The organism is Glycomyces sp. MUSA5-2 (assembly GCF_037034145.1).
Taxonomy (GTDB): Bacteria; Actinomycetota; Actinomycetes; order Mycobacteriales; family Micromonosporaceae; genus Glycomyces; species Glycomyces artemisiae.
Window position 1 is genome coordinate 1 of the sequence record NZ_JBAGKG010000002.1, and the last position, 57,671, is coordinate 57,671.

Here is a 57,671-nt window from a genome sequence, read left to right on the forward strand (position 1 = left end):
CTCGAACCCGGCGACGAGTCCCTTCCTGCCGCGGCCCGGCGCGAGGCGGTCGAGGAGACCGGGCTAGGCGCGCTCGAACTCCTCGACCCGGCGCCGATCCACATCGACGTCCACCCGATCCCGGCGAACCCGCGCAAAGGCGAAGCGGCCCATGACCACTACGACGTGCGCTACCTGTTCCGCGCCGCCGGCACGGACCTGACCCCGGCCGCCGCGGAGGTCCACGCCGCCGAGTGGCGCCCGCTGGGCGACCTCGACAGCGAGGACCTCATCGAACGCGTGCGGGTTCACGTCGCAGTCTGACATTGGGGAAGGGGCGGTAGAACCCGACGGGGCCGCCGAACGCATCGCGTTCGACGGCCCCGCCCCTTCGGATCGGTTACACGGCCGTCGCCACCACGGTCTGCTGCGAGTTGCTGGGAATCGAGACCCACGTCATGCAGCTCAGCGGTGTGGCACTGGCGGACGCGAGGTAGATCGCGCTGGTACTCCCTCCGAGCGCCGCACCGAACATCCCGCCGGCGGTAGGCGTCGGATCGGTGATCATCGTGTCGATGTCGTCGGTCGGCACCGCCGCTCCGGTGACATGGACGATGCCCTGGTCCGTTTGGGAGGATCGGTCCTCGCCGGCCGAGGCGATCGCCAGTCTGAGCGTCGAGTTCGTCGCCTGCACCGACTGGTCGAGGTTGTACAGCGCGACGGCGTTGCCCAGGAGGTCGCTCGCCTCGGCGGTGTCGCCGAGCGCGTCGCCCTGGAGGTAGCCGCGCATCGAGGTACCGACGTTGTCAGTGCCGAAGTACATCAGGTTGACCAGGCCCGCGTCGGTGACGCCGCCGGTGTCCTCCCCCGGACTGCTGATCGCGACTGCGGTCCTGACGGCGTCGACGCCCAGCGTGGCCGGCCAGTAGTCGACCGCCGACACGGAGAATCCCGTCCGGTCGCCCGCTTCCGCCGCGTTGCCGCCGAAGACCGAGTTGGACTGGTCGTACCAGCCGACCAGGCTCGGCCAGCCTTCCGGCGACCGCGAGTGGGTGAACATCGAGATGCCGCCGGCGTCGGTGAGCGAGCCGGTGCCGTCCTCGAACGGCGAGCCGACCACGAACTTCATCGGCGTCGCCGAGATCGAGTAACCGAAGTTGTCGCCCGCCTCGACCGCGGTGGAGCTCCCATAGGTGTTCGTGTCGACCCATGCGTTCGAATCCCCCTGGAAGTAGACCAGCGCCCCGGCGTCGACCACTTCGGCGATCTGGGTGTCGCCGTCGCGGTATGCGCCGGTGGTGTCGTTCTGGACGTCCTCCCCGGGCATGCCGACGATCAGGACGGGGGTACCGTCCGGGCGGTTGGCGGCCGCGAGCGAGAACCCGAAGCGGTCACCGGCCTCGCTCGCTCCCGGCACGCCCGGCGACGCCTGGCTGAACCAGTACGCGGCCGCGTCGTCGATGCCGCCGGGCCTGCCCGGCAGGACGATCACCGATCCGGCCGAACTGCCCTCACCGGGCACTCCGACCACGATCTCCGAGCAGCCGTCGCCGTCGGCGTCGTAGAGCGCGACCGAGCGGCCGAACAGGTCGCCGGCCTCAGTGGTCCCGACGGCGCCGTGCGTCTCCTCCGTGACGATGCTGACGGAGCCGGTGGCGCCGTCGAAGAACCAGAACGCGCCGGAGTCGGCGAGGCCCTCGGCGTCGTACGACGAGTAGGGCATGACCCCGTCGGCGTACCCGTCCCCGTTGACGTCGTCCTCGACTCCGAAGCAGGTGTCCGCATCGGCCCAGGTGGGCTCTGCTTCGTAGAAACCGCTGCCCGCCGAGTGCCTGGTCCACAGTGCTCCCAGATCCCCGTCGGTGCCGCCGCGAAGCGTCAGCAGGTCCTCCCTGCCGTCGCCGTCGAGGTCGCCGCCCGCGAGGTCGGTGAGCGCCCACGGGGTCAGGTCCGTTGCGCATCCCGTGCATCGGTCGGAGTACTCCCACGCCGCCGGCGTGGCAAACCCTCGCTGCGTCGAGAGTGCGAGCGACACGTTGACGCGGACGCGGTTGTTGAATCGGTAGGTCGCCAGCAGGTCCGGTCGGCCGTCGCCGTTGACGTCCGCCACCGTGACGCGGTCGCGCTCGGTGTCCCAGTTGTTCGGCGTGTCCAGTTTGTACTCAGCGGTCCCGAGTCCGGTCGCGGAGCCGTACCTGACGTAGACGTCGGCGCTGCCGTCCGCTCCAGTGCGGATCTCGGCCACGTCGCCCCACCAGTCGTTGTCGAAGTCGCCGACCGCCAGCTCGACCAGGCGGGAGTTGCCGGTCCCCGACCCGGCGAGGATCGGCGTGTCGAAGGACTGCTCGCTCATGTCGTACTTCGCCCTCCAGATCGAATAGGAGGAGTTCCCGTCGCCGCGCAGGAGCACGAGGTCGTCCGCCTGGTCACCGGAGAGGTCTTCCAATTGGATCTGCGTGTCCGCGAGTGCCCAGTCGGCCGCGGGGAGTTCGAGCTTCTCAACGTCGTACACGAACGGGGCGCCGCTCTTGATGCAGGTGCGGTCGCGCTTGCCGCAGGCGGGCATCGCCCAGACCTCGAAGTGGTCGTCGCTGGGGACGGCGACCACGAGGTCGTCGCGGCCGTCACCCGTCACGTCGCCCGTGCGCCAGACGACGTCGGCGGCCCGCCACGGGAGCGTCTCGTCGAGGTTGAGCGCGTCGGACTCGAACACCGGCTCTTCGGATCTGATGAGGTTCCCGGTGCCGTCGTTGCGCATCAGGTAGATCTGGGAGTACACGCCTCCTTCGCCGTCCGGTGACTCGACGACGACGAGCGCGTCGTCGAACGTGTCGCCGTTGAAGTCGCCGGTGACCAGTTGGCTGTGGACTTCGCGGACGGTGCCGTCGGCGAGGGCCTTGATCTGCTGGTCGTCGAACACGCCGGAGTTGACGTTCACGCTGTCGATAGCCCCGGGCCAGTGGTCGGCGACGGTGCCGCGGTGCAGCACCGAACCGACGCGGAGCGGGCCGTCGGAGGCCCACAGCGCGAAACCGGTCCCGCTCGAATCGGGTTCGCCGTTGACATAGAGGCTCGCGGTGCCGGTCGACGCCTCGTAGGTGACCGCGAGGTGCGTCCACTGTCCGACCTGCGCCGGAGTATCCGAATAGAGTTCCTTCCAGGTGCCTCCGGTCACCGCGTCCGCTGAGAGGGCGCGGAAGCCCCACTCGCCGGAGCTCATGTGGCCGAGGTAGAAGGCGCCCGTGTTGACGCCGTCCTGGCTGAGCACGTTGACGGTCCCGCCGTCGCGGTCGAGGCGGACCCAGACCCCGATGGTGAAGTCCTGGGACGTGTCGAGCACGGCAGCGTCCGTGACCGCGGTCGCGTCCACGCCGTTGAACTTGAGGCCCATGCCCTCGAATCCTTCGACCAGTTCGACCGGACCCTCAGCCGACAGTTCGTTGCCCGCCCCCGAGAGGTCGGGGATGGACGCGGGGTCGACGGTCTCGAAGTCCCAGATGCCCTCGGCGTGCTGGCCGAGCCGCTGGATCTCACCGGCCGGCACGGCGCGGTTCCAGACCTTCACGTCGTCGACGTCGCCCGCGTAGTAGGTCGAGCGCTTGCCCTGCCAGAGATCGCGCCCGACGGCGAACGCGCCGGTCGCGTTCCATTCGTCGGAGAACGGCGCGGTGTTCTGGAGCTGGCCGTCGACGTAGAGCTGGAGCTCCTGGCTGCCGTAGGAGAAGACGCCGGTGACGTGGTACCAGACGCCGGCCTCCGCGGTGATGTTCGAACCCGCGGAGACGGCGAGCAGGCCACTAGAGTTCGCGTCCTGGTTGGAGGCCACGATGAGGAACGTGTGGCTCTCCCCGTCGTACTTCAGCATGAACGCCGAGTTCACGATGCCGTCCTGGGACGCGATCGTGTAGTCGACGTCGGTCTGGTGGATCCGGACCCACGCCGAGACCGTGTACGAGGCGTTGGTCGCCACCACCGGCGCGGAGCTGACCGCCTGGTCGTCGCCGTCGAGCGTCAGGTACCGCAGGTGGTCGTCGGCCGCGTCGGCCGACGTCCCGCCGGTCCATTCCCCGCCCGTCAGGGTGAGCGGTCGGGTCACGTCAGACGGGAAATCCGGGTAGTTCGTGTCGGCCGCGGTGGTGCCCGTGGTCTCGTCGAGCTTCCAGTGCCCGACCGGGGAGCCGTTCGGGTTGACGCTGAACGTGTACGTCGTCTTGGTAGAGACGTTGCCGTGCCCGTCGTAGGCCCACACGCTGAGGTTCTGCGGGCCGCTGGAGGTCGGATCGAGCGCGATCGTCGCCGCGGCCCCCGGAGTCGACACCGGTGCGGTGTTGTCCCCGTAGGCGTCCTGCAGGCTCCATGAGTAACCGGCCGTGTCGGTCGACGTCGAGTCCACTGTGAATCGTCCCGTCATGCCGACGGCGCCGTGGATGTCGCCGTCCGACGGATAGTCGGTCGAAACCACCGTCGGGGCGGCGGGCGGCGTCGTGTCGATGAGGACCGTGCATCCTCCGGCACTCGCTCCCGTGGCACGGCTGTCTTCGGCGGCAACTGAGAACGAGTACCGCTGACCCGGTACGTCCGTCGCCTTCAGCGTCCAGGTCGCCCGCGCGTTATCGGCTCCGGACGAGTTCCGCGACTCCACGGCGCTCGTATCCAGGTTCTTCCAGGTCAGGACGCCGTCCATGTTGTCGCCGTCGTCGTCTGTGAGCTTCGCGGTCACGGTCCACGACGTGCCGGCCCCGAGCTTCACGGTCTTGCCGGAGGTGCATGACTGGCCGTCGATCGTGAACGAGCCGGGCTTGTTCGGGGGAGTGTTATATTTCACACTCAGGTAGAAGCCCGTGTTCCCGTCGCCCACCTTCTCGGGCCCGAAGCGGCGGAACCCGGGGCAGTTGTTGAACGACGGGCAGGACTCGGACGAGGCTTGGAGCCCGAACTGGATCTTCCTGTCACTGGTGTCCGCGACGTCCTGGACGTAGTCGGTGACGTCCGTCCAGAGCTGGCGCGGTGCGCCGCAACCGGACGCCACCCCTTCATCGCGCGAGGCGATCTTGGTGCCCCAGTTCCCCTGGTCGTTCCACGTCCAGTTCTTCAGGTTCCCCGCGTCCAGCTCGTACAGGTCGGCGGTGACGTCGAGGCCGTCGCAGGACCGGACCCAGGAGTACGTCATCGTCATGCGCAGGTTGGCGTCGATGATGTCCTTGCCGCGGAACTTCGAGGTGCTGAACTCGAACGCCAGCCGCCAGGTCTGCTCCATCGAACCGTCGGCCTTGTGCGCGCGGCCGAGCCGCGCGGTGCCGTTGGGATCCTTCTCAAAAGACCCGCCGTTGTAGTAGCTGCGGTTCCGGTAGCTCGAGTAGTTCGAGACCATCGCCCAAGCGCTGGAGTCGATCTTGACGACCTCGGGGTCAATCCTGATCGGGTACACCGCGTTCGGGTCCGCCAGCATCGCCGCGTCAGGCGTCAGGGTGAGCTCGCCGCCGCTGTACGCCGCGCCGACTTGGGCCGACATCGAGTACGTGGACGGCGACCAGTCGGTGGAGGGGGCATCGCCCGCCTCCTCGTCGGGGGCCGCCGAATCCCACATGGTCGGCGTGGGGCCACCGTAGACGACGTTCCCTTCGTAATCGCTGACCTCGAGCGCGCCGGTCGCGCCGATCGCCGCGGTGAAGCCGTCCAGCTCCAGGCCGAGTTCGATGCTCGCCACCTCGGCGGAGGCCGCCGCGGTGGCGTCCTTCACCTCGAAGACCTTCGCGAATCCCGTGTTGGTCGCCCTGATCCGCAGGTCCACACCGGGAATGACCTCGGCGTAGGTGGCGGTGTCGCCGTCGACCGTCGGCGCGGGCAGTGCCGATCCCCAGGTGTAGGAGACGCTGCGGCCGTGCACGTCCGTGATGGTGATGAGCTCGGTGTCGCCGCCTGGTGAGAGTTCGAGGCCGAGGTCCGAGTTCAGGGGTTCGAGGCGGCCGTCGTCGCCGGCGACCAGGGTGTTGTCGATGGGCGCCCAGAGCCCGTCGTCGGTCTGCGCCTGGTACGACTCGAGCGCGATCTCCTCGACGAACGTCCCGTCGGGAGCGGCGAAGACCTCGGACTCGGGCGTGGCAAGCGATTGGATCTCGACGTTCTCACCGGTCTCCGCCGCTTCGTCCACGGCCTCTTCGATCTCGGTGTCGACCTCGGTGGGGGAGGTGTCCTCGCCGGCGGGGACGCCCTCGTTCGGGGGATCGGTCTCCTGCGCGTACACGGGGGGCGGGGTGAGGAGGGCCGAGAGTGCGACGGTGCCGACGGCCAGCGCCGCCATGCGTATCGCCCTCGGCCTGGGGGGTATGGGTCCCAAGGGTGCTCCCTATTCGGTTGATGTGGGGTCGCGTGCAGCGAGGTGATCGCTACACGACAGCCGAGAGTATGCCAGAGGACTGTTGCCGAAGGACAGACGATGTCCCGGCAAATGGGCAGATCTGAGGATGCGCCCCAAGAGTCGTTGATGTTCCGTAGTCGCTCTGATACAGTCTCGGCCGAGACAACTTCATGTACCCCTTGGAGACCCCCTGTGGACGACGCCTCGCGCACGCCCTCCCCCTCCCTGCCCCACGACGAGCCCCGCAAGTCGCGCCTTCCGGCGGCGATCCTCACGGACATGCCGTGGCGTCCTTCGACGAAGACACTGGTCAAGCGCGGCATCGTGTTCGGCACGATCGCCGCGCTCGTCACCGGGTTCCTCATGTGGGTGGGCATCTGGGAACCGGACTACCGTCCTGAGGCGATCGACCAGGAGTCCTCAGTCCCCGGAACCGACTTCGTGCCGGACGACGTCGAACTGCCCGAAGACGACACTCAGGGCCTCGCACTCGAAGGCGATCAGGCCGTCGCATTCCCCGATCTCGATTCGACCGAAGTAGAGCTTCGAAGCGGCGAATCGGTTGCAATCGAGTCATTGGGCGTCTCGCTCTCACCGACCGGCGAGCACGCCCCGGCAAGCGTCGAGATCGCGCTCCGCGAGGCATCGGCAGCCGATGGCCTCCATTGGGACATCGAGCGGACCGACGGTTCCGATGAAGCCGGCGCCGTCGCCGTCACCTTCGACTACGCCGCCTACCGCAACGCGGGCGGCGCCGACTGGGACGACCGGCTCAAGCTCTATGCCGCCGACGGCACCGAGATCCCGTCGGTCCACAACGCGATCGAGGGCACCCTCACCGCGGAGATTCCCCTGACTCCCGGCCGCTCCGGCGGCGGATATGCACCCGTCGCCACGACCGCGGACGACGCCGGTCACGCCCAGACCGGCACCGCATCCGCATCGGTCACCTTGGCCGCCTCCGCCTCCGGCGACAACGGGACCTTCGCCGCGACCAGCCTCGCCCCGTCCTCGACCTGGTCCGCGGGCAACCCGACCGGCGACTTCGCCTGGTCCTACCCCATCGACACCCCGTCCTCCGCGGGCGGCCTCGACCCCTCCATCGCCTTCGCGTACTCGTCCTCCGCAGTGGACGGACGCAACGAGTCCACCAACAACCAGCCGTCCACGATCGGCGAGGGCTTCTCGTTCGACCCCGGCTACATCGAGCGGAACTACACCGCCTGCCAGATGGACGACGAGGACGGCGCCAACAACCCGCCCGAGGCCGAGACCGGCGGCGACCAGTGCTGGCGCACCGACAACGCCGTGCTCTCGCTCAACGGCTCGGGCGGCGAACTCATACGCGACGACGCCACCGGCACCTGGAAGATCAAGAACGACGACGCCTCGAAGGTCGAGAAGCTCTCCGGCGCGAACAACGGCGACGACGACGGCGAGTACTGGAAGGTCACCACCGGTGCCGGCGTCCAGTACTTCTTCGGCCTCAACCGCCTGCCCGGCTACGGCACCGGCGACGCCGAGACCGAGTCAACCTCCACCGTCCCCGTCTTCGGCAACCACGACGACGAGCCGTGCCACGCCACCGCCTTCGAGGACTCATCGTGCCAGCAGGCATGGCGCTGGCGCCTCGACTGGGTCGTGGACACCCATGGCAACGCCATGGCGTACTTCTACGACGGCGAAGCGAACCACTACCTGCGCAACCTCGACGAGGACGACCCGGTCGAGTACGATCGCGGCGCGAACCTGAGCCGCATCGACTACGGCCTCCGCAGCGCGGACGCCTATGCCCAGGCGACCAACCGCGTCGTGTTCGATCTCGCCGACCGGTGCCTCGTGGGGGCGACCTGCGACTACGACCACCCCGAGAACTGGCCCGACGTCCCCCTCGACCAGTACTGCGACGGCACCGCCGCCGACTGCGAGGGCATCTACTCGCCCACGTTCTTCACCGACCAGCGCCTGGCCTCGGTCACTACGCAGGTCTTCACGGGCGGGACATGGAAGGGCGTCGACAAGTGGGCGCTCGCCCAATCCTGGCCCGACCCAGGCGACTCGACCCGGGCGGGCCTGTGGCTCGACGGGATCACCCGCACCGGTCTCGCCGGCGACGACCCCATCGCGCTGCCGGCCGTCACGTTCGACGGGATCCAGCTCTACAACCGTGTCCAGAAGACCCTGGACACCAAGGCGCCCATGAACTGGTTCCGGATCTCAGCGATCCGCAATGGGACCGGGGGCGTCACCACGATCAACTACACCGACATCGACTGCGACGCCAAGACCGGCGACATGCCCTCCAGCCCTGAGGACAACGACATGCTGTGCATGCCGGTGGTCACCACGCTGGCCGAGGACAACGACGGCGTCACCGAGTACGACTGGTACCACAAGTACGTCGTCACCGAGATTGCGGACATCGACACCACCGGCGGCTCGCCGCCGGTCACCACCTCGTACGAATACGTCGGCACCCCCGCGTGGCGCTTCGCCGACGACGACGGCCTTACCGACCCCGACTACAAGACCTGGTCCGACTACCGCGGATACAGCGCCGTCAAGACCATCACCGGTGACGGCTCGGACGACCTGACCGTCACCGAGACCAGCTACTTCCGCGGCCTCGACGGCCAGAAGCTCCCCGGCGGCGGCACCACCGACGTCAAGGTCGACGGCATCGACGACCATGACGAGTTCGCCGGCCGTCCCCGCACCGAGACGACCTATCTCGACGGCGAGGCGATCTCCAAGACCGTGACCACGCCGTGGCGGTCGGGCCCGACCGCCACCCGCGTCCGCGACTGGGGCACCGTCTACGCTCGGCATACGGGCACCGGCCTCGTCCAGTCCTCTTCGATTCTCGCCGACGGCACCTGGCGGACCGTCGAGGCGAAGACCACCTACGACTCGTACGGCATGGCAGTCTCGACGGAGTCCTCCGGCGTGGTGGGGGTGTCCGGGGACGAGACTTGCGTCAAGATCACTTACGCGCGCAACACGACCAAGTGGATCGTGAACATGCCCGTGCGGACCGAGACGCTCTCGACCACCTGCGCGGCGACCCCTGTCTACCCCGACGACCTCATCTCCGACGAGCGCGTCTACTACGACTACGCCACGACGCACACGACCGCCCCCACAAAGGGCGATATCACCAAGACCGAGAGTGCGAAGTCGTATGCGAACGGCGCGGTGCAGTACCTGACCTCCGGATCCGTCACCGTCGACGACTACGGCCGCGGTGTCACCTCGACCGATGTCGACGGCAACGTCACCACGACGGCCTACACGCCGACGACCGGCGGTCCGGTCACCGAGGTGCTGACGACCAACGCGCTCGGCCACACGAGCAGGCAGGTCCTGGATCCGCTGCGCGGCAACGTCCTCCAGGCGTTCGACGCCAATGCCAACATGACCGAGATGGAGTACGACGCCCTCGGCCGCGTCGTCGCCGGCTGGACCCCCGACCGGACCCGGGCCGACGGGTACGACGCCGCCGCGGAGTTCGAGTACCTGCTCCGCGACGACGAGGCCTCGGCCACGATCACGCGCGGCGTCAACGCAAACAACACGTACACCACCACGATCGAGCTCTTCGACGGCCTGATGCGCTCGCGCCAGACCCAGATTCCCGCCCCCGACGGCGGGCGCATCATCACCGACACCGTCTACGACACCCACGGGCTCGTCCACAAGCAGTACGGCGCCTACTACAACGAGGACCCGCCCTCGACCGACCAGTTCGAAGCCTCGGACAACGACATCCCGGGGATGACCGCGTACGAGTACGACACGGCCGGGCGCGTGACGGCCGAGGTGTTCCTCTCGCACGGCATCGAGCAGTACCGCACTACGACGATCTACGACGGCGAGGAAGTCAGCGTCATCGACCCGGACGGTCGCGGCGCGACCTCGGTGGTCGACGAGGGCGGCAACACCGTCGAGGTGCGCAACCTGGAGACGGCCGACCCCGACGGAGCCTACGACTCGATCTTCTACGAGTACGACCACGCCGACCGGCTGGTGTCGATGACCGACCCCGGCGGCAGCGAGTGGACGTACGAGTACGACCTCCTCGGCCGCCAGACCGCAGTCGAGGACCCGGACACCGGGCGCACCGAGACCACCTATTACGACAACGGCCTGGTCGAGTCGGTGACCGATCAGCGCGAGCAGAGCATCTGGTACGAGTACGACGAACTCGGCCGCGTCATCTACGTGATCAAGGACGACTTCGTCGACGGCGACCTCCTCGAGGCGTACGAGTACGACCTCTTCGGAGACGGGCTGCCCGCCACGACCTCTTCCTGGGACGAGGACGGCAACCTCTACAAGACCCGCGTGCTCGGCTACGACGCCGCGAGCCGGCCGGTTGGCGTCCGCTACACGCTCGACGGCGACTTCGGCGGGCTCGACCGCTCCTTCGACTTCCGGTACACCTACAACCGGGACGGCTCCGTCGCCCAGGTGACGTACCCGCCAGCCGGTGGGCTCGCCGCCGAGGAGGTCGTCACCACCTACTCCGACCTCGGTCTGCCGCAGACCACCTATTCGCCGCGGCAGTGGTACGTCTCCGACTCGACCTACACGAAGTTCGCTGAGATCGCCCAGCTGACGATGGACCCCGACGGCCCGAACGTCGCCGAGGCGCCGGTGGCCTGGCAGGCGTTCTCGTACGAGGACGGCACCCGCCGACTGACCGGCTCGTCATTCGAGATCTCGACCGGTCCGGACCACATGGTCTCGGACATCGCGTACGAGTACACCGACGGCGGCCTGATCACCTCGATCGACAACCAGTCCGACCTGGGCGCCGACACTCAGTGCTTCGCCTACGACTACCTGAAGCGCATCACCGACGCCTGGACCGGCGCCACCCCGGCCGCCTGTGACGCCGAGCCCGCGAGCGCGACCGATGTCGGCGGCGCTGCCGAATACTGGCAGTCCTGGACCTTCGACGATGACGGCAACCGCGCCAGCCAGGTCGACCACCTCGCGGGCGAGACGATCGGGTACACGTACGACCCGGACCAGCCGCACACGGTCACCACCGCGACCATCACCGATCCCACCGGCACGAAGACGCTCTCGTACGCCTATGACGAGACCGGCAACACGACCTCTCGTCCCGACGAGAACGGCGTCGCGCAGACGCTCGCCTGGTCGCCCGAGGGCGAGCTGGAGTCGACCACCACCGGCGGCGACGTCACCGACTACGACTACACCGCCGACGGCGGACGCATCTCCCGGACCGACCCCGACGGCACCATGACGGTGTTCCTGCCGGGCATGGAGGTCGTCCAGGCCGCCGACGGATCGATCTCCGCCTCGCGGTACTACTCGCATGGCGGGCAGCAGGTCGCGATCCGGACCAACGACGACGCCCTTTCCTGGCTGTCGGCCGACCATCAGGGCACCTCGACGGCCACCGTCGACTCCGAGTCCCACACCGTGCAGGTGCGCTACTTCGACATCTACGGCAACGAGCGGGGCACCCCGGCCACGACCTGGGTCGACGAGCACGGCTACCTCGGGGGCACGAAGGACCCGTCCGGGCTGACTCATCTGGGCGCCAGGGAGTACGACCCGCTCCTAGGCAGGTTCATATCCGCCGACCCGGTCTTGAACCCGACCGACTCGCAGCAGATGGGCGGCTACTCGTACGCCAACCACTCGCCGGTGTCGTTCTCCGACCCGACGGGCCTGACGCCCGGGTACACCAACGGCGGCTCCTGCATCGACGGCGACTGCTCGTACCACAATGGGGACGGCACCGTCCGCAACCGAGAGGACTGCAAGACTTACGCGGGCACTTCCGCCGCCTGCGGCGCCGGCAAGGGCACCGGGTCGGTCAACGACAACACCCGGGCCAAGGCCGACGCCGAGCGCGACATCGACGAGGACCTCCTCGAGGACACACGGGCCGCCCAGGACATCATGAACACGTCGATCGTCGACGTCGTCATCGACGTGGGCGCCGAGATCCTCTTGGACCTCATCGGCGTTAACGACATCATGTCGTGCGTCGGCGCGGGGGACATGATGTCCTGCGCGTCCCTGCTCATGGACCTGATCCCGTGGGCGAAGGTCGCGAAACTCGCGGGCAAGCTCTTCAAGGCCGCCAAGAAGATCTACAAGGCGGTCACGAACTTCCAGGAGAAGCTCTCCTGGGCGCGCGACACCATGAAGCGCTACGACGACGCGATGGCCGAGGCGACCGAACGCGCCAAGAAGCGCCTGGAGGCCGGAGGCACGAGCGATGCGCCCTCGTGCAGCATCGGCAACTCCTTCACCGCGTCGACAAGAGTCGTGATGGCGGACGGCTCGACCAAGCCCATCAGCGAGGTCGAACCCGGCGACGAGGTCCTCGCCACCAACGAGGAGACCGGAGAGACCGTCGCCCGCGAGGTCGCCACCGGCATCGAGGGCACGGGCGCCCGCATCCTGGTGGACATCAGCGTCGACACTGACGGCGACGGCACCGCGGACGACACGGTCACCGCCACCGACGGCCACCCGATCTGGACGGCCGACCAGGCCGACCTCACCACCACCGGCCCTGAAGGGCTGCCAGGCACTTGGACCGACGCGGTCGACCTCAAGTCCGGCCAATTCCTCCGCACCAGCGCAGGAACCTGGACCCAGATCACCGCCCTCGAAGTCCACGCCGCCTTCACCACCGTCTACAACCTCACGGTCGCCGAAGACCACACCTTCTCGGTAGCGACCGCCGACACCGACTTCCTCACCCACAATTCGGGTGGTAGCTGCGACCTCCAGGACTTCGCTGATAGTCAGCGCGAGGTTGGGGGAACGAAGTTCGCCTCGGAGTACACTTCACCCTCTGGGGAGACCTACTACAGCACTAATCGCCACGGCACAAGCTCTGAAATCCAGGGAATGCCCGAGCTGCAGGCGGCGATTGAAGCGGCCGGTCACCATGGAGGCTGCGCTGAGGTCGGCTGTCTGATTCAGGCGTACAAGCGGGAGGGGCCAGGAGCCATCGTAGGCGGAGTAATGGAGACGGTCAATGTTCGGAATCCAATGTCTTCCAGAAGTGGAGAGCACGGAACATCCGCAAACCCGTGTGCAAGATGCGGTCGCCTATTGACGGCGTTGAAGATCGGCTGGAAATAACGTGGGAGAGGGCATGTGGGCTGATCCGTTCAGTCTCCCAACCTTGCGCGCCCTACATGACGTTGGTTGGAGCGAAGATCGACAGGTTGATATCACGCCTTGGATGAATGAACTTGAGCCACAGGGTTTCATATCATCCTCGGTCTCTAAAGCTGCCCTTTCATCGTTCGGCGGAATTGAGATTCCTCCGCTGAACACGACGGGGCCGAATTTCAGCAATGATGAGGCGCTTGTGGTAGATCCAATCCTAGCGGGATCCGGTCATCATGTACTAGCGGATGAGCTTAGTGAGGCTCTTGGTGGAGATTGGTTTCCATTTGCTGAATGGATGAGCGGATCCAGTGTTTTCATCGATAGAACCGGCCGAGTCGTTGCGACAGGAATGGACTGGGTTTGGCATATGGGGGTCTCGGTCAATGAAGCAATCGAGTTCGTTGTGAGGGCACATCAACCCCTATCATGCATTTCTGTCCTTCGGCAGGGTGTTGCGCCCTGGCCACCTTTGGAATGAGAGTGCAATTCCTGATTGATGTCGCGGCGCAGCATCCAGTCCAGGTCCGAGTTGTGCAGCAGCGCGACGAGCGCGGGCGCCGACAGGCCGAGCGCTTCGGCGGTCTCGTCGAGGCGCCACTCGTTGTTCGAGAGGGCTTCAAGCAGCCGCGCCCGGCGGACGTGGGTCTCGGAGAGCCGGAACGACTGGAGGAACGCGGGGCGGCCCTGCGCGTCCAGGATCGCCTCGCCCACATGGGCTTCGCCTACTGAGGCGAACTCGGGACGGTACCTGACGAGGCGGAAGTCCGCCATCGCGTAGGTCTCGGTGAAGTGGTACTCGGGGTCGAGGAGACCCGCCGCGAGGGTCCCGTCGTGGAACGCGGCCCATTCGCGCTGGACGGCGCGGGCTTGGGCCCGCAGGTCCGCGAGCGAGTCCACACGGGACTCGTCGATGCGGGCCTCGAACTCGGGCACCGCGACGTACAGCATCGAGTACCGCCAGATCAGCTCGCCGTAGGAGTCCTCGACGAGTGTCGGGTGCAGCCACCGGTAGTCGTCGGGGTGCGGGGTGACGAGGACCCCGGAGAGCGCGTCGGCGACGTACACGAGCACGCCGCACTGGCCGGGATGGATCTCGAAGACCCGCAACGCATCCGCGAGGCCGTCGACCAAAGCGCCCGAGTACGTGCGGTCCGGCTGCGGCAGCAGGCTGTGCCGGAACGCCCGCGAGGACCACTCCGGCCAGGCGATGACCGGGGCCCTGAACGCCAGCGGCAGGTACGTCTCCAGCGCGCCGCGGCGCGGCACGAACCGCACGCGGGTGCGCCGGTCCCCGAACCGCGGCTTCGCCTTCGGCCGCCGTGAACCGCGCACTGTGGACGCCGCCATCCGCATCGCGGTCCCGAACTCGGGCACGCCCGAGCCGTCGCCGGTCCACTCGGCGGTGAGCCCGTGCGGCGTGTACCAGCAGCCGTCCGCGGGCAGGCCCAGGTCCTCCAGCCCGCCGGGGTGCATGCGCAGGCCCTGCACGGGCGCCTCGCGCACGAGCGGCACCAGCCGGACCTGGCCCCAGACCTGGCCCGGGCGGGTCTCCAGACCCGCGAACGTCAAGCGGCTCATCTGTCCTCCTCGGCGAGCCAGCGCTCGACGCGCGCGTCGACGGCGGCGCGCAATTCGGCGATCCCGGAGCGGCCGTCGTCAAAGCGGGCGAACGCCACGAGCTCGGGCAGGTCCTCGGCGTCGCGGATGCCCGCGGTGGGCACGCCGGGGGCGAGGCGGCGCACGCCGATGCCGTCGGCGTCGAACACCGGGTTCAGGTGCACGATCGCGGTGCGCCGCTGCGGATCGAGGCGCACGGCCCAGACGCGCAGGACCTCCGCGGCGAGCCCGGCGGGCGCGTTGTCCCAGCCGTCGGAGACGACGACGAGCGTCTCCGGCCCGGTCTCCAGAGCGTCGAGGATCCGCTCGCCGAGCGCGGTGACGCCGCGCGGCTTCGCCAGCAGCGCATCGTCGTTCCCAGAGAGCCACAGCGGCCGGTACTCGCCCGCGAGCGCTTCGAGCAGGAAGTGCGCGGCGAGCGCGACGACCAGGGGCCGCCGCCGCTTCTCGGTGGAGCCGCTCGCCGAGTACGAGTCGTCGAGGACGGCCGCAACGGCGCCCCACGTCCCGGCCCGGTCCCCGGCGGTCCGGCGCGCCGCGGCCCGCAGCGCGCCCGTGAGTTCTGCGCGCCGCTCCTCGCGCTCGTCCGCGGGGATCGCGAGGACGTACGCGGCGAGCCTGGTCAGCGGCATCCGCCCGAGCGCGGCGGCGTCGAGCGCGACGGCCTCGCCGCCGCTGCGCTGGAGCCGCAGCCGCTCCTTCCCGGTGAGCTGCGGCGCGATCCCTTCCAGGAACGCCCCGCGGGGGATGCGGTGCGCGGCCGCGAAGCCTTCGGCGACGGTGTACGGCAGCTCGAAGACCGCGGCCCGCTCGTAGTGGGCGCGCCGCCACGTCTCGAACAGCGGCGTGCGGAACTTCCCGGTCGCCTTGGGCGCGAACAGGAACGCGGCGAGCTCGTCGCCCGCCTCACCGGGGAGCCCGTCGAGGTCGAGGTGCGCGTGGACGGCGGCGCGCTTGAACGCGCCGCGGTACTTGACGGCCTCGAAGCCGAGATCCGGCCGCGCCGCGAGCCATTCGCGCATGACGGCGCGGGTGCGCCGGTTGTTGACCTTCGCCTTCTGGAGGGCCGTGAACAGGCGGTACACGCGCGAGGCCGGGAGGTCGCGCAGGGCCCGCCGGATGAGGCGGCCCTCGACGGCGCGCTGCGCGGGCGCCGCGTCGGCGCCGCTGCTCAGGAGCCGCTGCACGATCCGGGACTTATTGCGGTCGTTGATCCCGAGGGCGAGTGCGGCGGCATACAGGTCGCGGTAGTTCACGAGCATGTACTCGTGGAGGAAGTCCACCGACCAGGTCTGGCGTTCCCTCCCGGTGTGGAACTCGTCCTGCCCGGTGGCGGCGACGGCCGCGTTCACGAACAGCAGCACGTCCTCGGCGGCGGTGAGGTCGGCGACGGACTCCATTGGGGGCCTTCAGCATTCGGAGGGGAACGGGGGTGCCGGCCGGGGAGCGGGCGGCGCGATGGCGAAAGGTCGCTCACAAAACGAGTCCGGAAATCGCACCTGAGTCCCGCGGCCGGCCGGTCCACTGTATCGGCCCCGCGCCCGCGCGGGCGACCGGAAAACGGGGCCGCCCGCGCGGGCGGCCCCGTTACCGGGAGCACAGTGCCGAACTACAGACCCGGGTCGCGGTTCCAGGTCCAGGCGTAGTTCGTGTCCTCGACGTCGAGGGCCGGTTCGCACAGCTCCAGTGGCCGGAACGTGTCGACCATGACGGCGAGTTCGTCGAAGAACTCGGCGCCGATCGAGCGCTCGGGCGCGCCGGGCTGGGGGCCGTGGGTGAAGCCGGACGGGTGCAGCGAGATGGAGCCCTGCTCGATGCCGGAGCCGCGGCGGGCCTCGTAGTTGCCGCCGCAGTAGAACATGACCTCGTCGGAGTCGACGTTGTGGTGGTTGTAGGGCACCGGGATCGCGTCCGGGTGGTAGTCCACTTTGCGCGGCACGAAGTTGCAGACCACGAAGTTCGGGCCCTGGAACACCTGGTGCGCGGGCGGCGGCTGGTGGATGCGGCCGGTGATCGGCTCGTAGTCGTGGATGGAGAACACCCACGGGTACAGGCAGCCGTCCCAGCCGACGACGTCGAACGGGTGGTGCGCGTACGTGAACTTCGTCCACAGCGTGGCCGTCCCGCGGCCGCGGTGCTGCACGTACACGTCGACGTCCTCGCCGTCGACGAGCAGCGGCTCCGCGGGGCTGCGCAGGTCCCGCTCGCAGTACGGCGAGTGCTCCAGGAACTGGCCGCGCACCGACAGGTACCGCTTGGGCGGCGTGATGTGCCCGGTCGACTCGATGACGAGGGTCCGCAGCGGCTCGTCGCCTTCGGGGAGCACGCGGTAGATCGTGGACATCGGCATGATGAGGTAGTCGCCCTGGCCGATGTCGATGGCGCCGAAGGAGGTCTCGACGCGCGCGGCGCCGGACTCGACGTAGATGCACTCGTCACCGATGGCGTTGCGGTACAGGGGCGAGGGCTTGTCGGCGACGGAGTACGAGATCCTGACGTCCGCATTGGACAGCAGGTGCTCGCGGCCGAAGACCGCGTCCCCGGCGGCGTCGAGCTTGTGGGTGCGGAAGTGGCGGGGCTTGAGCGGGTGGTTCGGGGACGGCTCGGCCTTCTCCGGCCGGTGCTCGGTGCTGGAGCTGATGGCAGTGGGCCGGTAGCGGTGGTACAGGAGCGACGAGTCCGAGGAGAAGCCCTCCTGGCCCATGAGCTCCTCGGAGTACAGGCTCCCGTCGTCCTGGCGGAACTGCGTGTGTCGCTTGTCGGGGATCTGCCCGACCGAACGGTAGAACGGCACGACGACTCCTTTGTCGGATCGGACGGCGGCCGTGGGTGTCGCCCCCGTCACGGTATGCCCCGAGGATAACGCTCCGGGGAGTCGATTTCGACCGCTCCGCGCACCAGTGCGCACGCCTTGCGCGGACCGCTGGACCGGTGCGCGCAACGGCTCTAGGCTCTGGGTATGGCCGGAATGATCCCCGCGGCGCTGCGGGACCTGATCGACGACGCCGCGCTCTTCCCGCCCGGGAACGCGCCGCTCGAAGCCGCCGTCCCCGCCCACCGCGGCTACCGGCAGTCCTGGTACGAGCCGCTCGTCGGCCCGCTCCTGATCCCGCAGACGCGCCTCGCCGCCCTCGACCCCGGCCGCACCGGCCTGCGCATCGCCGTGATCGTCGACGGCGACCCCGCGACGGTCCTCGACGCCGTCGAAGCACTCGGACCGCAGGTCACCGTCGCGCACTACGAGTCGCGCCGCCCCCTCGACGACCTCGCGAAGCACCTCGCGGGCAAGCCCGTCTACGCCGAGATCCCCCTCGAAGAGGACGCGATCGACGCGGTCCGGCCCACCGGGTTCACCCCGAAGTTCCGCACCGGCGGCCTCACCGCCGACCTGTTCCCGGCCCCCGAGGCCCTCGCCGCCGCCATGCACGCGTGCCGCCGCCGCGGCATGCGCTTCAAGCTCACCGCGGGCCTGCACCGCGCGATCCGCCACCGCGACCCCGTCACCGGCGTCAAGCACCACGGCTTCGTGAACGTCCTGGTCGCCGCCGACACGGTCGCCGAGAACGACCCGGACGCGACCGCCGCGGTCCTCGCCTCCGAAGACGCCGCCGACCTCGCCGCCCGCGCGAAGCGCCTCCTCGCCCGCCCGCGCGCGCTGTGGACCGGCTTCGGCTCGTGCTCGATCAACGAGCCGCTGCAAGACCTCCTGGACCTGGGACTCCTACACCGAGGGGACGCCGCATGACCGCCGCCACCAGCTGGGTCGAGGGCGCCGACCCCGGCCCCTACGGCCTCGCCCACCTGCCCTACGGCGTCTTCTCGACCCGCAAGGACCCGGCCCCGCGCATCGGGGTCCGCATCGGCGACCAGGCCCTGGACCTGCGCGCGCTCGCCACCGGCCAGTTCTTCCTGCCGTGGATCCGCCCCGCGTTCCACGAGCACGACCTCAACGCCTTCCTCGCGATGGGCCCGCCCGCGTGGCGCCTCGTGCGCCACCAGCTCACCGAGCTCCTCGCCGACCGCCGCCACCAGGACCAGTCCGCGACGCTCCTGACCCCGGTCCACAAGGCCCGCATGCACCTTCCGTTCAGCGTCGCCGACTACGTGGACTTCTACGCCTCCGAGCAGCACGCCACGAACCTCGGCCGCCTCTTCCGGCCCGACTCGGAGCCCTTGCTGCCCAACTGGAAGCACCTCCCGGTCGGCTACCACGGCCGCTCCGGCACCGTCGTCCCCTCCGGCACGCCCGTGGTCCGCCCCCGCGGCCAGCGCAAGACCCCCGACGGGCCGGTCGAGTTCGGCCCCAGCGCGCGCCTCGACATCGAGGCCGAAGTGGGCTTCGTCGTCGGCGTCGGCTCCGACCTCGGCACGCCCGTGAGCCCGGACGACTTCACCGAGCACGTCTTCGGCGCGGTCCTCGTCAACGACTGGTCCGCCCGCGACATCCAGGCCTGGGAGTACGTGCCGCTCGGCCCGTTCCTCGGGAAGTCCTTCGCGACCTCGATCGGCCACTGGGTCACCCCGCTCGACGCGCTCGCGGCCGCGAAAGCCGAAGCGCCCGTGCAGGACCCGGCGCCGTTCGCGTACCTCCGGGAGGCCGAGCGCTTCGGCTACGACCTGTCGATGTCGCTGCGCTGGAACGGCACAGAGGTGTCCCGGCCGCCGTTCAAGGGCATGTACTGGACCCCCGCCCAGATGCTCGCCCACATGACCGTCAACGGGGCGTCGCTGCGCACCGGGGACCTGTACGCGTCCGGGACGGTCTCCGGCGACGGGGCCGACGAGCGCGGCTCGTTCCTGGAGCTGACCTGGGGCGGCAAGGAGCCCGTGACGGTCGGCGACGGCGAGACCCGCGCCTTCCTCGAAGACGGTGACACCGTGACGATCGAGGCCACCGCGCCCGGCCCGGACGGGTCGGTCATCGGCCTCGGCGAGGTCACCGGGACGATCCTGCCCGCCGTCAGTTGAGCCCCGCGGCCTCCTTGACCAGCGGGAGCGTGCGGTGGGGGATCTGCTCCGCGAGCGCGATCACCGTGGTCGCGCGCAGCACGCCCTCGCTGGCGAGCACCCGGTCGATGACGTCCTGGAGCTCCGCGTTCGTGCGGGCGACGATGCGGCACAGCATGTCCCCGGCGCCGGTCACGGTGTGCGCCTCCAGGACCTCGGGGATGCGCGCGAGCCGCTGCGCCATCGGCTGGTGACCCACGGCCTGCCGCAGCTCCAGGGTCACGAACGCCGTCACCGGGTAGCCGAGCGCCGCTGGGTCGACGCGCGGCCCGAAGTCCCGCACGACGCCGCGCGCGACGAGCTTGTCGAGCCGCGCCTGCACGGTCCCCCGCGCGACCCCGAGCCGCCGGGCGCATTCGAGGACCCCGATGCGCGGCTCGGCCTCAAGGAGTTCGATGAGCTTGGCATCGAGCGCGTCGATACCCGTTCCACTGGTCATATCGATCAGTGTATGCGCCTGCTCTCTGGTACATCTGCGCAAGTTGACCAGCTTTCGGGGAACTGCTTGCCCAGTGCCGCGACGTGAACAATGATCAAGGCCACAGGGGCCACCGCCCCGCTCAACAGCCCCACGAGGACTACGGGAGGCCGCCATGGTCGACACCGCCAACCGCTCCGCCGACACCGACCCGGGCCTGGTCGGAGCCGTCGAGCACGACATCCGCGAGGACGCCTTCCCGATCAAGGGCTGGGACCACGTCAAGTACTACGTCGGGAACGCCCGCCAGGCCGCCCACTACTACTCCACCGCGTTCGGCATGACGCTCTTCGCCTACCGCGGCCCCGAGCAGGGCTACCGCGAGCACGCCGAGTACGCGCTCAAGTCCGGCGGCGTCGTCTTCGTCCTCGCGGGCGGCACCACCGCCGATTCCGCGGCCTCCGAGCACTACGCCCGCCACGGCGACGGCGTCATCGAAGTCGCGCTCGAAGTGCCCGATGTGGACAAGAACTACGCGCACGCGATCAAGCAGGGCGCCATCGCCGTCGAGGAGCCCCACGACCTCACCGACGAGCACGGCACGATCCGCCGCGCCGTCATCGGCACCTACGGCGAGACCCGGAACGTCCTCATCGACCGCTCGAAGTACACCGGCCCGTTCCTGCCCGGCTTCGTCGCCGCCGACCCGATGGTCGCCCCGCCCGAAAAGCGGTTCTTCCAGGCCATCGACCACATCGTCGGCAACGTCGAGCTCGGGAAGATGCGCGAGTGGGTCGAGTACTACGAGCGGGTCATGGGCTTCACGAACATCGTCGAGTTCGTCGAGGACGCCATCGCCACCGAGTACTCCGCGCTCATGAGCAAGGTCGTCGCCAACGGCACCCGCAAGATCAAGTTCCCGATCAACGAGCCCGCCGTGGGCAAGAAGAAGTCGCAGATCGACGAGTACCTGGAGTTCTACGGCGGCCCCGGCGTGCAGCACATCGCACTCGCCACGAGCGACATCCTCGCGGCCGTCGACGCCATGCGCGCACGGGGCGTCGAGTTCCTCGAAGCCCCCGACGCCTACTACGAGGACCCCGAGATGCGCGAGCGGATCGGCACCGTGCGCGTCCCCATCGAGGAGCTCCAGAAGCGGCGTGTGCTGGTCGACCGGGACGAGGACGGCTATATGCTCCAGATCTTCACCAAGCCGCAGCAGGACCGGCCCACGATGTTCTACGAGATCATCGAGCGGCACGGCTCGCTGAGCTTCGGCAAGGGCAACTTCAAGGCCCTCTTCGAGGCCCTTGAGAAGGAGCAGGCCAAGCGCGGCAACCTCTGAGCGGGGAGCGACATGCACGCACCACACGGGACCGACCTGCACTGCCGGACCTGGCAGACCGAGGCGGCCTACCGGATGCTCCAGAACAACCTCGACCCGGCGGTCGCCGAGCGCCCCGGGGACCTGGTCGTCTACGGCGGCACGGGGAAGGCCGCGCGCAGCCGCGACGACCTCGCCGCGATCCTGCGGACCCTGCTGACCCTCGCCCCCGACGAGACCCTCCTGGTCCAGTCGGGGCGCGCGGTCGGCGTCATGCGCACCCACGAGTGGGCTCCGCGCGTGCTCATCGCGAACTCGAACCTGGTGCCCGACTGGGCGACCTGGCCCGAGTTCCGGCGCCTGGAGTCCCTCGGGCTCACGATGTACGGGCAGATGACCGCCGGGTCCTGGATCTACATCGGGACCCAGGGAATCCTTCAGGGGACGTACGAGACGTTCGCCGCCGTCGCCGCGAAACGCTTCGGCGGCAGCCTGAAAGGCACCTTGACGCTGACGGCGGGCTGCGGCGGCATGGGCGGCGCGCAGCCGCTCGCCGTCACCATGAACGACGGCGTGTGCCTCATCGTCGAGGTCGACCCGCACCGCCTCCAGCGGCGCGTGGAGACCCGCTACCTCGACACCGTCGCCGCCGACCTGGACGACGCCGTCGCCCAGGCCCTCGCCGCCAAGCAGGCGGGCGAAGCGAAGTCGATCGGCCTGGTCGGCAACGCCGCCGAAGTGCTCCCCGAGCTGCTCGCCCGGGGCATCGAGGTCGACATCGTCACCGACCAGACCTCCGCGCACGACCCGCTCTCGTACATCCCGGCGGGTCTGTCCCTTGAGGATGCGGCGGACCTCGCGAAGGCCGATCCGGACGGGTACACCGACCGCGCCCGCGAGTCCATGGCCCGCCACGTGGAGGCCATGGTCGGCTTCCTCGACGCGGGCGCCGAGGTCTTCGACTACGGCAACTCGATCCGCGGCGAAGCCCTCGCGGGCGGCTTCGGCCGGGCCTTCGACTTCCCCGGGTTCGTCCCCGCCTACATCCGGCCCCTGTTCTGCGAAGGCAAGGGCCCCTTCAGGTGGGCCGCGCTCTCGGGCGACCCGGCCGACATCGCCGCCACCGACAAGGCCGTGCTCGACCTGTTCCCCGAGCACCGGTCGCTGCACCGCTGGATCACGCTCGCCCGCGACCGCGTCGCCTTCCAGGGCCTCCCGGCCCGGATCTGCTGGCTCGGCCACGGCGAACGCGACCTCGCGGGCGTGCGCTTCAACGAGATGGTCGCCGACGGGACCCTGAAGGCCCCGATCGTCATCGGGCGCGACCACCTCGACTGCGGCTCGGTCGCCAGCCCCTACCGCGAGACCGAGTCCATGAAGGACGGCTCCGACGCGATCGCGGACTGGCCCCTGCTCAACGCCCTCGTCAACACCGCGTCGGGCGCGAGCTGGGTCTCGATCCACCACGGCGGCGGCGTCGGCATCGGCCGCTCGATCCACGCCGGGCAGGTCAGCGTCGCCGACGGGACCGCGCTGGCCGCGCAGAAGCTCGAACGGGTCCTCTCCAACGACCCGGCGATGGGCGTCATCCGCCACGTCGACGCCGGATACGAGGAGGCCGACCGCACCGCCGAGGCCAACGGCGTGCGCATCCCCGCGCGGGAGTCCTGATGGACGCCACCGGGTTCCGCCGCCTCTGGGACGAGATCACCGGCATCGGCCTTGCTGACACCGGAGGGTATCTGCGGTTCTCCTGGAGCGCGGCCGATCTCGCGCTCCGCGACTGGTTCGACGCGCAGGCGGCCGAGCGCGGCCTGCTCGTCGAGACCGACCGCAACGGCAATCGCTACGCCTGGTGGGACCTCGCCCCTGAAGCGGTCGTCCCGCCCGGCGCGGCCCCCGACCGGCGCGCCGTCCTCACCGGCAGCCACTTCGACTCCGTCCCGCACGGCGGCGCCTACGACGGCCCGCTCGGGATTGTCTCCGCTTTCCTCGCCATCGACGAACTCCGCGCGGCGGGCGCCGAACCCAAGCGGCCCATCGTCATCGGCGCGTTCACCGAAGAAGAGGGCGGCCGGTTCGGTGTCCCCTGCCTCGGCACGCGTCTCATGACCGGAGTCGTCGACCCCGACCGGGCCCGCGCGCTCACCGACCCGTCCGGGACCACGCTCGCCGACGCCATGCGCGAAGCCGGGGCCGACCCCGACGCGCTCGGCCCCGACCCCGAGCGGCTCGCGAACCTCTCGGCCTTCGTGGAACTCCACGTGGAGCAGGGCCGCTCGCTCGAAGCGCCCGTGGGCGTCGCCAGCGCCATCTGGCCGCACGGTCGGTGGCGCATGACGTTCACCGGCGCGGGCGACCACGCCGGGACCACGCGCCTGCCGGACCGGCGCGACCCGATGCTCACGTTCGCGTTCGCGGTCCTCGCCGCCCGCAAGGAGGCTCGCCTCGCCGGGGGCCTCGCCACCGTCGGGCGCGTGGAAGCCGTCCCGAACGCCACGAACGCGATCGCGTCGCAGGTCACCGCCTGGCTCGACTCGCGCGCGCCCGACGAGGCCGTGCTCTCGGAGATCCTCACCGGCTTCGAGTCCAAAGTGGCCGAACGGGCGAAGAGGGACGGTACCGGCTTCACGATCGAGCCTGAGTCGGAGACCCCGATCGTGGAGTTCGACGCGTCGCTGCGCGACCGCCTCGCCGACCTCCTCGGCGGCGTCCCGGTCCTCCCCACGGGCGCGGGCCACGACGCAGGAGTGCTCGCCGCGCACGTGCCGACCGCGATGCTGTTCGTGCGCAACCCCACCGGCGTCTCGCACGCACTGGGGGAGGGCGCGAGCGACGAGGACTGCGCCGCCGGCGTCGAGGCCCTCGCGGCGGTGCTGCGGGACCTCGCGTGCTGACCTACTGGGCCCGGTACGCCCGCCTGCCCGGCGGCGTCGCCGAATCCGTGGCGATCGACGTCGACCAGGGCCGCATCACCGCCGTCGTCCCGGGCGCCGCGCCGCGAGGCGAGATCCTCGGCGGGCTCGTGCTGCCCGGCTTCGCGAACGCGCACTCGCACGCGTTCCACCGGGCCCTGCGCGGGCGCACCCACGATGGCAAGGGCACCTTCTGGACCTGGCGCAAGGGCATGTACACCCTCGCCGGTCGCCTCGACCCCGACTCCTACCACCGGCTCGCCCGTGCGGTCTACGCCGAGATGGCGCTCGCCGGGATCACGTGCGTCGGCGAGTTCCACTATCTCCACCACCGGCCCGGCGGGCGCCCCTACGACGACCCGAACGCCATGGGGGAGGCCCTGATCCAGGCCGCCGCCGACGCCGGGATCCGCATCGCGCTCCTCGACACGCTGTACCTCTCCGGCGGCTTCGGCAAGCCCCTCGAACCCGCGCAGGAGCGCTTCGGCGACGGCAGCCTCGAAGGCTGGCTCGACCGCGTCGAGCGCCTCGACCTGCCGCCGCACGCGGTCCTCGGCGGCGCCGTCCACTCGGTACGCGCCGTCCCCGAAGAGGCCATCGCCGCGTTCGCGTGCTCCACCGAGGGCCGCCCGGTCCACGTGCACCTCTCCGAGCAGCGCGCCGAGAACGAGGCCTGCCGCGCCGAGCACGGCTGCACGCCCACCGAACTCCTGGAGCGCTGCGGGCTCCTCGGCCCCGACCTCACCGCCGTCCACGCCACGCACCTCGCCGACCACGACATCGAACTCCTCGCCCGCTCCGGCACCGGCGTCGCGTTCTGCCCCACCACGGAACGCGACCTCGCGGACGGCATCGGCCCCGCCCGCGCGCTCGCCGACGCCGGGGTGCGCCTGACCCTAGGGACCGACTCCAACGCGGTGATCGACATGTTCGAGGAGGCCCGCGCCGTCGAGATGCACGAGCGCCTCGTCAGCGAGGAGCGCGGCCGGTTCACCGCGGACGCCCTGCTGGACATGGCGACCGGCCACGCAGGTCTCGGCTTCCCCGACGCGGGCCGCATCGAGCCCGGCGCCCGCGCCGACCTCGTGGCGGTCGCCCTCGACACGCCGCGCACCGCGGGCGCCCGCCCCGACGGGATCGCCTACGCCGCCACCGCGGCCGACATCGCGGACGTGATCGCCGACGGCCGCCACATCGTCCACGAAGGACGCCACCGGTACATCGACGCCGGTGCGGAACTGCGCGACACGATCGGGGAACTGTGGCAATGAGCCCGCACAAGAGCCTCCTCATCGACGGCATCGGCGAACTCTTCTCCGCCGACGACGACGGCACCATCTACTACGACGCCGCGATCGTCGTCGAGGACGGGAAGATCGCCTGGGTCGGCCACCGCCTGAACCGGCCCGCCGCCGACGAGTACCTCGACCTCGACAACCGCGCCGTGATCCCCGGGTTCGTCGACAGCCACGCCCATCTCGTGTTCGCGGGCGACCGCTCCGGCGAGTTCGACGCGCGCATGAACGGCGAGCCCTACGACGGCGGCGGCATCCGCACCACCGTGACCGCGACCCGCCGTGCGAAGGACGACCGCCTGCGCGAGAACTGCGCCCGCCTCACCGCCGAGATGCTCCGCCAGGGGACGACCACTGTGGAGATCAAGTCCGGGTACGGGCTCTCCGTCGAGGACGAGCTGCGCTCCCTGCGCATCGCGGGCGAGTTCACCGACGAGACCACGTTCCTCGGCGCGCACACCGTCCCCGCGGGCGCCGATGCCGACGAGTACACCGCGCTCGTCACCGGGCCCATGCTCGATGCCTGTGCGCCCCATGCGAAGTGGATCGACGTGTTCTGCGAGCGCGGCGCCTTCGACGGCGACCAGGCCCGCGCGGTCCTCACTGCGGGCGCCGCCGCCGGGCTCGGGACCCGCATCCACGCCAACCAGCTCACCGAAGGCCCCGGGGTGCGGCTCGCCGTGGAGCTCGGCGCCGCCTCCGCCGACCACTGCACGCACCTCTCCGACGCCGACGTCGACGCCCTCGCGAACTCGGACACCGTCGCCACCCTGCTCCCGGGCGCGGAGTTCTCGACGCGCTCGCCCTATCCGGACGCGCGGCGCCTCCTCGACGCGGGCGCGCGCGTCGCGCTCGCCACCGACTGCAACCCCGGCTCCTCCTACACCTCCAGCATGGCGTTCTGCATCGCGCTCGCGGTCCGGGAGATGCGCATGTCGCCCGCCGAGGCCCTCGACGCGGCGACCTCGGGCGGCGCGGATGCGCTGCGCCGCAGCGACATCGGCCGGATCGTCCCGGGCGCGCGCGCCGACCTGGTCGTGCTCGACGCACCTTCCTACGTCCACCTGGCCTACCGGCCGGGGACGCCCCTGGTCCAGTCCGTCATACACGGCGGCAGCGTCGTCAACTAGAGGAGCAGCGATGTCCACGGTCCACATCCGACCGGTCCCCGTGTCGCCCGAGGAGGTCGTCGCGGTCGCGCGCGACCGCGCCCGGGTCGTCATCGACGACGAGGCCCGGGAGGCCATGGCGCGCAGCCGCGCCGTGGTCGACGCGATCGAGCGCGACGGGCGCCCCGTCTACGGCGTCTCGACCGGGTTCGGGGCGCTCGCGAACACGTTCGTCGCGCCCGAGCGGCGCGCCGAGCTCCAGCACGCGCTGATCCGCTCGCATGCCGCCGGGGTCGGCGACCCGATGCCCGTCGAAGTGGTGCGCGCGATGATGCTGCTGCGGCTGCGCTCGCTCGCCATGGGCCGCTCCGGGGTCCGCCCCGAAGTCGCCGACGCCCTCGCCGCGCTGCTGAACGCCGACGTCACGCCGTGGGTGCCTAGGCACGGCTCCCTCGGCGCGTCCGGGGACCTCGCGCCGCTGGCGCACTGCGCGATCGTGCTCCTCGGCGAGGGCTGGGTGCTGGCGGCGGACGGGACCCGTGCGGAGGCGGGTCCGGTCCTCGAAGCGGCGGGGCTCGCGCCGATCACGCTCTCCTCCAAGGAGGGCCTGGCGCTCATCAACGGCACCGACGGGATGCTGGGGATGCTCCTGCTCGCGGTCGCCGACCTGCGGCACCTGCTGACGATGGCCGACGTGTGCGCCGCGCTCTCCAACGAGGCGATGCTCGGCTCCGACCGGCCGTTCCAGCCCGAGCTCCACGAGATCCGCCCGCAGCCGGGGCAGGCGCGCAGCGCCGCGAACATCCACCTGCTGCTCCAGGACTCCGAAGTGATGGACTCGCACCGCAACGACACCGCGCACGCCGTGCAGGACGCGTACTCGATGCGCTGCGCCCCGCAGGTCGCGGGCGCGGCGCGCGACGTCCTCGACTACGCCGAGACCGTTGCGGCCCGCGAACTCCTCTCGGTGGTGGACAACCCCGTGGTCCTGCCGGACGGCCGCGTCGAGTCCACCGGGAACTTCCACGGCGCGCCCCTCGGCTACGCCGCGGACTTCCTCGGCATTGCCGCCGCCGACGTCGGCTCGATCTCCGAACGCCGCGTGGACCGCCTCCTCGACGTCACCCGCTCGCGCGGCCTCCCGGCATTCCTCAGCCCCGACCCGGGCGTCAACTCCGGCCTCATGATCGCCCAGTACACCGCCGCAGGGATCGTCGCCGAGAACCGCCGCCTCGCCTCGCCCGCCTCGGTCGACTCCGTGCCGACCTCCGGCATGCAGGAGGACCACGTCTCGATGGGCTGGGCCGCGGGCTGCAAGCTCCGCACGATCATCGACAACCTCGGCACCCTCCTCGCGGTCGAGCTCCTCGCCGCCGTCCAAGGGCTCCAGCTGCGCCAACCCCTCATCCCGAGCCCCGCCGCCCGCGCCGCCATCGCCGCCGTCGCCCCCATCGCGGGCAAGCCCGGCCCCGACCAGTTCCTCGCCCCCGTCATCGAACAGGTCAAACACCAGCTCCAGAGCCCGGCCCTCCGAGCCGAGATCGAAGCCGCCGTCGGCGCCCTCCAGTAGGACGCACGCGAAGGGCCCGGCGGATCTCCGCCGGGCCCTTCGCATCGCTCATCCGAACGGGTTGAGGACGCGGACGCCGGTCCGCTCGAAGTCCTTGACGTTGCGGGTCACCAGGACCATGTCGTGGACGATGGCCGTGGCGGCGATGAAGGCGTCGATGACCGGGACCGGCTCCGGGTCGTTGAGCTCGCCCCAGACGTTGGCGATCTCCGGGGTGATCGGGAGGACCCGCGATTCGTAGGGCGCGAGGAGCCGGTCGAGCCACTGCGCCAGGGCCGCGGCGCGTTCACGGTCCTTCCGGCGCAGGCGCGCCAGCCCCTTGCGGAACTCGCCGACGGTCATGACGCTCAAGTGCAAGTCGGTATCGGCGGTGGCGTCGTACCAGCGCATGACGCCCCGGTTCGGTTCGGGGCGCCGCAGTTCGCTCAGCACGTTGGTGTCGAGCAGGTACTTCACAGGTCGAGCCCCAGGTCCCGCTCCGGCGGCAGTTCCCTGCGGAGGTCCGAGGTGTCGGGGAAGTCGTCGATGTAGGGCGGTTCCCGAAGCCACTCTTTGAACGACGGCGCTCCGGTCAGCCGCCGGTAGTCCTCCACGCTCAGGATCACGGCCTCTTCGTGGCCGTGCCGCGTGATGAACTGCGCGCCTTCGGTCCTGGTGGCCCGGACCAGCTCGCTGAAGCGCTTCTTCGCGTCCTGCACCTGCCAGTGCATCGTCCCACCCCCGCTCTTCCGGAAAGTCTGACCAGTCTGACTATAATTTAGCACGTTCACGGTCTTGAGAACGACTGTCGCGATCCGCGGTTCCGGGCATGTGCGGCAGGGCACACGGCCGTGACGGGCTTCGAGCTTGGAGGGCTTCATGACCGAGACCAGTGCCGGCGACGGCGTCCACGCGTACCTCGCCGTGCAGGCGGCGGCGCTGCGGGAGTGGCGGGAGCCGGTGATCGCGCGCGAGCCCGATGCGGTGCACCGGATGCGGGTGGCCACGCGCAGGCTCAGGTCGGTGCTGTCGACGTACTCGGCGCTGTACGCGGAGGTGCCGCTGAAGCGCAGGCGCCTGCGGTGGCTCGCCGACGAGCTGGGGAAGGTGCGGGACCTCGAAGTGCTGCGGACGCGGTTCGCGAAGCGCTTGGGGGAGGAGCGGCCCGCGTGGTTCGCGGCGCTCGAAGCGCAGGAGCGGGACGCGTACGGGCCGCTGGAGCAGGTGATGCGCCGGGAGCGGACCGCGAAGCTGCTCGACGCCGCAGCGGCGCTGGCCGAGGCGCCCGTGTTCGCTTCCGCAGCCGAGCGGCCCGCCGCGGACGTGCTCGGGCCGATCGTGGAGGCCTCGCGGCAGGACATGCTGCGGGCGCTGGCGGCCACCGGCGGGGCCGCGGACGCGGACGCGGCGCGGCACCGGGCCCGCAACGCCGCCAAGAAGACCCGGTACACCGCGGACGCCGCCGCGGTCCTCGGTGAGGACGCCGAAGCCGTCGCCGCGGAGGCCAGGAAGGTCCAGAACCGGTTCGGGCGCTGCCAGGACGACGCGGTCGCGATCGCGTACCTCGAAGCCCACGCCCCCGATTCGCCGCTGCTGGAGGACGAGCGCCGCCGCCACGCCAAGCATGTGGCGAAGGCGGAGGAGATGCTCGTCGCCGCCGAGGCGTAAGACGAGGAAACGGCCCGGCGGTGATCCGCCGGGCCGTTTCGCCGTCTCAGGGGTCGAAGGGGTTCGCAGGGCTACAGGCCGGAGAGCTTCTGGCCGGCGCGGATGACCGCCATGCCGAGGCGGTCGCCGGGGCGGCGTCCCAGACGCTCTATGGGGCCGGACACGGAGATGGCGGCGACGACGCGGCCGGTCTTGTCGCGGACGGGGGCGGAGACGCTGACGACGCCGGGCTCGCGCTCGGCGACCGACTGCGCGAAGCCGCGGCGGCGGACCTCGGCGAGGGTCTTGGAGGAGAAGCGGCACTTCGGCAGCAGGGGCAGGATTCCTTCAGGGGGTTCCCAGGCGAGGAGCACCTGGGCGCCGGACCCGGCGGTCATCGGCAGGGCGGCGCCGACGGGGACGGTGTCGCGCAGCCCGGAGGCGCGCTCGGCCGCGGCGACGCACACGCGCTCGTCGGCCCTCCTGCGGTACAGCTGGGTCGACTCGCCGGTCTGGTCCCGCAGCAGGTTGAGGACCGGTTCGGCGGCGCTGAGGAGGACGTCGGCCGTCGACCCGGCGAGCTCGCCGAGCTTCGGGCCGGGACGCCAGCGCCCCTCGTGGTCGCGTTGCAGCATCTCGTGGGCCTCCAGGGCCTGCGCGAGGCGGTGGGCCGTGGCCCTGGGCAATCCCGTCTCGTGCACGAGCTCAGCCAGGCTGGCGCCGTTGGTGCAAGCAGTGAGGATGAGCACCGCCTTGTCGAGGACGCCCACTCCGCTGATAGTATTCGTTCTCACGAGCTGAACATTACCTCCCATATTTCGAGAAGTCCAACGACTGGGAACAGAGATGTCACGTACACCACACGAAGCTGAGGGCGCGCGACCGCAGACCCTCGCCGAGAAGGTCTGGAACGCCCACGTGGTCCGCACCGGCGGCCAGCAGCCGGACCTGCTCTACATCGACCTGCACCTCCTCCACGAGGTGACCAGCCCCCAGGCCTTCGACGGCCTGCGGCAGGCCGGGCGCAAGGTCCGCCGCACCGATCTCACGATCGCCACGGAGGACCACAACACGCCCACCGACAACCTCTTCACCATCGCGGACCCCACCAGCCGCAAGCAGATCGAGACGCTCCGCGCCAACTGCGAGGAGTTCGGCGTCCGCATCCACTCCCTCGGCGACGAGAACCAGGGCGTCGTCCACGTCGTGGGACCCCAGCTGGGACTCACCCAGCCGGGCATGACCGTCGTCTGCGGCGACTCGCACACCTCCACGCACGGCGCCTTCGGCTCCATCGCGTTCGGCATCGGCACCAGCGAGGTCGAGCACGTCCTCGCCACGCAGACCCTGCCGCAGGCGAAGCCGAAGTACATGGCCGTCACCGTGAACGGCTCCCTCCCCGAGGGCGTCTCCGCGAAGGACCTCATCCTCAAGATCATCTCGATCACCGGCACCGGCGGCGGCAAGGGCCACATCGTCGAGTACCGCGGCCAGGCCATCGAGGAGCTCTCGATGGAGGGCCGGATGACGGTCTGCAACATGTCGATCGAGTGGGGCGCCAAGGCCGGCCTGATCGCCCCCGACGAGAAGACCTTCGCCTACGTCCAGGGCCGCCCCCACGCGCCCCAGGGCGAGGACTGGGACGCCGCCGTCGAGTACTGGCAGGGCCTCAAGACCGACGAGGGCGCCGTCTTCGACAAGGAGATCGTCATCGACGCGGCCACCCTGAGCCCGTTCGTCACCTGGGGCACCAACCCCGGCCAGGGCGTCGAGCTCTCCGGGAACGTCCCCGACCCCGCCGACCTGGACGACGCCGTCGCGCGCACCACGGCCGCGAGCGCCCTGGAGTACATGGGCCTCGAAGCGGGCACGCCCATGCGCGAGATCGGCGTGGACGTGGTCTTCCTCGGCTCCTGTACCAACGGGCGCATCGAGGACCTCCGCACCGCCGCCGACGTCATCAAGGGCCGCAAGGTCGCCGAGGGCGTCAACATGATGGTCGTCCCCGGCTCCGCGAAGGTCCGCGAGCAGGCCATCGAAGAGGGCCTCGACAAGGTCTTCATCGAGGCGGGCGCCGACTGGCGCTTCGCGGGCTGCTCGATGTGCCTGGGCATGAACCCGGACCAGCTCACGCCGGGCCAGCGGGCCGCCTCCACCTCGAACCGCAACTTCGAGGGCCGCCAAGGCAAGGGCGGGCGCACCCACCTGGTCAGCCCGGCCGTCGCCGCCGCCACCGCCGTCGCGGGCCGCCTCGCCGGCCCCGCGGACCTGTAGGAAGGGCAAGGGACATGGACAAGTTCACGACCCACACCGGCCGCGTGGCCCCGCTGCGCCGCTCGAACGTCGACACCGACCAGATCATCCCGGCCGTCTACCTGAAGCGGGTCACCAAGACCGGCTTCGAGGACGCCCTGTTCGCCGAGTGGCGCGAGGACGAGAAGTTCCTCCTGAACCAGGACGAGTACAAGAGCGCGACGATCCTCGTCGCGGGCACCGAGTTCGGCACCGGCTCCTCCCGCGAGCACGCCGTCTGGGCCCTGAAGGACTACGGTTTCAAGGCGGTCATCGCCCCGCGCTTCGGCGACATCTTCCGCGGCAACTCCCTCAAGAACGGTCTGTTGACTGTGGAGCTGCCCGAGGCGGCCGTCGAGGAGCTGTGGCACCTCGCCGAGGTCAACCCGGACGCGGAGGTCACCGTGGACCTGGAGGCCTGCGAAGTCCGTGCGGGGGACCGCACCTGGGCCTTCGAGTTCGACGAGTTCCTGCGCTGGCGGATGATGGAGGGCCTCGACGACGTGGCGCTGACGCTCCGCGACGAGGACAAGATCGCCGCGTTCGAATCGAACCGGGACGCTTGGCGGCCTAGGACTCTCCCCGCGGCGGCCTAGCCGCTCAGGGCCGATCCTTTTAGCGCTCACGTACGGAGCCGGTGGCTGTGCCACCGGCTCCAGGCGTGTTCCGGGCCCCGCCAACGGGGTTGCGAGCGTCGATTTCGGGCACCGGATTAAAAATTCCTTGCGACACAACGGGTCGATTTTCGCGGAAACAGTTGCCTTCGCTCTCGAAACGTCATAACGTGCGCTTAACAAGCTGGTATGACTCCAGAACCTTATCGGGAGGGTAGGACTCGTGAACAAGGCAGAGTTCGTCGATCGGATCGCCGCTCGCACTGGCGACCGGGCCGCCGCGAAAGAAGTCGTGGATGTCGCGATCGACGAGATACAGCGCGCGGTGGTGAAAGGGGAGAAAGTCTCCTTCGCCGGTTTCGGCGTCTTCGAGAAGCGCCAGCGCGCTGCTCGCATGGCCCGCAACCCGCGCACGGGTGAGGCGGTCAAGGTCAAGAAGACCGTCGTTCCGGCCTTCCGGCCCGGTACCGGGTTCAAGGAACTCGTGACCGGCAAGCGCAAGGCGGCGAAGTCCGCCCCGGCCGCGAAGAAGTCGGCTCCGGCCAAGAAGGCCGCCACCAAGAAGACGACGGCCAAGAAGGCCGCCAAGAAGACCACGCGCGCGGCGTCCACCGCGGCGCGCTCGACGGCCACGAGCCGCGTGGCCGCCAAGAAGACCGCCACCAAGAAGGCGACGCCGGCCAAGAAGGCCAGCACCGCGAAGAAGGCCGTGCGCAAGGCCGCCACCAAGGCCACGGCCAAGAAGACCGCGGCGAAGAAGACCGCGAAGCGCGGGCGCAGCTTATGCCGTGCCCCGAACCGGTTCGGGGCACGGTGGGGCACCCGTCCGACTCGCACGGGGAAGAGGGCATTCAGGAGCCGCCTGAATGCCCTCGCTGCTTTCAGTCGAACAGTCCCGCGGAGAAGCCATTCGTGAACTTCCCCTCTGGATCGACGCGGGCGCGCAGTTTCGCGAAGTCGCCCATTCGCCGATAACGCGAACCGATTTCATTCATTGGTATCGTGAACAATTTCCCCCAATGGGGCCGCGCAGAGAACGGTTCCAATGCCGCCTCAAGCGCCCCGACCACAGGCCGCACCGCCGCCTCGTCGCTCGTCCACGTGAAGTGCAGGCCCACGGTGTCGCGCTCGAACGCGGGGGACAGCCACAGGTCGTCCGCGGCCATCGTGCGCACCTCGCAGATCTGGAGCACGGACCCGAGCCGCTCCCCGATGCCCGCCAGGGCCTTCAGGGCCGCCACCGCGTCGGTGCGGGCGATCAGGTACTCCGACTGGAGCTCGTCGCCCGACGACGGCGTGAACTCGGGCTTGAAGTGCGGCAGGCGCTCGTGCCACGGGCCCGTCTGGCCCTGCTGCACCGTGCACGCCTCGGGGTCCACGCCCGGCACCGGGTGGCGCGGCCCGTCCGCCAGGGGCGCACCGAAGCGGCTGGACGGCGGGAACGGGTGCGTCTGGTCCGCGGTGCGCTGCTTGACCCAGAACTGGAACTCGGGCTCGGCGCCCCACGGCGTGAACAGGCTCGTGGAGTACGCGGCGCCCGTGAGTTCGTCGAAGTTCGCCAGGACCGCCTCCAGCGGCAGCCCGTCGTAGACGTACTGGCGCATCTCGAACGCGGGCAGCAGGTCCAGGGTCACCGAGTGGACGACCCCCAAGGCCCCCAGGTGGACCACCGAGCCCGCGAAGTCCTCCTCGCCGCGCCTGACGGTGCGCAGCTCCCCGTCGGGGCCGATGAACTCGATCGCGGCCACCGCGGTCGCGAGGTTCCCGTTGCGGTCGCCGGAGCCGTGCGTGCCCGTGGCGATCGACCCGGCGACCGAGATGTGCGGCAGGGACGCCATGTTGTGCAGCGCGAACCCGGCCCGGTGCACGGCCGCGCTCAGCGCCGCGTAGGTGAGCCAGCCCGCGGCCCGCACGGTGCCCTTCAGGATGTCCAGCTCCGCGAACGGCTCCATGCCTGCGAGCGACAGCATCACGTCGTCGGAGGCGGCGATCTCGTTGAACGAGTGGCCCGATCCGAGCACGCGGACCCGCTCGGCTCCGGCGACGACCGCGCGCGCCTCGTCGAGGGTCGCGGGCGCTTCGAACCGGGCGGGGGAGAACGCGATGTTCCCGGCCCAGTTGTGCAGTGGGGCGCGCTCAGGCACGGGCCTACCTCCTGTGAAGGCGCACTCCGGCGCCGGAATCCGATGGCGGAGGCAACCCTAGCGCGCCGCTACAGCCGCTCGATCCCCACGAGCTTCTGCCCCGACAGCGACAGCACCCACGCCTCGCCCGGACGCGTCGACACGTCAGGGGCGTCGACGCCGTCCTCGTCGGCGAGGATCGCGACCGTGTCGCACACGACCTCCGCTTCGGCGCAGACGATCACGGCCCCGCCGCCGCCCGCGAGCTCGCGCAGGCGCGCGCTGGAGCGCTCGGGGTTGCGTTCGTGCGCTTCGGTGTCGAACACCGAGTCGCCGGTCAGCGTGCAGCGCACGGCCTGCGCGATCGGCTCCACGGTCTGCACGCTCGCCCGCCCGGTCGCCGTGAACGCCCGGTCCGGCTGGTACAGCGACGCGAGCGCGGCCAGCCGCACCGCCTGATCCTGCCCGCGCGCGCTCAGCGGCCGCGTCACGACCGGCCCGTCCCAGTCCTGCTCGACCTCCGCGGGGGCCACCAGGAGGACCGTGGAGGTGACCGCGGGCAGCGCCGCGAACGCCGACAGCACCTGCTGGTCCCGCGGCCGCGTCAGCGCTTCACGGGCCTCGGCGAGGGTGAGCCAGCGGCGCTCGCCGATCTCGTCGTCGGCGGTGAACACCGCGTCGGGCTTCTCGGTGCGCATGGACCAGTAGTCGACGTGCTTGTGCACGTCCCCGGCGGGGTTGGGGAGCACGTACTCGGCGCGGCACAGCCACAGCTGCGGGATGACCGGGATCCCGGTCTCCTCTTCGACTTCGCGGCACGCGGCCGCGAGCGCCGGCTCACCGGGGTCGAGCTTGCCCTTGGGCAGCGACCAGTTCCCCACCACGGGCCGCCACACCGCGACCACCTCGACCAGACCGCGCTCGCCGTTGCGCCACAACAGGCCGCCGGCGGCGGCCACCCGCCTCTGCGTACCGCTCACGCTCATACCGTACTGGGAGGCACCCACCTGGGGGAAGCTCGCCACTCGCGCGGAGGACCCCGCAGGGGGCTACTCGTGCATCGTGAAGATGCGCACCGCGACCACTTCCCCCGCTTCGTCCGTTTCGAGCGAAACGCGCTGTCCGGGGCGGAGGAAGCGCAGCCCGGAGACGGCGAAGGCCGCCGCGTCGAAGGCGACGCGGCGGCCGTTGTCCAGAACTGCCTCGCCGGAGGCGTCCTCGTTGAAGATCGAGACGGTGCCCTGCATGGCTTCAGCATGGACCACGAGGGCTTCGGGCGCTAGGGCTACTTCCGGATCTGGCGGCGCTCCGACCCGCCGATCGCCTTGTAGCCCTTGTACGCGAACCAGCCGATGACACCGATGATGCCGACGACGAGCGCGAACTTGATGAGACCGCCGAGGAACGCGAAGGCCGCACCGATGACGGTCGCCACGAGCCAGATCGCGATGATGGCACCGCCGAACAGGGCCGCGAGCCAGCCGAAGAGACGCCAGTTCATGTCACTCACTCCGAGTCGAGTCGTATTCCGGATCGACTGGGTTCGGCCGACCGGCTAGATGTCACTTTGACTCTATGATGACATCATAACGGATTCGGCGCAACCCGCGGGTCCCCGCCGACGCGCCGTCCACCGCGGCGCGTACCTGCGGGTTCACGCCGCGTGAGCCGTACCCCCGGTCCGGGGAGTCAAACCCCACGCTCCGCTTCCCGTCGCCCGAGCGCCCCGCTCGGGACGTTAGAGTGCATTGCACTGACGATCCCGTACACAACGGCACAGGCCGAGCCCATGCGGCCCGCGCCCCCCGAGAAAGCGAGCCAGCAGGTGAGCGAGCCTAGCCCTGAGGCGCAGTACACCTTCCGCCGCCGCGGCGGCGACCGCATCACCCCCGACGTCCGGGTCTACGCCAACATCGTCAAGGGCGGGATGCTCGGGCTCACCCGCCGCACCTGGTCCGGCATGGAGCACGTCCCGCTCACCGGCCCCGCGATCCTCGTCTGGAACCACTACTCCGACATCGACCCGCTCCTGGTCGTCCACTACGTGTACAACGCCGGACGCCACCCGCGGTTCCTCCTCAAGGAGTCGATCACCAACGTGCCCGTGATCGGCCCGATCCTCAAGCGCGCCGGGCAGATCCCCGTCAAGCGCGGCAGCGCCGAGGCCGCCGACTCGCTCCGGGTCCTCCAGGACCAGCTGGCCCAGGGCCACGTCGTCATCATGGCCCCCGAAGGGACCGTGACGAAGGAGCCCGACCGCTGGCCCATGCGCGGCAAGACCGGCGTCGCCCGCCTCGCCCTCGAATCCGGGGCGCCCGTGATCCCGGTCGTCCAGTGGGGCGCCCTCGGCATCCACGACCGCAAGCGCGACCCGAAGTTCAAGCTCGGCCGCAAGGACGTCACCGTCCGGGCCCTCCCGGCCGTCGACCTCTCCCCCTGGCTGGGCAAGGAGCCGACCCGCGAGGACCTCGCCGCGGTCGCCGACCGCATCATGGAGGCCCTCCGCGCCGGCCTCGCCGAGGTCCGCGGCCAGGAAGCACCCCCCTTGTTCGACCCCCGGCAGCACCGACCCGAGGAAAGCGAGTCTTCTGAGTGAAAGCAGCCGTGATGGGAGCCGGTTCGTGGGGGACCGTCTTCGCCAAGATCCTCGCCGACGCCGGGACGCCGGTCACCATCTGGGCGCGGCGCGAGTCCGTGGCGGCGGCGGTGAACGCCGACCACCGCAACCCGGACTACTTCCCCGACATCGAACTGCCCGCGCTCGTCTCCGCGACCAGCGACCCGGCCGAGGCGCTCGCGGGCGCCGACCTCGTGGTCCTGTCCGTGCCGAGCCAGACCCTGCGCGGCAACCTCGCCGAATGGTCCGGGCTCCTCGAACCGCACTCGACGCTCCTGAGCCTCATGAAGGGCATCGAGCTCGGCACGACCGAGCGGATGACCGAGGTGATCGCCGAAGTCACCGGCGCGGCCGAGTCGCGGATCGCGGTCCTGTCGGGCCCGAACCTCGCGCGCGAGATCGCCGAGCAGCAGCCGACCGCCTCGGTGGTCGCCTGCATCGACCACGGCCGCGCCGTGGACATCCAGAAGGCCGTCACCACCGGCTACTTCCGGCCCTACACGAACACCGACGTCGTCGGCTGCGAACTCGGCGGCGCCGTCAAGAACGTCATCGCGCTCGCCTACGGCATGGCCGCCGGGATGGGCTTGGGCGACAACACGAAGGCCACGATCATCACGCGCGGCCTCGCCGAGACCACCCGCCTCGGCATGCGCCTGGGCGCCGACCCGACCACGTTCGCAGGGCTGGCGGGCCTCGGCGACCTCGTCGCCACCTGCTCCTCGCCGCTGTCCCGCAACCACACCTTCGGAGAGCAGCTCGGCCTCGGGGCAACCCTGGAGGAGGCCGCGCGCGTCACCAAGCAGACCGCCGAGGGCGTGAAGAGCTGCCGCTCGATCACCGACCTCGCCCGGAAGGTCGGCGTCGAGATGCCCATCTGCGACGCCGTCGAACGGGTCTGCCACGAAGGGCTCGACCCCAGGGCCGCGGTCGCCGAACTCATGGGGCGCGAGACCAAACCAGAAACCGACAGTTTGAGGTCCGACAATGACTAAACCGACCGTCGCCGTCTTCTTCGGCGGGCGCAGCGTGGAGCAACCCGTCTCCTGCGCCTCCGGCTCCGGGGTCGCCAAGGCGCTGCGCGAACGCGGCTTCGACGTGACCTCCATCGGCATCACCCGCACCGGCGAATGGGTCGAACTGCCCGCCGACTCCCTCTTCGCGATCGACGCCGCCGACGCCCTCCCCGAGGTCACCGCCGAAGCCGGCAAGTCCGTCGCCGTCGACCTCGGCCCCGGCGCCCAGCCGATCGCCGACATCGCCTTCCCGGTCCTCCACGGCCCCTACGGCGAGGACGGCACCATCCAGGGCCTCTTCGAGATGGCCGACCTGCCGTACGTCGGCTCGGGCGTGCTGTCGAGCTCCCTGTCCATGGACAAGGAGTTCTCGAAGCGACTCCTGGCGGCCGAAGGCGTCCCCCAGGGCGCGTTCGCGGTCCTGAAGCCGGGGGAGGAGCTCGACGCCCACGCCGTCATCGACGAGCTCGGCCTCCCGATCTTCGTCAAGCCCGCGCGGGCCGGATCGAGCCTCGGCATCAGCAAGGTCAAGTCCGCGGCGGAGCTCGCCGAAGCGGTCGTCAAGGCCCGCGAGGTCGACGAGAAGGTCGTCTTCGAGGCCTCCTTCGAAGACGTGCGCGAGATCGAGATGGGGGTCCTGGAGACCCTCGACGGGGACCTGGAGATCACCTTCCCGCTCGAAGTCCTCGCGATGGGGGAGGAGGGCTGGTTCGACTTCGACGCCAAGTACCTCGACAACCCCGAGCCGTTCAACCTCCACCCGGACTATCCGGAAGGCGTGGCCGAGCGCGCGCAGGACCTGGCCCGCAAGGTCTTCCGCCTCCTCGACTGCCGCGACCTCGCGCGGGTCGACTGCTTCCTGGCGCCCGACGGGACCGTTTACCTCAACGAGGTCAACACCATGCCGGGCCTCACTCCGATGAGCGGCGTCCCGCAGGCGTTCGCCGCCGCGGGCGTCTCCTACGGCGACCTCGTGGAGCGCCTGGTCACTCTCGCGGCGGCCCGGGTGGGCGACAAGAAGGACGCCAAGTAACCTGGTCATGAGCTTCGCGCCGCCTTCGGTGGCGTCGGAGTCACCGCATCACCGTGTGCGCGCCAGGCCCCGGGAACCCCCAGGTGCACTCCTGAGCGCGCTACACTCACGCGTTTCTGCTGGTCAGAGACGTACTCCGCCTCGCGATATCCAGCGGGGCAACGCATGAATTACTGGAGAGATCATTGCAAGCTAAGGCGAAAGTCAAGCTTTCCCGATCCCTCGGCATCGCTCTGACGCCGAAGGCCGCCAAGTACATGGAGCGCCGTCCCTACCCTCCGGGGCAGCACGGCCGCGGCCGCAAGAAGGAATCGGACTACAAGAACCAGCTCGTCGAGAAGCAGCGTCTCCGCGCTCAGTACAACATCTCTGAGCGCCAGCTGCGGAACGCCTACGCCGAGGCCGTGCGCAAGCCCGGCAAGACCGGTGAGGTCCTGGTCGGCCTGCTCGAATCCCGCCTGGATGCCTTCGTGCTCCGCGCCGGGTTCGCCCGCACCATCTACCAGGCGCGGCAGTTCGTCAACCACGGCCACTTCACGGTGAACGGCCGCAAGGTCGACATCGCGTCGTACCGCCTGAAGGCCGGCGACTTCGTCCAGGTCCGCAAGAAGTCCCGCGAGACCACGCCGTTCCAGCTCGCCGCCGCGGGCGCGTGGGCCGGCGAGCAGACTCCGGCCTACATCGAGGCCCACCTCGAAGGCCTGATCGCCCGCTTCCTGTCGGTGCCCGAGCGCAAGCAGATCCCCGTGATCTGCGACGAGCAGCTCGTCGTCGAGTACTACTCGAAGTAACAGCCTGAGCGTGCACTGAACGCCGCCGAGGCCGGCCGCGCGCCGGTCCGGCGGCGTTCAGGCGTCGCCCGAGTGCCCTCCGTCACGGTCAACCCCCTGGTAGACGGCTCTCGGGCGCGAGTAAACTCGCTCAGTGGTGCAGTGCGTCCCTGGTCGGGCCGCCCCGCGGTCGCAAGCCGACCGCACCTGGCGCTCTACCGTTCGAGGGACGGCCGCATCGTTCTTTCGCCCGCCCGAAGCTTCCCGCCTCGGACAGGCGTGCCAGTAGCTCCGCACACCAGCTAGACGTGCGGGGTTTTCAGACCGAGTTGTCACGGTAGCGGAGGACATGCCGAAAAAAGACGGTGCCATCGAGATTGAAGGCAAGGTCGTCGAGTCCCTCCCGAACGCCATGTTCCGGGTGGAACTCACCAACGGCCACAAAGTACTCGCTCACATCAGCGGCAAGATGCGCCAGAACTACATCCGGATCCTCCCCGAGGACCGGGTCGTGGTGGAGCTCTCGCCGTACGACCTGTCGCGCGGGCGGATTGTCTACCGTTACCGCTGACCTGACGACTACATGAAGTAGGACTCGTGAAAGTCAAGCCGAGCGTCAAAGTGATCTGCAAGAACTGCCGCGTGATCCGCAGGCACGGACGAGTGATGGTTATCTGCTCGTCCGACCCGCGTCACAAGCAGCGTCAGGGCTAAGCAGCACACACGCCAGCAGCAAGGCCCCAGAAGGGGAAGCCGCCGCCAGTGCGCAAGCACAACCCACGGCTCGGAGGCCGTGGCTCGCATCGCCCGTCAGGGCAGGGGAACGAATGACCCCGGCGAGAAGGCAGTGGTCAGACCTCCGAACGACACTAGGAGTACGCCGCCATGGCACGCCTGGTTGGAGTGGACCTCCCGCGCGACAAGCGCCTGGAGATCGCACTCACCTACATTTACGGCATCGGCCGCACCCGTTCGCTTGAGACGATCGCGGCGACCGAGCTCGACCGCGACAAGCGCGTCAAGGACCTCACCGACGAAGAGCTGGTGAAGCTCCGCGACTACATCGAAGAGCACTTCCAGGTCGAGGGCGACCTGCGCCGCGAGGTGCAGGCCGACATCCGCCGCAAGATCGAGATCAACTGCTACCAGGGTCTCCGTCACCGCTACGGCCTTCCGGTCCACGGTCAGCGGACCAAGACCAACGCCCGTACTCGCAAGGGTCCGAAGAAGACCGTCGCGGGCAAGAAGAAGGCACGTTAGGAGACCATCTGATGCCACCGAAGACTCGCGGCGGATCCAAGAACCCGCGCGCCAAGAAGAAGAACGTGCCCCACGGGCACGCCCACATCAAGAGCACCTTCAACAACACCATCGTGTCGATCACCGACCCGACCGGTGCTGTGATCTCCTGGGCCTCCTCGGGCCAGGTGGGCTTCAAGGGCTCGCGCAAGTCGACCCCGTACGCCGCGCAGATGGCCGCCGAGGCCGCCGCGCGCCGCGCGATGGACAACGGCATGCGCAAGGTCGACGTCTACGTCAAGGGCCCGGGCTCGGGCCGCGAGACCGCGATCCGCTCGCTTCAGGCCGTCGGCCTTGAGGTCGGCTCGATCAACGACGTCACCCCCCAGCCGCACAACGGCTGCCGCCCGCCGAAGCGCCGCCGCGTCTAGGTTCTTCGAGAACCCAGTCGCGACCCGCTTCAACGGAGCTCTTCAACAATCCAAGTGTCTAGGCGTCAAATAGCGGGCGCCCCGAACAAAGGAAACATCGCACAGTGCTTATCACTCAGCGGCCCACGCTCACCGAGCAGCAGATCAGCCCGACCCGATCCAAGTTCACCATCGAACCCCTGGAGCCCGGCTTCGGCTACACGCTCGGCAACTCGCTGCGGCGCACGCTGCTGTCGTCCATCCCGGGCGCGGCGGTCACGTCGATCAAGATCGACGGCGTCCTGCACGAGTTCTCCACCATCCCCGGCGTGAAGGAAGACGTCGTGGAACTGGTGCTGAACGTCAAGCAGATCTGCGTCTCCTCGGAGAACGACGAGCCGGCCACCATGTACCTGCGCAAGGAAGGCCCCGGCGACGTCCTCGCCGGCGACATCCAGCCCCCCGCGGGCGTGCAGGTCCACAACCCCGAGCTCAAGCTGGCGACCCTCAACTCGAAGGGCCGCCTCGACATGGAGTTCGTGGTGGAGCGCGGCCGGGGCTACGTCTCGGCCCCGGCGAACAAGGCCGACACGAACGAGATCGGCCGCATCCCGGTCGACTCGATCTACTCGCCCGTGCTGAAGGTCGCCTACTCGGTCGACGCCACGCGCGTCGAGCAGCGCACCGACTTCGACAAGCTCACCGTCGACGTCGAGACCAAGGCCTCCACGACGCCGCGCACCGCGCTCGCGTCGGCCGGCTCCACCCTGGTGGAGCTGTTCGGCCTGTACCGCGAGCTCGACACCGAGGCCGAGGGCATCGACGTCGGGCCCAGCCCGGCCGACCAGCAGCTCGCCGCCGATCTGGCCCTGCCGATCGAGGACCTCGACATGACCGTCCGGTCCTACAACTGCCTCAAGCGCGAGGGCGTCAACACCGTTGGCGAACTCATCAACCGCACCGAGGCGGACCTGCTCGACATCCGCAACTTCGGGCAGAAGTCGATCGACGAGGTCAAGATGAAGCTCGCCGGCATGGGCCTGAGCCTCAAGGACTCCCCCGGGACCTTCGACCCCAGCGAGGCCGCTGTGGCCTACGGCGGGTCGCCGGTCGCCGAGTCCGACGAGTACGAGGACGACGGCGAAGACCTCCGCGAGACCGAGCAGCTCTAAGAGCCGCGTGAATACGGCGGTCGGTTCCGTAAGACGGCCGGCCGCGTCAAACCAAGAGGAGTAAGAAATGCCTAAGCCCACTAAGGGCCCGCGTCTGGGCGGTTCCCCGGCGCACGAGAAGCTCATGCTCTCGGGCCTCGCGGCCTCCCTGTTCGAGCACGGCAGCATCACCACGACGCTGACCAAGGCCCGCCGCCTGCGCCCCTACGCCGAGCGTCTCATCACGTACGGCAAGAAGGGCACGCTGCACCACCGCCGCCTGGCGCTGGCCAAGCTCCGCAACAAGGACGCCACGCACGACCTGTTCGAGCAGGTCGCCCCGCGCTTCGCCGCCCGCGAGGGCGGTTACACCCGGATCATCAAGGCCGGGAACCGCAAGGGCGACAACGCGCCGATGGCGATCATCGAGCTCGTCGACTAGTACGGCTTCGGACCGCGCGCAGGGCATCCGCTCTGCGCGCGGTTCTGTTTTCAGGAGGGGTTTCCGGTATGGAGGACATGACGCGCCTGCGTCTGGGCGTCGCCTACGACGGGGCCGAGTTCTCCGGCTGGGCCCTGCAACCGGGCCTGCGCACGGTCGCCTCGGAGGTCATCCGGGCCCTCGAACTGCTGTTCCGCGACATCGCCGACTTCACCGTCGCCGGGCGCACCGACGCGGGCGTCCACGCGACCGGGCAGGTCGTCCATGTGGACGTGCCGACCGCGAAATGGGAGGAGCTGCGCGAGCGGCTCCTGTGGCGGCTACGTGGCATCCTGCCGCCCGACGTGCGGGTCGTCTCCGCCGAGGCCGTCGACCGCACCTTCAACGCCCGCTTCGCGGCCCGGTGGCGCCGGTACCGGTACCGGGTCGCCGACGCGGTCTACGGGGTGACGCCGCTGCGGCGCCTCGACACGCTCGCATGGCCGCGGCCGCTCGACGTCGAGCGGATGCACGCCGCGTCGCAGGCCCTGCTGGGCGAGCACGACTTCGTGGGCTTCTGCAAGCAGCGCGAGGGCGCGACGACGATCCGCGAACTGCTCCAGTACGACTGGGCGCGTGACGAGGACGGCACCGCGGTCGCCACCGTGCGCGCGGACGCGTTCTGCCACTCCATGGTCCGCAGCCTCGTGGGCGCGGCCCTCGCCGTCGGCGACGGCCGCCGCGACGAGGCCTGGCTCGCCTCGATCCTCACGATCGGCGAGCGCGCCAACGACGTCCACGTGGTCGGCCCGCACGGCCTCACCCTCGTCGAAGTGTCCTATTCAGACGACCCGGCGGACTGGGCGGCGCGCGTCGACCTCACCAGGCGGGTCCGCACCATCGGTCCGGAGGGTCAGTGAACCCGGACGAGCTGAACGCCCTGCCGATCGAGGGCCGCGCGAGGTACGCCGTGCTGGGCGTCCTCCAGCGCGCCATGAGCGCGGGCGTCGACTGGGTCGACGCCGCCTCGGGACTCGAAGGCGCATCGGACGAGGCGGGCTGGCCCGCCGCGCTCGCACGCGTCTTCGGCGAGCTCGGCGACGACGCGGTGCTCCGCGCCTGGGAGTGGGGCTGGATGCCGCGCGAGGTCACCAGCGCGCTGAAGAAGGCCCTGAGCCCTGAGGCAGCGCGGGCCGGGGCGGTCATGATGCGCGGACAGCTCAATCGCTACACCGAGACGCAGCTGAGCGACCGGTGGCTGGCCCACCGCGACGAGCTCGCCGCGGCCTCGCCGTACGCGAACATCGCCGAAGCCGTTGCGGGCCTTGGCCGCTGGGACCGGATCGTGGCGTGGTCGGAAGTGCTCGAAGCGCTCGACTGCCTCGGCGGGCTCCCGAAGATCCCGCGCGTCGAGCCGCTCCCGGGGACGCCGCTGATCGCGCACCGCCTCGGCGTGGCCGAGTCGTCGAAGGCGTACGAGAAGATCCGGGCGCTCCTGGCGAAGGCCGAATCCACGGACTCCGACGCCGAAGCGGAGGCGTTCACCGCGAAGGCCCAGCAGCTCATCGCCCGGCACAGCATCAACGAGGCCCTGCTCTCCGAAGCGGGGCAGGACAAGCGCGAGCCCGAGGCGCTGCGCGTGGTGATCGAGCGACCCTACGAGGGGCCGAAGTCGGAGCTGCTCGCGCAGATCGCCGACGCGAACCACTGCCGGTCCGTGTACTGGCCCGACGGCGGGTTCACGACCCTCATCGGCGACCGCGAGGACCTGCGCTCGGTGGAGCTGCTGTACCACTCGCTGCTGGTGCAGGCGACCTCCGCGATGGCGCGGGTCGGGTCGGTGTCGGCGAAGCGCGGGAAGTCGCAGACCAGGTCGTTCCGGCAGTCGTTCCTCGCGTCGTTCGCGATGCGCATCGGCGAGCGCCTGCGCGAATCGGCCGACGACACGGCCCGCGAGGTCGCCGAGGAGACCGGTACCGACCTGGTCCCGGTGATGCGCCAGCGTGACGACCGCGTCGACGCCCGCACCGAGGAGCTGTTCCCGCGCTTGAAGTTCGGGCGCTCCACGCGGATCACGAATTACGAAGGCCATCTCGCGGGGCTCGCGGCGGCCGACGCCGCGCGGCTGCATCCGCAGGAGCCGATCACCCGCCGCTGACCGCACGATCCCGGACCGCTTCCCCTGCGCGGGAAGTTACTCGGAGCGAACGGCCCGGTCACTGGCTCGCATCACTGCGCCCCGAACGTGGTGGCATGAGCGAGTTGCAGGCACCTGACATCATTTTCGAGCGCATCGGCGGCGACGCCGCCGTGGAAGCGGTCGTGGAGATCTTCTACGGGAAGGTCCTCGGCGACCCGGAGCTGAAGGATTACTTCGCGGACACCGACGTCGACCGGCTGAAGAAGCACCAGGCCCGCTTCGTGGGCATGGCCCTGGGGGCGACCCGGCCCTACAGCGGCCGCTCGATGGGCAAGGCCCACGAGGGGCTCGCCATCACCTCGGACCATTTCGACCTGGTCGTGGGCCACCTCGCGGCGTCCCTGACGGAGGCCGGGGTGGATGACGAGACGATCGGCGCCATCGCTGGGAAACTCCTCCCGCTGAAGGGCGACATCGTCACCGCATAAGCGGCCGGCAGCGCTGAGCAGAGCGGAGAAGTCAGAGGCCCGGAGGCCGAACACGGGGGACTCCTGACCGAGCTTGGAGTCCCGGACCTGAAAGTCCGAACCGGCACTCCGGGTCTCGACACAGTTCGCTTCGGCCCCACCGCCGCTACGGCTGCTCTTACGCCAGGAGCTGTATTCCACCATCGAAGATCTCCTTGATCGGCCTTCCGAGGTTCCAGACCTCGTTGCGAAGCTGATCGTACCAATCTAGGACGTTGGCTAGCGAGGAGGAATCTTCGATGTAACGGCTCTGATCGAGCGATTCCGTATAGACGAAGGCCGGTCCAGCCTGGGGCAATCCATCGGGCTTGTAAAAGTCGAAGCTGCCTCGCGCGGCAGGATGCGCGCCATCGATAACCCGAATCTCCCAGTCCGGTCGCTCGGAATCCTTGATGAGCGCTTCGATCTGTCGATCCCAATGCGTCATACCGCGGAGGTGGCGAAGGGCGTTGTATTCGATGAGCATGTCGACCTTGGCATCGGTCCGAGCCCTGAGAGTTCGCCCGCGCTCTTGCTTGCGTTTCTGCTCTTCACTGCCGGGTTGGCGGAGGACCTCATGCTGGTACCCGTCGAGCTGGGATGGTCCGGGAATGAAGGTCGACTCGTACTTGAACATGTATCCATAGGTTCGCTCGGCCTGCTCGATCATCCGGACATTCCTGGTGTGCAAGTTGGCGACCAGCCCCGGCACCTTGTAGTTGTCGATCACGAAGCACAGGAAGTCGATGCGACTCTGTTCGACACCGGCCATCTGGCCGATGTCCTTTGCGACAGACCTCAGCGGAACCGTCTTTCCGCTCTCCCAGTTCCTGATCGTGGCGGCACTGACTCCGAGTGCTCTTGCGAGCCCGGCCTCCGACAGTCCAAGGATTGCGCGAAGTGCGGTGAGCTCAGCGGTGATGTACCACTTCGCAAGCCGTGAGTCCGCCATGGGACCTCCATACGATTCGGTGGGAAACCTCATGGTAGAGGCCGATAGCCGTGATCGGTACCTACGAGGTCGCCGACAGTAGTTGTGTGCGGCAGCAAAGATTTGTGTCCAAAATTTGCAGGCAGGATTTGCGGCTGATCGTTGCGGGGCGGCCATCTGGTCGGATTCGGTTGAGGTTCAGGCGGCAGCGACAACGGGGTGAGTGGGAGGGTGGGGTCGGGTGCTGTGGCTGGCGGGTTGTGATGGGGCGCGGGTTCTTTGGCGGCGACGGAGAGATGTTGGAGGCGGCCCAGCTTGGACGCCGGGCCTGGGGTTTTGATGTGCCTGTGCCTTCCCTTTCCTTCTCCCGCCCTGGTTGGCTGGTCCGGGGCGGGCGGGTTCAGAAGGGCGGGTCTCCTGGGCTGCCGACCGGGATCGGTTCCCGACGGCTGGCCGCAGGCGGGGGCGGTGGCGGTGCGGTCGGTCCGCTCGCCTCGGCCGGTGCAGGCTCTTTGGCCTGGGGTGTGAAGCGTGTTCGGCATTTGGCTCTGGCTGCTCGGATGGCGGCGAGGGCTCGTTGCCTCTCGGCCTCTTCGGCTCGTGAGTCCAGGTCGGGTTTGAGGGTGTTCGACCATTCGCTGCGGTAGAGCCCGGTCGGGAACACATCCCAGTCCGTGTCCTGGTTTTCGGTGTCCATGTCGGCATCGGTGCGCCAGTCGGAGCACCCGCACTCCCTGGCCTGCCCGGCCTGGGTGTCAGCCCCGGTGTCATCACCGGTGGCGGTGTGGTCGTGGTGGGTGATGATCGCCTGACCGGGGCCGGTCTTCTCGACCGACCAGCCGGTGGTGTGGATACATCAGATCAGACGACGTATCCTTGATTCTAGGAGGAAACACCATGGGAACCAAGCCCAAGACCAGGCGTTATAGCCCGAAAAATGATCTTTCGATCAAATACCGGCACCTCATCTGGACGCCGCAGCAGCTTGCTGAGGCCGCGCCGGGGTCGGTCACCGCGATCTACGTCCGGCGCTCTCCCAGGCCCGGTGAGGACGACACGCTCTCCCTGGAGAACCAGATCATCAACGCACTCAAGGAGTGCGAGACCCGCGGTTGGGTCAATGTTGCGCTGTTTCTGGACCAGAGCGTCAGCGCCTCGAACCCGCGCAAGCCCCGCCCGGAGTACACCCGCATGGTCGAGGCCCTCAAGTCAGGCGTGCTTGCGCGGGCGGTCTGCCGCGACAGCGAGCGCCTGTACCGCCTCCCCCGTGAGCTCGAAGACCTCATCGACCTCCTGGACTCGAAAGAGTTCCCGATCTACCTCACTCACGACTCGCACTTCGACCTGTCGAACCCTGGCGGGCGCCTGAATGCGCGTATCCGCGTGGGCATCAACCGGTCCAACGTCGAGGAGATGGCGAAGAAGCGGAACCTGACCGAACTTGAACGTGTCCGCCAGGGGATGCCCTCGACCGGGCGTGCGAAGTTCGGGTACGCCAAGACCGAGGACAAGACCTCCTACATCATCGTTCCGGAGCGGGCGGCAGCGATCCGTGACGCGTACGCCTACATCTTGGGGATGGGTGGGGCCTTGGCGGAAGTCTCGCGCCGCTGGAACGCGGAAGGCTTCACCAACACCGTGGGCAACCCGTACGACTGGGACACGGTGAAGGCGGCGCTGCTCGCGCCGGAAGTGTGCGGGATGCGGGCCTACCAGCGCACCACGTACCTCTATGACGGCGCGCCGGAGCCAGTCGCACCCTGGCTTGCGGAGCTGACCCCCGGCAACTGGGAGCCGATCGTCACGCGCGAGGAGTGGGAGGCGATGAAAGCAGTCCTGACCCGGACGCTGTCGGCGAAGGGCAACCACAAGCGGTACCTGGGCTCGGGCCTTTACCAGTGCGGTCCGGTCGAGGAGTGCCTTCCGCTGCGCTCGCATTGGGCGAGCGGGCACTTGTACTACGTGTGCCGCCGTGAGTGCTGCGGGAAGCAGCACACGTCGGTGCGCGCTGATCGGATCGACGCCTACGTGACCGAGCTGCTCATGAGGTATCTGCGATCCCCGCAGCAGTACGAGGCGTTCCTGGCGAGCGGGCAGGAGGACGTGGCGGAGGTCCGGGCCCAGGCGGAGGCGAAGGCCGCCAAGCGGGCAGAGATCGAAGGGACGCAGGAGAAGATGGGCGAGATGTTCTTCTCCGGGTTGATCTCCGAACGGGCGTTCCTGGCCGGTGAGGCCCGCGCCAAGAAGGAACTCGCCGAGCTTGAGGAAGACGGCGAGGCCGATGTGGAAGCCAAGGCCCCGGCGGTGTTGACCGCGGTCCCCTGGGAGCAGGTGCTCCGCGAGTGGAACGACCTGGATATCGAGGCCCAGAAGAACATCCTGGCGCAGGTGTTCCCGAACATCGTCGTGTTCCCGACCGGGAAGACCTCGAAGAAGCCGCCCATCGAAGAGTATGTCCACGTCTACGACTACCGCGGCAGGCTGCTCCCGCTCACTGTGGACGAGGAGACGCAAGCGGTGCTGCTGGCGCAGCGGGCCATGGCCGTCCAGCACGGGCAGCGCCTGCTCTGCGAGGACGAAGCGGCGATCGACTCGGCTGAATAGGCATTCGGCGACGAAAGCGGCGGCGCTCGCCTCGAGCGCCGCCGTCCGTGTGCGGGCGGCGCCGAAACCGCTCGCACACGGACGGCGGCAACCGCGCGCCAGGAGCAGGTGGCCTATCCGGTGTGGATGGTGCCCGGCTCGGAGCCGTTCGGGAACGGCGCGATGACGGCCGTGGGGATCTGCGCGGCGACCTCGTTCGCCCACCGCATCGACCGGCCCCGATCCTCGGCCCGGGTGAAGAGCATGACCTTCTTGTATCCCCGGAACGCCCGGGCCATGTAGGGCCTCCATCCCTCAGCGTCCTGGACACCGACGGCATGGAGCCCTCTGGCGAGCGCGGTGATGGTGTCCCACTCGCCCAGGCAGATACACAGTTCGTCGACCCGCGCGTACAGGTCGCGGGTGTTGTACAGGCGCGGCTCATGGCCGGGCAGCGAAGTGGTCTGGTCGTGGTGCTCATGCGCGCATCCGTCGGTGGCGCAGGCGAACCGGATCGTCGCGACGGTCGATCCCATGGCGTCATAGCGAAGGTACGGGATGGACAGCATCCCGCGGAACCGCTCATGCCCCGGCGAAGGTTTGCCGACGAACCCGAGACCGAGCCGCCCGATGAGCACCGGATCAGTGATGCCCCGGCACCCGGCCAGATAGTCGAGAACGGGCGAATCGGCCATCTGCTCCGCGTAGCGCTGGGCCGACTCCAGCAGCAGCGCCCTTGCCCCATCCGAAGCCGCCGCACCCTCACCCCGCCTTGTCTGCGCTCTGGCGACGGCAGTACCAGAGACGCCGTGGTCGTCGCCGCGCGCATACCCCGGCTTCACGTCTCCTCCTTGACGAAGACAAGGAGGTCCTCATGGCTGCGCAGGAGCGCCAGTCGGCCTCGTTCGATCGAGGCACGGGTGTTGTAGAGGCCGAAAAACGAGTGGATCGGCCGCAACCCGAAGTCGGCATCCCACTCGGCAAGTAGCGCGGCGCAGCGTCCCTGGAGCCGGAAGCCGATCTGCTGGCACACGTCGGTCAGTTCGGCCGGGAAGTCGACGAGCATGCCAGCGTGGGCGAACGGACGGCAGGCGAGGACCATGATGCCGCCGCGTTTGAGGACCCGGTGGCAGCCGGTGAAGACCTCGCCCAGGCCCTCAAGCAGCCCGCCGAGGTCGGCGCGCGCGAGCTGTTGGGGATCGGGTCGTCCGGTGCTGTAGGTGTAGTCGCGCTTGGCGATGGCCCCGCCGGTCTCGCGGCGGGTGAACGCCCGCCCGTGCGCGGCCTTGCCGTACGGCGGCGAGGTCACCACGAGGTCGATTCTCCCGATCAGACGCCGCGGCACATGCCGCGCGAGCCTGCGCGCGTCCCCCAGCCGCACGCTCCCCTTCACACCGGGAATCGCCTGCTTGGCCAGGTGGAGATTCGCGGACGCGGCGGCGACCCAGTCGGGCTCGCAGTCGATGCCGACCGCCGCCCGACCGAGCCGGATGGCCTCGATCATTGTGGTGCCGATCCCGCACATCGGATCGAGGACCCAGTCCCCGGGACGCGAGAATGCGGCGACGGCGTGTGCGGCGGTGTGCGGCCACATCTTCGCCGGATGCGCCCGCGATGCCGAGGCGTACAGGTCACCGCGCTGGACGCGCGGCAGGATCTGCCCGGTGGCCCAGAGCGTCGAGAGTCGGTCGATGCCGTTCACAGGCTGCTCCCGTCGATCCGGCCGGGGTAGCGCGCCCACAAGCCGACGTTGGTGTGCGACCGCCGCGGCTCGCCCGCCTTGACCTGGGCCAGGCCCGCAGCGGTGGCGGCGGCGCGGTCGAACGCGCTGGACTCGGCGGCGACGATGTGGCCGGCGTAGGACAGCCCGGACCCCGCACATGAGGAGCGGGCCATCGCCGAGATCGCGGGCCCGTCCCACAGCACCGCGAGCAGCCCCCAAGCCGGGATGGACTCGGCCAGCGCCCACCAGGTGGAGGCGTCCCAGCCGCGGTCGTCGCAGATGGTGAGCACCGATGTCGTGCGGGTGCGCAGGTGCTCGGGCAGGTCGAGGTTGTCGTCTTCGATGGAGAGGACGTAGCCGATGCCCTCGGTTTGGCCCGATCGGGTGATGGCCTCGTATTCGCGGGCCATCGCCTCGAGGGTGCAATAGGCGATGCAGTGGCGGCCCAGGTCGGTGACGGGTGCGACGCCCTCGACGCCCAGGAGCGTCACGATCTCGTCGGGTGCGGTGAACTGCTGGACGAGGCGGCCGACGAGGTCGCTCTGGCTCCAGACCGGCCACACGCTCAGCGGTACGTCGATGCCCTCGCTACCTGCGGGCTGCCGGTGGTGGTGTTCGTGGTGGTTCATGGCGGCGACTGGCCGTCACCGGGTCTCAGATACCCCTAGACCCCCGCGTGTGCGGGGTTGTGAGGGTGCTTGTGCGGGGCGGCCACCCTCACAACCCCGCACACGAATCAACCGATACCGGAGAAACCGGCAGGGAGCGCCGCCGGAGTGGCTAGGTTGGCGTGATGGTGACTGCCCTGGCTGCGCTCGGCGGGGCCCTGGCCGGAGCCGCACTCGCCCGCGCCGCCTGGACCCTCGGCTCCTCGGACGACCTCGGCGACTGGCGGGGCCGAGGCCGACGGTTCCGGGTGTGGGTCTTGCTCGGGGTGGTCCTCGTCTCGGCGGTCTCGGCCGGTGCTGCGGCGGCCCTGGCGCCGACGATTCCGTTCGCGGTCTGCGCGGTCGCGTTCGCTGCGGTCGCGCCTGGTCTGGCGGTCGTCGACCTCGCCGCCCGCAGGCTCCCGTTCCTCTACACCGGCGCTGCCGCTGCGGTGGCGGTCCTCGCGCTGTCCTTCACTGCCGACCTCGCGCGCAGCCTGGTCACGGCCCTCGCGGTCGCGGCAGTCATGATCGTGCTGGCGTTGCTCTCGAATGGCGGCGCTGGCGGCGGCGATGTCGCCCTTGCCGCCCTCGCCGCGCTGACGCTGACCGGGGCCGCGGGATGGTGGCTGGCGGTGTGCGCCGTCGCTTTCGCGATGTTGCTGACCGGACTCGCAGGGGCTGCTGCACGGCTCCTCCACGGTGGGTCGAGGCTGCCGCCGTACGGGCCATCACTCCTGCTGACCTGGTGGATCATCTACATCATGTCCATTTAGGACTAATTGGGTATAGAAAATGACCATTGATGCGGATGCGGTCGGTCCCGGCAGGCCGGGCCGTGCGGTAGTCGCCGTCCGCTCCCGGATCAGGCAGGGGTGGAGCGCGGGCACCCTTAGTGCCCGCGCTCCACCCGGTTTCTAGGGTTCGATGTTCCCTTCGACGGGGAGTCCGGCGTGGATCCGGGCGAGCTGCTGAAGGTCTTTGCGAAGCATGAGCTGGCCCGTCATGTGTCCGAGCGGTGGGATCACGTCCCAGTTCGGGTGGCGGTCGAGCCGGTCGCAGCCGGTCCAGGTCGCATGGTGGTGCACGCCGTCGATAAACGCCGCCCACGCTTCGGTGCGTTTGACGGCGCCCGGGTGGCCGTAGATGGCGTTGTCGAGGGTGACCGGGACTTCGGGCGGCGGGTACCGCCGTTGCCGGTATGCGTGCAGCCGGACCGGGATGGTCGTCGAGGCGTATCGCACCGCGATCCCGATGAGCCCTTCGATCGGTTTGATCTCGCTAGTTTGGGCCTGGTGCAGGCAGTGGTATGCGAACTCCTCGACGGCGCAGCCGGGACGGTGTTCGGCCAGGGCCCGGCGGGTCTCCTCGGCGCCGGGCAGCAGCGGCATCGAGTGCCAGTGCCCTCCGGTGACGGCGGATCGGTGCCGGATGACGCAGACGAGGACGACCGGCAGGTCCGCATGGAACCGCAGGGCCGACTGGAGTACTTTCGCGCTCGCGAAGTGGTCGATCGGTTCAAGGGGCGGTGTGGTCATTGGCCGGTCTCCTGGCAGCAGAGCCGGTCGCACTCCCACGACCGGGCCGCGACGAGTTCGCGCAGCTCGCGCATCGGTCGGCGCTGTTGCAGTGCGCGGTCGAGCACCTGTGTCCGGTGGTCGTCGGTGACGGCCAGCTGGAGGCCGATGGCGTCGCGCGCGGCAGGCCCGCGGCTGGCGCTTTGGAGGGCGAGTGCGGTCATGCCCGCCAGGAACCCCTTCTCCTCGTACGGAGTGAGGCGGTTAGCCCACACCCACAGGTCCAGCCGCGGCATATCGTCCGCGAGTTGGTCGACGGCGGCGGCGAGAACGCGGCAATCGAGCAGGGCCGCGCCGAGCTGCGCGGCCTCGGCCGGCGTCGGGAGGATCGCTTCGGTATGAAGGCGCTCGAGTAGGCTCAGCGCCTGCTCGACAGGCAGCGCCGCAGCCGCGGGGGTCTGGGCTTCGTTGTCGGTCTCGAAGCCGTGGACGGCGTCGATGACGCCGGTCGGCTGCCAGGCGTGGTAGCCGGCATGCATCGCCTCGATCCGGACGTCGATGAGGTCGCCCTCGTCGAGGTCCAGACGCGTCCAGGTCGCCTCGGAGCCGTCCGAGCGCTGCCAGTATCCCTCGTCGCTGTCATCGCACAGGATGACCGCGTTCAGGTCCGGGAACACCTCGTACCCTTCAGCGTCCGCTGGGGCGGGGCCGTGGTCAACCAGACCGGACAGTCGCTCGCGCGGGCAGTAGCCGATGACGACGACCGTGTCCATGCCCAGGCGGACGTAATCGGTCAGAATCGCGGCGGCCTCCTCGCGGATGTCGGCATCGAGATGCGGCTGGTGGAAGAACAGGCCCCTGCACAGCGCCGGGTAGGTGTTCCGGCATCCGATGAACGCGAGCGCATCTTCTTGCGCGGGTCCGCCCAGCAGGTAGGGGACCCAGGGGATGAGCGCGGCCGGTTCGGCGCGGGTGCTGTCGGTGTCATCGAGGCTGATGCCCCAGTCGATCGGATTGGACATGATGGTTCTCCTTGTTGAAGTGGTGTAGCACGGGAAAGGGCCGAGCGGCCGCGTTTCGCGGCTGCTCGGCCCGGTGGTGTGTTCCGAATTGGCGGCTCGGGCCTATTCCTTTTCCTTGGACGGCTGGGCGTCCGACTCCGGGACGGACAGCTCCCAAGCCGCGTGGCGAAGCAGGGTGACCAGGTGGTCGGCCGCGGCCTCGATGTCGTCCTTGCGGAGCTTGTCGGGGACGCGGCCCGAGGCGATGCGGGAGAGGATCAGCACGTTGAGTGCGGTCTCGCGCAGGAGCTGCGTCACCGGGATGCGGTGGCGGGCCCCGACGAGGGTGCTCACGGCGTTGGCTGGTTCATCTGTCTGGTGCCTTTCTGGAAGTGATGGCGTTGTGATGTGCACGGAAACGGCCCGCACCTTGTGGGTGCGGGCCGTGACTGGAGGCGCCCGTCCTGCCGAGGCAGGGGCGGGCTGTATCCAGTGGTTCAGTCCTGTTCGGTCTCGGGTGCGAGGAACAGGGGCTGGCGGGGGTCAAGCAACGGGACCGCTGCGGGAGCGAGGTCGATCTGGTCGGTTTCCTGGTGGCATGCTGCGGCGTCGAGGTCGAGGGTGTCGCTGCGGTGGTCGATCAGGCGGGTACCGGCGGGGACGCGTGGGGGTCCGGCGAGGTAAAGGGCAGCGTCGCGCACGTGGGCGAGGGGGTCGTCCTCGTCCGGGTCGGGGCACCAACCGGCGGCGGTGGCCGAGGTGATGAGGTCGGCGGGCGCGGTCACCCGCAGGTGCAGTTCACTGGTGATGCGCACCTCGACTGGTTCAAGATCGTCGATGCCTTCGAGCTGTTGGCACGGCTCGGTGCCGGTCTCCCGGTACTTGATGTAGGCGTTGACTTCGCCTGGTGTCACCGCGGTGCAGACGGGCGTCGCTTCGAGCGCGATTGCTTCGGCGGCGGCGCGGACCTGGGCGCCAGTGGTGTCGGAGAGGACGGACACGATGCTTTCGAGACGTTCGGCCGCCGCGGCATGATCGGCTTCACCGGCCAGTGCGGTGAGTGCCTGCGCGATTGCCTCGGCGGCGACCGGGTCGGTCACGGTCGTCACGGCGGTCAGGACCGGGAGGCGACCGGGAATGGTCACGAGCGCGACCACCCGTGATCGTGCCCGGTGCTCGCAGTAGAACTCCTGCGCGACGCCGTGCATGGTGCTGTCGGACTGGGACATGCGGTACTCCTGTTGGACATTGGTTGGTGCGCTGCGCAACCGCAGCGCGGAATGGAAAGCGGACAGGGCCGCACCGGATTCGGTGCGGCCCTGCGTGTGTCAGGACTCGGGTTCGGCCAGGAAGCGGACCCAGACGCGCCCGGTGCATCCTGGGACGGGGCAGCCGATGGTGCCGGTGGCTGCGGCGAAGCCGCTGCCCTCGTCGATCCACCAGGCCGGGCCCGGGGTGTCGACCGGGAGTAGTCGCGGCTTGCCGTCGAGGCCGTACCAGCGCTGGTGGCAGACCGTGCAGTCGGCGGCCAGGCGCTTCGCGGTGAACTCGGGCCGCTCGGCTAGGGCGCTGGCGGTCGGCACGACCTCGACGCGTCCGCACCACACGGCCGGGACCGGGTGGTCGACGGTGGCGACGAGGTAGTCCCCGGGGAGGATCTCGGCCCGGCTGTACGCTCCGCCGGTTCGTGCCGGATCGAACCGGGTCAGGCTCCATGCGGTCATGACCCGCAGCACCGCAATCCTTCGGTGGTGCACGATGAAGGAGTCGCGGCCGTGATCGCTCCACACCTGCCAGGTCAAGGTCGGGCACCCGGCCTCGTTGGCAGCGGCAGCGACGGCGGCGGGCGTGAGATCGGTGAGTCGCTGAGCGCCGGTCGAGGCCGTTCCGGTTCTTGACGCCGCAGCGGCCTGGACGGTGGGAACGAGGTGCCAGATCAAGCCCGGCTTGTGGGCGAACAGCGCCTCCAGCGCTGGTGCCGGTGCAGCACCGAGCGCTTCCCAGAGCGCATCGACGGTAGCGACGGCATCGACGGCGAAGCCGCCCTCGCCCGTCGCGATCAGGCGCGCCTGTTTGCGGTCGCGGTCGCGGTTTGATTGACTGGTCAAGGCATTCCTTTCACGTCGAGGGACGCCAGGCGCAGCCGGAGATTCGTTTGGACGCGGAGATCCGGCTGCGCACAGCGAAACGAGCAGGTCACTGGTCGGTCGGCGTCTCGATCCCGGCGATGGCATCAGCCATCACGGCCGGGTCCGAAATCGCCAGGGCCCCTTCGGACTCCAGCGCGGCGTTGCCGACCCGCTTGGTGATCAGGTACGGGTGACCGGCGGAGTAGACGGCGCGATCGAGCGCCTTCGCGGTGGTGAACAGCGGCCGCTTCGCGCTGCCGGAGGGCACCTCGATGGCCGCGATGGGGCCGGACATGGCGGCCAGGAGCGCATCGCGATAGCCCGCGTTGGCCGCGCTGGCGGGGGTGTGCGGCGGCAGGCTCGCATAGACCGCCCCATGGGCGGCGATCTGCTCGATCAGGTGCGGATCGACTCCTT

The 57,671-nt window shown here is 69.5% G+C and carries 51 protein-coding genes and 2 pseudogenes (1 of these 53 running past the window's edge); 30 read left to right on the plus strand and 23 right to left on the minus strand.

Annotated features, from left to right (window positions below):
• Positions 1-303: NUDIX domain-containing protein (locus tag WA640_RS05670; RefSeq protein WP_335986540.1), on the plus strand; the 303-nt coding region annotated here is incomplete at its 5' end.
• 76 nt (positions 304-379) lie between these two features.
• Here WA640_RS05670 and WA640_RS05675 read toward each other — a convergent pair.
• Entirely contained in the window at positions 380-6,280 is a 5,901-nt protein-coding gene (locus tag WA640_RS05675) for a LamG-like jellyroll fold domain-containing protein (RefSeq protein WP_335986541.1), read from the minus strand.
• A 249-nt stretch (positions 6,281-6,529) separates the two neighbouring features.
• Here WA640_RS05675 and WA640_RS05680 point away from each other — a divergent pair, with 249 nt between their 5' ends.
• A complete protein-coding gene (locus tag WA640_RS05680) occupies positions 6,530-13,477 on the plus strand; it encodes an RHS repeat-associated core domain-containing protein (protein ID WP_335986542.1) in 6,948 nt (2,315 codons plus the stop codon).
• 13 nt (positions 13,478-13,490) lie between these two features.
• A complete protein-coding gene (locus tag WA640_RS28785; protein ID WP_442904688.1) occupies positions 13,491-13,988 on the plus strand; it encodes an SUKH-3 domain-containing protein in 498 nt (165 codons plus the stop codon).
• On the opposite strand, the gene WA640_RS05685 is transcribed toward WA640_RS28785, so the two are convergent.
• The 3 genes from WA640_RS05685 to WA640_RS05695 form a co-directional block, all read right to left on the minus strand.
• A complete protein-coding gene (locus WA640_RS05685; RefSeq protein WP_335986543.1) occupies positions 13,925-15,088 on the minus strand; it encodes an ARPP-2 domain-containing protein in 1,164 nt (387 codons plus the stop codon). The two genes, WA640_RS28785 and WA640_RS05685, sit on opposite strands and share 64 nt — an antisense overlap.
• A complete protein-coding gene (locus WA640_RS05690) occupies positions 15,085-16,527 on the minus strand; it encodes a hypothetical protein (protein ID WP_335986545.1) in 1,443 nt (480 codons plus the stop codon). Before WA640_RS05690 ends, WA640_RS05685 begins: the two co-directional genes overlap by 4 nt.
• A gap of 209 nt (positions 16,528-16,736) precedes the next feature.
• On the minus strand, positions 16,737-17,921 hold the full coding sequence (locus WA640_RS05695; RefSeq protein WP_335986546.1) for a homogentisate 1,2-dioxygenase: 1,185 nt from the start codon (positions 17,919-17,921) through the stop codon (positions 16,737-16,739).
• A gap of 165 nt (positions 17,922-18,086) precedes the next feature.
• Between WA640_RS05695 and WA640_RS05700 the strand changes: the two genes are divergently transcribed.
• Together WA640_RS05700 and fahA are read left to right on the plus strand one after the other, a co-directional pair.
• The gene (locus tag WA640_RS05700) at positions 18,087-18,872 is read left to right on the plus strand and encodes a hypothetical protein (RefSeq protein WP_335986547.1); all 786 of its coding nucleotides are present in this window, start codon (positions 18,087-18,089) and stop codon (positions 18,870-18,872) included.
• Complete coding sequence (gene fahA, locus WA640_RS05705; protein ID WP_335986548.1) at positions 18,869-20,095, plus strand: fumarylacetoacetase; 1,227 nt, start codon at positions 18,869-18,871, stop codon at positions 20,093-20,095. Before WA640_RS05700 ends, fahA begins: the two co-directional genes overlap by 4 nt.
• On the opposite strand, the gene WA640_RS05710 is transcribed toward fahA, so the two are convergent.
• Positions 20,088-20,573: an Lrp/AsnC family transcriptional regulator gene (locus WA640_RS05710; RefSeq protein WP_335986549.1), complete on the minus strand. Its 486-nt coding sequence runs from the start codon at positions 20,571-20,573 to the stop codon at positions 20,088-20,090. The two genes, fahA and WA640_RS05710, sit on opposite strands and share 8 nt — an antisense overlap.
• Positions 20,574-20,727: 154 nt before the next feature.
• Between WA640_RS05710 and hppD the strand changes: the two genes are divergently transcribed.
• From hppD to hutH, 6 genes are read left to right on the plus strand one after another with little or no spacing between them, the layout of a single operon-like run.
• Positions 20,728-21,897, plus strand: coding sequence for a 4-hydroxyphenylpyruvate dioxygenase (hppD, locus tag WA640_RS05715; protein ID WP_335986550.1), 1,170 nt, complete (start codon positions 20,728-20,730; stop codon positions 21,895-21,897).
• A gap of 12 nt (positions 21,898-21,909) precedes the next feature.
• A complete protein-coding gene (gene hutU, locus WA640_RS05720; RefSeq protein ID WP_335986552.1) occupies positions 21,910-23,547 on the plus strand; it encodes a urocanate hydratase in 1,638 nt (545 codons plus the stop codon).
• Positions 23,547-24,773 (plus strand): allantoate amidohydrolase, encoded by a 1,227-nt coding sequence (locus WA640_RS05725; protein WP_335986553.1) that lies wholly within the window; start codon positions 23,547-23,549, stop codon positions 24,771-24,773. The genes hutU and WA640_RS05725 overlap by 1 nt, the downstream gene beginning before the upstream one ends.
• Positions 24,767-26,062: a formimidoylglutamate deiminase gene (locus tag WA640_RS05730; RefSeq protein WP_335986555.1), complete on the plus strand. Its 1,296-nt coding sequence runs from the start codon at positions 24,767-24,769 to the stop codon at positions 26,060-26,062. Before WA640_RS05725 ends, WA640_RS05730 begins: the two co-directional genes overlap by 7 nt.
• Positions 26,059-27,216, plus strand: a complete 1,158-nt coding sequence (gene hutI, locus WA640_RS05735) for an imidazolonepropionase (protein WP_335986556.1) — start codon at positions 26,059-26,061, stop codon at positions 27,214-27,216. The genes WA640_RS05730 and hutI overlap by 4 nt, the downstream gene beginning before the upstream one ends.
• 10 nt (positions 27,217-27,226) lie before the next feature.
• Positions 27,227-28,765, plus strand: coding sequence for a histidine ammonia-lyase (gene hutH / locus WA640_RS05740; RefSeq protein ID WP_335986557.1), 1,539 nt, complete (start codon positions 27,227-27,229; stop codon positions 28,763-28,765).
• A 48-nt stretch (positions 28,766-28,813) separates the two neighbouring features.
• On the opposite strand, the gene WA640_RS05745 is transcribed toward hutH, so the two are convergent.
• On the minus strand, positions 28,814-29,221 hold the full coding sequence (locus WA640_RS05745) for a type II toxin-antitoxin system VapC family toxin (RefSeq protein WP_335986558.1): 408 nt from the start codon (positions 29,219-29,221) through the stop codon (positions 28,814-28,816).
• Positions 29,218-29,475, minus strand: a complete 258-nt coding sequence (locus tag WA640_RS05750; protein WP_335986560.1) for a type II toxin-antitoxin system Phd/YefM family antitoxin — start codon at positions 29,473-29,475, stop codon at positions 29,218-29,220. Before WA640_RS05750 ends, WA640_RS05745 begins: the two co-directional genes overlap by 4 nt.
• A 148-nt stretch (positions 29,476-29,623) precedes the next feature.
• Between WA640_RS05750 and WA640_RS05755 the strand changes: the two genes are divergently transcribed.
• Positions 29,624-30,412 (plus strand): CHAD domain-containing protein, encoded by a 789-nt coding sequence (locus WA640_RS05755; RefSeq protein WP_335986562.1) that lies wholly within the window; start codon positions 29,624-29,626, stop codon positions 30,410-30,412.
• Positions 30,413-30,483: 71 nt separating this feature from the next.
• Here WA640_RS05755 and WA640_RS05760 read toward each other — a convergent pair whose 3' ends face one another.
• Positions 30,484-31,170, minus strand: a complete 687-nt coding sequence (locus tag WA640_RS05760) for an IclR family transcriptional regulator (protein WP_030157516.1) — start codon at positions 31,168-31,170, stop codon at positions 30,484-30,486.
• A gap of 67 nt (positions 31,171-31,237) precedes the next feature.
• On the opposite strand from WA640_RS05760, the gene leuC reads away from it, so the two are divergent.
• From leuC to WA640_RS05775, 3 genes are all read left to right on the plus strand, one after another.
• Positions 31,238-32,665: a 3-isopropylmalate dehydratase large subunit gene (gene leuC / locus WA640_RS05765; RefSeq protein ID WP_106365004.1), complete on the plus strand. Its 1,428-nt coding sequence runs from the start codon at positions 31,238-31,240 to the stop codon at positions 32,663-32,665.
• Between the two features lie 14 nt (positions 32,666-32,679).
• Positions 32,680-33,279 (plus strand): 3-isopropylmalate dehydratase small subunit, encoded by a 600-nt coding sequence (gene leuD / locus WA640_RS05770; protein ID WP_106365003.1) that lies wholly within the window; start codon positions 32,680-32,682, stop codon positions 33,277-33,279.
• 241 nt (positions 33,280-33,520) lie between these two features.
• Entirely contained in the window at positions 33,521-34,213 is a 693-nt protein-coding gene (locus WA640_RS05775; RefSeq protein ID WP_335986569.1) for an HU family DNA-binding protein, read from the plus strand.
• Here WA640_RS05775 and WA640_RS05780 read toward each other — a convergent pair.
• From WA640_RS05780 to WA640_RS05795, 4 genes are all read right to left on the minus strand, one after another.
• Positions 34,179-35,441, minus strand: a complete 1,263-nt coding sequence (locus WA640_RS05780; protein ID WP_335986571.1) for a D-arabinono-1,4-lactone oxidase — start codon at positions 35,439-35,441, stop codon at positions 34,179-34,181. The two genes, WA640_RS05775 and WA640_RS05780, sit on opposite strands and share 35 nt — an antisense overlap.
• A gap of 68 nt (positions 35,442-35,509) precedes the next feature.
• Entirely contained in the window at positions 35,510-36,400 is an 891-nt protein-coding gene (locus WA640_RS05785; protein WP_181245824.1) for an NUDIX hydrolase, read from the minus strand.
• Between the two features lie 69 nt (positions 36,401-36,469).
• Positions 36,470-36,667, minus strand: a complete 198-nt coding sequence (locus WA640_RS05790; protein ID WP_106364999.1) for a cold-shock protein — start codon at positions 36,665-36,667, stop codon at positions 36,470-36,472.
• 38 nt (positions 36,668-36,705) lie between these two features.
• Entirely contained in the window at positions 36,706-36,921 is a 216-nt protein-coding gene (locus tag WA640_RS05795) for a hypothetical protein (RefSeq protein WP_106364998.1), read from the minus strand.
• A 324-nt stretch (positions 36,922-37,245) separates the two neighbouring features.
• Between WA640_RS05795 and WA640_RS05800 the strand changes: the two genes are divergently transcribed.
• The 13 genes and pseudogenes from WA640_RS05800 (at position 37,246) to WA640_RS05860 (ending at position 46,705) form a co-directional block, all read left to right on the plus strand.
• Positions 37,246-38,016, plus strand: coding sequence for a lysophospholipid acyltransferase family protein (locus tag WA640_RS05800; protein ID WP_335986576.1), 771 nt, complete (start codon positions 37,246-37,248; stop codon positions 38,014-38,016).
• Positions 38,017-38,027: 11 nt separating this feature from the next.
• On the plus strand, positions 38,028-39,032 hold the full coding sequence (locus tag WA640_RS05805; protein WP_335986579.1) for an NAD(P)H-dependent glycerol-3-phosphate dehydrogenase: 1,005 nt from the start codon (positions 38,028-38,030) through the stop codon (positions 39,030-39,032).
• On the plus strand, positions 39,025-40,086 hold the full coding sequence (locus tag WA640_RS05810; protein WP_106364995.1) for a D-alanine--D-alanine ligase family protein: 1,062 nt from the start codon (positions 39,025-39,027) through the stop codon (positions 40,084-40,086). The genes WA640_RS05805 and WA640_RS05810 overlap by 8 nt, the downstream gene beginning before the upstream one ends.
• A 185-nt stretch (positions 40,087-40,271) precedes the next feature.
• Positions 40,272-40,877 (plus strand): 30S ribosomal protein S4, encoded by a 606-nt coding sequence (rpsD, locus tag WA640_RS05815; RefSeq protein ID WP_106364994.1) that lies wholly within the window; start codon positions 40,272-40,274, stop codon positions 40,875-40,877.
• A 328-nt stretch (positions 40,878-41,205) separates the two neighbouring features.
• A complete protein-coding gene (gene infA / locus WA640_RS05820) occupies positions 41,206-41,427 on the plus strand; it encodes a translation initiation factor IF-1 (RefSeq protein WP_026929479.1) in 222 nt (73 codons plus the stop codon).
• 26 nt (positions 41,428-41,453) lie between these two features.
• Entirely contained in the window at positions 41,454-41,570 is a 117-nt protein-coding gene (gene rpmJ, locus WA640_RS05825) for a 50S ribosomal protein L36 (protein WP_081913453.1), read from the plus strand.
• Between the two features lie 171 nt (positions 41,571-41,741).
• Positions 41,742-42,116: a 30S ribosomal protein S13 gene (rpsM, locus tag WA640_RS05830; protein ID WP_106364993.1), complete on the plus strand. Its 375-nt coding sequence runs from the start codon at positions 41,742-41,744 to the stop codon at positions 42,114-42,116.
• A gap of 11 nt (positions 42,117-42,127) precedes the next feature.
• The gene (gene rpsK, locus WA640_RS05835; RefSeq protein WP_091053358.1) at positions 42,128-42,526 is read left to right on the plus strand and encodes a 30S ribosomal protein S11; all 399 of its coding nucleotides are present in this window, start codon (positions 42,128-42,130) and stop codon (positions 42,524-42,526) included.
• Positions 42,527-42,630: 104 nt separating this feature from the next.
• Positions 42,631-43,677, plus strand: coding sequence for a DNA-directed RNA polymerase subunit alpha (locus WA640_RS05840; RefSeq protein WP_106364992.1), 1,047 nt, complete (start codon positions 42,631-42,633; stop codon positions 43,675-43,677).
• Between the two features lie 67 nt (positions 43,678-43,744).
• Positions 43,745-44,092: pseudogene (gene rplQ / locus WA640_RS05845) on the plus strand (50S ribosomal protein L17); the annotation flags it as partial.
• A gap of 74 nt (positions 44,093-44,166) precedes the next feature.
• Positions 44,167-44,997 carry a tRNA pseudouridine(38-40) synthase TruA gene (gene truA, locus WA640_RS05850; RefSeq protein WP_442904689.1) on the plus strand — a complete coding sequence of 277 codons (831 nt, stop codon included), beginning with the start codon at positions 44,167-44,169 and terminating at the stop codon, positions 44,995-44,997.
• On the plus strand, positions 44,994-46,235 hold the full coding sequence (locus tag WA640_RS05855; RefSeq protein ID WP_335986594.1) for a DUF2786 domain-containing protein: 1,242 nt from the start codon (positions 44,994-44,996) through the stop codon (positions 46,233-46,235). Before truA ends, WA640_RS05855 begins: the two co-directional genes overlap by 4 nt.
• 95 nt (positions 46,236-46,330) lie before the next feature.
• Positions 46,331-46,705 (plus strand): group I truncated hemoglobin, encoded by a 375-nt coding sequence (locus WA640_RS05860; RefSeq protein ID WP_335986596.1) that lies wholly within the window; start codon positions 46,331-46,333, stop codon positions 46,703-46,705.
• A 66-nt stretch (positions 46,706-46,771) separates the two neighbouring features.
• Here the strand turns inward: WA640_RS05860 and WA640_RS05865 are convergent.
• Both WA640_RS05865 and WA640_RS05870 read right to left on the minus strand, forming a co-directional pair.
• Positions 46,772-46,888: pseudogene (locus WA640_RS05865) on the minus strand (DUF397 domain-containing protein); the annotation flags it as partial.
• Positions 46,863-47,675: a Scr1 family TA system antitoxin-like transcriptional regulator gene (locus WA640_RS05870; protein WP_335986597.1), complete on the minus strand. Its 813-nt coding sequence runs from the start codon at positions 47,673-47,675 to the stop codon at positions 46,863-46,865. The gene WA640_RS05870 and the pseudogene WA640_RS05865, both read right to left, overlap by 26 nt.
• 876 nt (positions 47,676-48,551) lie before the next feature.
• Here WA640_RS05870 and WA640_RS05875 point away from each other — a divergent pair.
• Positions 48,552-50,258, plus strand: coding sequence for a recombinase family protein (locus WA640_RS05875; RefSeq protein ID WP_335986600.1), 1,707 nt, complete (start codon positions 48,552-48,554; stop codon positions 50,256-50,258).
• Between the two features lie 113 nt (positions 50,259-50,371).
• Here the strand turns inward: WA640_RS05875 and WA640_RS05880 are convergent, their stop codons facing one another.
• From WA640_RS05880 to WA640_RS05890, 3 genes are read right to left on the minus strand one after another with little or no spacing between them, the layout of a single operon-like run.
• Positions 50,372-51,079: a hypothetical protein gene (locus WA640_RS05880; RefSeq protein ID WP_335986601.1), complete on the minus strand. Its 708-nt coding sequence runs from the start codon at positions 51,077-51,079 to the stop codon at positions 50,372-50,374.
• Positions 51,076-51,939 carry a TRM11 family SAM-dependent methyltransferase gene (locus tag WA640_RS05885; RefSeq protein WP_335986602.1) on the minus strand — a complete coding sequence of 288 codons (864 nt, stop codon included), beginning with the start codon at positions 51,937-51,939 and terminating at the stop codon, positions 51,076-51,078. Before WA640_RS05885 ends, WA640_RS05880 begins: the two co-directional genes overlap by 4 nt.
• Positions 51,936-52,589 carry a hypothetical protein gene (locus tag WA640_RS05890; RefSeq protein ID WP_335986603.1) on the minus strand — a complete coding sequence of 218 codons (654 nt, stop codon included), beginning with the start codon at positions 52,587-52,589 and terminating at the stop codon, positions 51,936-51,938. Before WA640_RS05890 ends, WA640_RS05885 begins: the two co-directional genes overlap by 4 nt.
• 164 nt (positions 52,590-52,753) lie before the next feature.
• On the opposite strand from WA640_RS05890, the gene WA640_RS05895 reads away from it, so the two are divergent.
• Positions 52,754-53,383 (plus strand): hypothetical protein, encoded by a 630-nt coding sequence (locus tag WA640_RS05895; protein ID WP_335986605.1) that lies wholly within the window; start codon positions 52,754-52,756, stop codon positions 53,381-53,383.
• A gap of 141 nt (positions 53,384-53,524) precedes the next feature.
• Here WA640_RS05895 and WA640_RS05900 read toward each other — a convergent pair whose 3' ends face one another.
• The 6 genes from WA640_RS05900 to WA640_RS05925 all read right to left on the minus strand — a co-directional run.
• Positions 53,525-54,145 carry a hypothetical protein gene (locus tag WA640_RS05900; protein WP_335986607.1) on the minus strand — a complete coding sequence of 207 codons (621 nt, stop codon included), beginning with the start codon at positions 54,143-54,145 and terminating at the stop codon, positions 53,525-53,527.
• Positions 54,142-55,146, minus strand: coding sequence for a hypothetical protein (locus WA640_RS05905; RefSeq protein WP_335986609.1), 1,005 nt, complete (start codon positions 55,144-55,146; stop codon positions 54,142-54,144). The genes WA640_RS05900 and WA640_RS05905 overlap by 4 nt, the downstream gene beginning before the upstream one ends.
• A 102-nt stretch (positions 55,147-55,248) precedes the next feature.
• Positions 55,249-55,479, minus strand: coding sequence for a hypothetical protein (locus WA640_RS05910; protein WP_335986610.1), 231 nt, complete (start codon positions 55,477-55,479; stop codon positions 55,249-55,251).
• A 143-nt stretch (positions 55,480-55,622) separates the two neighbouring features.
• A complete protein-coding gene (locus tag WA640_RS05915) occupies positions 55,623-56,354 on the minus strand; it encodes a hypothetical protein (protein WP_335986611.1) in 732 nt (243 codons plus the stop codon).
• 99 nt (positions 56,355-56,453) lie between these two features.
• Positions 56,454-57,233 carry a hypothetical protein gene (locus WA640_RS05920; protein ID WP_335986612.1) on the minus strand — a complete coding sequence of 260 codons (780 nt, stop codon included), beginning with the start codon at positions 57,231-57,233 and terminating at the stop codon, positions 56,454-56,456.
• Between the two features lie 88 nt (positions 57,234-57,321).
• A protein-coding gene (locus tag WA640_RS05925; protein ID WP_335986613.1) for a DNA-processing protein DprA crosses the window boundary here: on the minus strand, positions 57,322-57,671 show its 3' end. The gene runs 592 nt beyond the window's last position; the window shows 350 of its 942 coding nt (coding positions 593-942); the start codon falls outside the window, past its right edge; the stop codon is at positions 57,322-57,324.

What these genes read in the sequence shown, in the direction of transcription:
- WA640_RS05675 (WP_335986541.1), bottom strand. Translation starts at nt 6,280, where the DNA reads ATGGCGGCGCTGGCCGTCGGCACCGTCGCACTCTCGGCCCTCCTCACC.
- WA640_RS28785 (WP_442904688.1), top strand. Translation starts at nt 13,491, where the DNA reads ATGTGGGCTGATCCGTTCAGTCTCCCAACCTTGCGCGCCCTACATGAC.
- WA640_RS05685 (WP_335986543.1), bottom strand. Translation starts at nt 15,088, where the DNA reads ATGAGCCGCTTGACGTTCGCGGGTCTGGAGACCCGCCCGGGCCAGGTC.
- WA640_RS05690 (WP_335986545.1), bottom strand. Translation starts at nt 16,527, where the DNA reads ATGGAGTCCGTCGCCGACCTCACCGCCGCCGAGGACGTGCTGCTGTTC.
- WA640_RS05700 (WP_335986547.1), top strand. Translation starts at nt 18,087, where the DNA reads ATGGCCGGAATGATCCCCGCGGCGCTGCGGGACCTGATCGACGACGCC.
- fahA (WP_335986548.1), top strand. Translation starts at nt 18,869, where the DNA reads ATGACCGCCGCCACCAGCTGGGTCGAGGGCGCCGACCCCGGCCCCTAC.
- WA640_RS05710 (WP_335986549.1), bottom strand. Translation starts at nt 20,573, where the DNA reads ATGACCAGTGGAACGGGTATCGACGCGCTCGATGCCAAGCTCATCGAA.
- hppD (WP_335986550.1), top strand. Translation starts at nt 20,728, where the DNA reads ATGGTCGACACCGCCAACCGCTCCGCCGACACCGACCCGGGCCTGGTC.
- hutU (WP_335986552.1), top strand. Translation starts at nt 21,910, where the DNA reads ATGCACGCACCACACGGGACCGACCTGCACTGCCGGACCTGGCAGACC.
- WA640_RS05725 (WP_335986553.1), top strand. Translation starts at nt 23,547, where the DNA reads ATGGACGCCACCGGGTTCCGCCGCCTCTGGGACGAGATCACCGGCATC.
- hutI (WP_335986556.1), top strand. Translation starts at nt 26,059, where the DNA reads ATGAGCCCGCACAAGAGCCTCCTCATCGACGGCATCGGCGAACTCTTC.
- hutH (WP_335986557.1), top strand. Translation starts at nt 27,227, where the DNA reads ATGTCCACGGTCCACATCCGACCGGTCCCCGTGTCGCCCGAGGAGGTC.
- WA640_RS05750 (WP_335986560.1), bottom strand. Translation starts at nt 29,475, where the DNA reads ATGCACTGGCAGGTGCAGGACGCGAAGAAGCGCTTCAGCGAGCTGGTC.
- WA640_RS05755 (WP_335986562.1), top strand. Translation starts at nt 29,624, where the DNA reads ATGACCGAGACCAGTGCCGGCGACGGCGTCCACGCGTACCTCGCCGTG.
- leuC (WP_106365004.1), top strand. Translation starts at nt 31,238, where the DNA reads ATGTCACGTACACCACACGAAGCTGAGGGCGCGCGACCGCAGACCCTC.
- leuD (WP_106365003.1), top strand. Translation starts at nt 32,680, where the DNA reads ATGGACAAGTTCACGACCCACACCGGCCGCGTGGCCCCGCTGCGCCGC.
- WA640_RS05790 (WP_106364999.1), bottom strand. Translation starts at nt 36,667, where the DNA reads ATGCAGGGCACCGTCTCGATCTTCAACGAGGACGCCTCCGGCGAGGCA.
- WA640_RS05795 (WP_106364998.1), bottom strand. Translation starts at nt 36,921, where the DNA reads ATGAACTGGCGTCTCTTCGGCTGGCTCGCGGCCCTGTTCGGCGGTGCC.
- WA640_RS05805 (WP_335986579.1), top strand. Translation starts at nt 38,028, where the DNA reads ATGGGAGCCGGTTCGTGGGGGACCGTCTTCGCCAAGATCCTCGCCGAC.
- WA640_RS05810 (WP_106364995.1), top strand. Translation starts at nt 39,025, where the DNA reads ATGACTAAACCGACCGTCGCCGTCTTCTTCGGCGGGCGCAGCGTGGAG.
- infA (WP_026929479.1), top strand. Translation starts at nt 41,206, where the DNA reads ATGCCGAAAAAAGACGGTGCCATCGAGATTGAAGGCAAGGTCGTCGAG.
- rpsM (WP_106364993.1), top strand. Translation starts at nt 41,742, where the DNA reads ATGGCACGCCTGGTTGGAGTGGACCTCCCGCGCGACAAGCGCCTGGAG.
- rpsK (WP_091053358.1), top strand. Translation starts at nt 42,128, where the DNA reads ATGCCACCGAAGACTCGCGGCGGATCCAAGAACCCGCGCGCCAAGAAG.
- truA (WP_442904689.1), top strand. Translation starts at nt 44,167, where the DNA reads ATGGAGGACATGACGCGCCTGCGTCTGGGCGTCGCCTACGACGGGGCC.
- WA640_RS05860 (WP_335986596.1), top strand. Translation starts at nt 46,331, where the DNA reads ATGAGCGAGTTGCAGGCACCTGACATCATTTTCGAGCGCATCGGCGGC.
- WA640_RS05870 (WP_335986597.1), bottom strand. Translation starts at nt 47,675, where the DNA reads ATGGCGGACTCACGGCTTGCGAAGTGGTACATCACCGCTGAGCTCACC.
- WA640_RS05875 (WP_335986600.1), top strand. Translation starts at nt 48,552, where the DNA reads ATGGGAACCAAGCCCAAGACCAGGCGTTATAGCCCGAAAAATGATCTT.
- WA640_RS05890 (WP_335986603.1), bottom strand. Translation starts at nt 52,589, where the DNA reads ATGAACCACCACGAACACCACCACCGGCAGCCCGCAGGTAGCGAGGGC.
- WA640_RS05895 (WP_335986605.1), top strand. Translation starts at nt 52,754, where the DNA reads ATGGTGACTGCCCTGGCTGCGCTCGGCGGGGCCCTGGCCGGAGCCGCA.
- WA640_RS05900 (WP_335986607.1), bottom strand. Translation starts at nt 54,145, where the DNA reads ATGACCACACCGCCCCTTGAACCGATCGACCACTTCGCGAGCGCGAAA.
- WA640_RS05905 (WP_335986609.1), bottom strand. Translation starts at nt 55,146, where the DNA reads ATGTCCAATCCGATCGACTGGGGCATCAGCCTCGATGACACCGACAGC.
- WA640_RS05915 (WP_335986611.1), bottom strand. Translation starts at nt 56,354, where the DNA reads ATGTCCCAGTCCGACAGCACCATGCACGGCGTCGCGCAGGAGTTCTAC.